51 protein-coding genes and 1 tRNA gene (1 of these 52 running past the window's edge) are annotated in these 57,671 nt (G+C 52.2%); 20 read left to right on the forward strand and 32 right to left on the reverse strand.

All coding sequences use genetic code 11. The features are described 5' to 3' along the window. Nucleotides 1–230: 230 nt before the first annotated feature. The 4 genes from crtO to ACQ4M4_RS05090 all read right to left on the reverse strand — a co-directional run bounded on the left by crtO (nucleotide 231) and on the right by ACQ4M4_RS05090 (nucleotide 6,720). Entirely contained in the window at nucleotides 231–1,925 is a 1,695-nt protein-coding gene (gene crtO, locus ACQ4M4_RS05075) for a beta-carotene ketolase CrtO (RefSeq protein WP_430683385.1), read from the reverse strand. 112 nt (nucleotides 1,926–2,037) lie between these two features. Next, nucleotides 2,038–2,793 carry a DUF3891 family protein gene (locus ACQ4M4_RS05080; protein ID WP_430683386.1) on the reverse strand — a complete coding sequence of 252 codons (756 nt, stop codon included), beginning with the start codon at nucleotides 2,791–2,793 and terminating at the stop codon, nucleotides 2,038–2,040. Continuing rightward, a complete protein-coding gene (locus tag ACQ4M4_RS05085; RefSeq protein WP_430683387.1) occupies nucleotides 2,790–3,353 on the reverse strand; it encodes a GAF domain-containing protein in 564 nt (187 codons plus the stop codon). Before ACQ4M4_RS05085 ends, ACQ4M4_RS05080 begins: the two co-directional genes overlap by 4 nt. A gap of 226 nt (nucleotides 3,354–3,579) precedes the next feature. Beyond that, nucleotides 3,580–6,720, reverse strand: coding sequence for an MFS transporter (locus tag ACQ4M4_RS05090; protein ID WP_430683388.1), 3,141 nt, complete (start codon nucleotides 6,718–6,720; stop codon nucleotides 3,580–3,582). A 1,273-nt stretch (nucleotides 6,721–7,993) separates the two neighbouring features. Here ACQ4M4_RS05090 and ACQ4M4_RS05095 point away from each other — a divergent pair. After that, the gene (locus tag ACQ4M4_RS05095; RefSeq protein ID WP_430683389.1) at nucleotides 7,994–10,732 is read left to right on the forward strand and encodes a CHAT domain-containing protein; all 2,739 of its coding nucleotides are present in this window, start codon (nucleotides 7,994–7,996) and stop codon (nucleotides 10,730–10,732) included. Here the strand turns inward: ACQ4M4_RS05095 and ACQ4M4_RS05100 are convergent. Beyond that, nucleotides 10,705–11,400 carry a phosphoribosylanthranilate isomerase gene (locus ACQ4M4_RS05100; protein ID WP_430683390.1) on the reverse strand — a complete coding sequence of 232 codons (696 nt, stop codon included), beginning with the start codon at nucleotides 11,398–11,400 and terminating at the stop codon, nucleotides 10,705–10,707. The two genes, ACQ4M4_RS05095 and ACQ4M4_RS05100, sit on opposite strands and share 28 nt — an antisense overlap. A gap of 327 nt (nucleotides 11,401–11,727) precedes the next feature. Between ACQ4M4_RS05100 and psaK the strand changes: the two genes are divergently transcribed. Together psaK and ACQ4M4_RS05110 are read left to right on the forward strand one after the other, a co-directional pair. After that, on the forward strand, nucleotides 11,728–11,991 hold the full coding sequence (gene psaK / locus ACQ4M4_RS05105; RefSeq protein ID WP_430683391.1) for a photosystem I reaction center subunit PsaK: 264 nt from the start codon (nucleotides 11,728–11,730) through the stop codon (nucleotides 11,989–11,991). Between the two features lie 349 nt (nucleotides 11,992–12,340). Further along, nucleotides 12,341–13,555, forward strand: a complete 1,215-nt coding sequence (locus ACQ4M4_RS05110; protein ID WP_430683392.1) for a site-2 protease family protein — start codon at nucleotides 12,341–12,343, stop codon at nucleotides 13,553–13,555. 279 nt (nucleotides 13,556–13,834) lie between these two features. Here ACQ4M4_RS05110 and ACQ4M4_RS05115 read toward each other — a convergent pair whose 3' ends face one another. Together ACQ4M4_RS05115 and ACQ4M4_RS05120 are read right to left on the reverse strand one after the other, a co-directional pair. Beyond that, on the reverse strand, nucleotides 13,835–14,572 hold the full coding sequence (locus ACQ4M4_RS05115) for a lipoate--protein ligase family protein (protein ID WP_430683393.1): 738 nt from the start codon (nucleotides 14,570–14,572) through the stop codon (nucleotides 13,835–13,837). 424 nt (nucleotides 14,573–14,996) lie between these two features. Further along, nucleotides 14,997–15,455 carry a YbjN domain-containing protein gene (locus ACQ4M4_RS05120; protein WP_430683394.1) on the reverse strand — a complete coding sequence of 153 codons (459 nt, stop codon included), beginning with the start codon at nucleotides 15,453–15,455 and terminating at the stop codon, nucleotides 14,997–14,999. A gap of 379 nt (nucleotides 15,456–15,834) precedes the next feature. Here ACQ4M4_RS05120 and ACQ4M4_RS05125 point away from each other — a divergent pair, with 379 nt between their 5' ends. Beyond that, nucleotides 15,835–16,845, forward strand: a complete 1,011-nt coding sequence (locus ACQ4M4_RS05125) for a type I glyceraldehyde-3-phosphate dehydrogenase (protein ID WP_430683395.1) — start codon at nucleotides 15,835–15,837, stop codon at nucleotides 16,843–16,845. 77 nt (nucleotides 16,846–16,922) lie between these two features. Here ACQ4M4_RS05125 and ACQ4M4_RS05130 read toward each other — a convergent pair whose 3' ends face one another. Continuing rightward, nucleotides 16,923–19,094 (reverse strand): NACHT domain-containing protein, encoded by a 2,172-nt coding sequence (locus ACQ4M4_RS05130; protein ID WP_430683396.1) that lies wholly within the window; start codon nucleotides 19,092–19,094, stop codon nucleotides 16,923–16,925. A gap of 428 nt (nucleotides 19,095–19,522) precedes the next feature. Between ACQ4M4_RS05130 and ACQ4M4_RS05135 the strand changes: the two genes are divergently transcribed. Then, entirely contained in the window at nucleotides 19,523–20,416 is an 894-nt protein-coding gene (locus ACQ4M4_RS05135; protein ID WP_430683397.1) for an alpha/beta fold hydrolase, read from the forward strand. 94 nt (nucleotides 20,417–20,510) lie between these two features. Here the strand turns inward: ACQ4M4_RS05135 and ACQ4M4_RS05140 are convergent, their stop codons facing one another. Both ACQ4M4_RS05140 and ACQ4M4_RS05145 read right to left on the reverse strand, forming a co-directional pair. Then, nucleotides 20,511–22,142 (reverse strand): ATP-binding protein, encoded by a 1,632-nt coding sequence (locus ACQ4M4_RS05140; protein WP_430683398.1) that lies wholly within the window; start codon nucleotides 22,140–22,142, stop codon nucleotides 20,511–20,513. Between the two features lie 766 nt (nucleotides 22,143–22,908). After that, nucleotides 22,909–23,484 (reverse strand): GNAT family N-acetyltransferase, encoded by a 576-nt coding sequence (locus ACQ4M4_RS05145; RefSeq protein WP_430683399.1) that lies wholly within the window; start codon nucleotides 23,482–23,484, stop codon nucleotides 22,909–22,911. A 483-nt stretch (nucleotides 23,485–23,967) separates the two neighbouring features. On the opposite strand from ACQ4M4_RS05145, the gene fbp reads away from it, so the two are divergent. The 4 genes from fbp to opcA all read left to right on the forward strand — a co-directional run bounded on the left by fbp (nucleotide 23,968) and on the right by opcA (nucleotide 29,439). Further along, entirely contained in the window at nucleotides 23,968–25,038 is a 1,071-nt protein-coding gene (gene fbp, locus ACQ4M4_RS05150) for a class 1 fructose-bisphosphatase (RefSeq protein ID WP_430683400.1), read from the forward strand. Nucleotides 25,039–25,150: 112 nt separating this feature from the next. Beyond that, nucleotides 25,151–26,296, forward strand: coding sequence for a transaldolase (tal, locus tag ACQ4M4_RS05155; protein WP_430683401.1), 1,146 nt, complete (start codon nucleotides 25,151–25,153; stop codon nucleotides 26,294–26,296). 200 nt (nucleotides 26,297–26,496) lie between these two features. Next, the gene (gene zwf, locus ACQ4M4_RS05160) at nucleotides 26,497–28,026 is read left to right on the forward strand and encodes a glucose-6-phosphate dehydrogenase (protein WP_430683402.1); all 1,530 of its coding nucleotides are present in this window, start codon (nucleotides 26,497–26,499) and stop codon (nucleotides 28,024–28,026) included. An 81-nt stretch (nucleotides 28,027–28,107) separates the two neighbouring features. Then, nucleotides 28,108–29,439: a glucose-6-phosphate dehydrogenase assembly protein OpcA gene (opcA, locus tag ACQ4M4_RS05165; RefSeq protein WP_430683403.1), complete on the forward strand. Its 1,332-nt coding sequence runs from the start codon at nucleotides 28,108–28,110 to the stop codon at nucleotides 29,437–29,439. Between the two features lie 555 nt (nucleotides 29,440–29,994). Here the strand turns inward: opcA and ACQ4M4_RS05170 are convergent. From ACQ4M4_RS05170 to ACQ4M4_RS05220, 11 genes are all read right to left on the reverse strand, one after another. Further along, entirely contained in the window at nucleotides 29,995–30,387 is a 393-nt protein-coding gene (locus ACQ4M4_RS05170; RefSeq protein WP_430683404.1) for a hypothetical protein, read from the reverse strand. Beyond that, nucleotides 30,388–31,170 (reverse strand): hypothetical protein, encoded by a 783-nt coding sequence (locus ACQ4M4_RS05175; protein WP_430683405.1) that lies wholly within the window; start codon nucleotides 31,168–31,170, stop codon nucleotides 30,388–30,390. Then, on the reverse strand, nucleotides 31,136–31,390 hold the full coding sequence (locus tag ACQ4M4_RS05180; protein WP_430683406.1) for a hypothetical protein: 255 nt from the start codon (nucleotides 31,388–31,390) through the stop codon (nucleotides 31,136–31,138). Before ACQ4M4_RS05180 ends, ACQ4M4_RS05175 begins: the two co-directional genes overlap by 35 nt. Next, nucleotides 31,390–31,974, reverse strand: a complete 585-nt coding sequence (locus ACQ4M4_RS05185; RefSeq protein WP_430683407.1) for a hypothetical protein — start codon at nucleotides 31,972–31,974, stop codon at nucleotides 31,390–31,392. Before ACQ4M4_RS05185 ends, ACQ4M4_RS05180 begins: the two co-directional genes overlap by 1 nt. Before the next feature lie 50 nt (nucleotides 31,975–32,024). Continuing rightward, the gene (locus ACQ4M4_RS05190; RefSeq protein ID WP_430683408.1) at nucleotides 32,025–32,363 is read right to left on the reverse strand and encodes a hypothetical protein; all 339 of its coding nucleotides are present in this window, start codon (nucleotides 32,361–32,363) and stop codon (nucleotides 32,025–32,027) included. A 153-nt stretch (nucleotides 32,364–32,516) separates the two neighbouring features. Further along, on the reverse strand, nucleotides 32,517–32,723 hold the full coding sequence (locus ACQ4M4_RS05195; RefSeq protein WP_430683409.1) for a hypothetical protein: 207 nt from the start codon (nucleotides 32,721–32,723) through the stop codon (nucleotides 32,517–32,519). After that, on the reverse strand, nucleotides 32,720–34,216 hold the full coding sequence (locus ACQ4M4_RS05200) for a hypothetical protein (RefSeq protein ID WP_430683410.1): 1,497 nt from the start codon (nucleotides 34,214–34,216) through the stop codon (nucleotides 32,720–32,722). The genes ACQ4M4_RS05195 and ACQ4M4_RS05200 overlap by 4 nt, the downstream gene beginning before the upstream one ends. Before the next feature lie 2 nt (nucleotides 34,217–34,218). Then, a complete protein-coding gene (locus ACQ4M4_RS05205) occupies nucleotides 34,219–36,816 on the reverse strand; it encodes a hypothetical protein (RefSeq protein WP_430683411.1) in 2,598 nt (865 codons plus the stop codon). Further along, complete coding sequence (locus ACQ4M4_RS05210) at nucleotides 36,816–37,124, reverse strand: hypothetical protein (protein WP_430683412.1); 309 nt, start codon at nucleotides 37,122–37,124, stop codon at nucleotides 36,816–36,818. Before ACQ4M4_RS05210 ends, ACQ4M4_RS05205 begins: the two co-directional genes overlap by 1 nt. 31 nt (nucleotides 37,125–37,155) lie before the next feature. After that, nucleotides 37,156–37,686 carry a hypothetical protein gene (locus ACQ4M4_RS05215; protein ID WP_430683413.1) on the reverse strand — a complete coding sequence of 177 codons (531 nt, stop codon included), beginning with the start codon at nucleotides 37,684–37,686 and terminating at the stop codon, nucleotides 37,156–37,158. Between the two features lie 11 nt (nucleotides 37,687–37,697). Continuing rightward, nucleotides 37,698–38,015, reverse strand: coding sequence for a hypothetical protein (locus tag ACQ4M4_RS05220; RefSeq protein ID WP_430683414.1), 318 nt, complete (start codon nucleotides 38,013–38,015; stop codon nucleotides 37,698–37,700). 137 nt (nucleotides 38,016–38,152) lie between these two features. Between ACQ4M4_RS05220 and ACQ4M4_RS05225 the strand changes: the two genes are divergently transcribed. Next, nucleotides 38,153–38,308, forward strand: a complete 156-nt coding sequence (locus tag ACQ4M4_RS05225) for a helix-turn-helix domain-containing protein (RefSeq protein ID WP_430683415.1) — start codon at nucleotides 38,153–38,155, stop codon at nucleotides 38,306–38,308. Nucleotides 38,309–38,361: 53 nt separating this feature from the next. Here the strand turns inward: ACQ4M4_RS05225 and ACQ4M4_RS05230 are convergent, their stop codons facing one another. From ACQ4M4_RS05230 to ACQ4M4_RS05245, 4 genes are all read right to left on the reverse strand, one after another. Continuing rightward, complete coding sequence (locus ACQ4M4_RS05230; protein WP_430683416.1) at nucleotides 38,362–38,871, reverse strand: hypothetical protein; 510 nt, start codon at nucleotides 38,869–38,871, stop codon at nucleotides 38,362–38,364. Then, complete coding sequence (locus ACQ4M4_RS05235; RefSeq protein WP_430683417.1) at nucleotides 38,871–39,227, reverse strand: hypothetical protein; 357 nt, start codon at nucleotides 39,225–39,227, stop codon at nucleotides 38,871–38,873. The genes ACQ4M4_RS05230 and ACQ4M4_RS05235 overlap by 1 nt, the downstream gene beginning before the upstream one ends. Beyond that, entirely contained in the window at nucleotides 39,228–39,563 is a 336-nt protein-coding gene (locus ACQ4M4_RS05240; protein WP_430683418.1) for a hypothetical protein, read from the reverse strand. 168 nt (nucleotides 39,564–39,731) lie between these two features. Continuing rightward, complete coding sequence (locus ACQ4M4_RS05245; protein WP_430683419.1) at nucleotides 39,732–39,995, reverse strand: helix-turn-helix transcriptional regulator; 264 nt, start codon at nucleotides 39,993–39,995, stop codon at nucleotides 39,732–39,734. Nucleotides 39,996–40,367: 372 nt separating this feature from the next. Here ACQ4M4_RS05245 and ACQ4M4_RS05250 point away from each other — a divergent pair, with 372 nt between their 5' ends. From ACQ4M4_RS05250 to ACQ4M4_RS05265, 4 genes are all read left to right on the forward strand, one after another. Further along, the gene (locus tag ACQ4M4_RS05250) at nucleotides 40,368–40,772 is read left to right on the forward strand and encodes a hypothetical protein (protein ID WP_430683420.1); all 405 of its coding nucleotides are present in this window, start codon (nucleotides 40,368–40,370) and stop codon (nucleotides 40,770–40,772) included. Between the two features lie 302 nt (nucleotides 40,773–41,074). After that, nucleotides 41,075–43,432, forward strand: coding sequence for an AAA family ATPase (locus ACQ4M4_RS05255; RefSeq protein ID WP_430683421.1), 2,358 nt, complete (start codon nucleotides 41,075–41,077; stop codon nucleotides 43,430–43,432). A 5-nt stretch (nucleotides 43,433–43,437) separates the two neighbouring features. Then, entirely contained in the window at nucleotides 43,438–43,668 is a 231-nt protein-coding gene (locus ACQ4M4_RS05260; RefSeq protein WP_430683422.1) for a hypothetical protein, read from the forward strand. Then, nucleotides 43,655–44,773 carry a site-specific integrase gene (locus tag ACQ4M4_RS05265; RefSeq protein WP_430683423.1) on the forward strand — a complete coding sequence of 373 codons (1,119 nt, stop codon included), beginning with the start codon at nucleotides 43,655–43,657 and terminating at the stop codon, nucleotides 44,771–44,773. Before ACQ4M4_RS05260 ends, ACQ4M4_RS05265 begins: the two co-directional genes overlap by 14 nt. A 140-nt stretch (nucleotides 44,774–44,913) precedes the next feature. On the opposite strand, the gene ACQ4M4_RS05270 is transcribed toward ACQ4M4_RS05265, so the two are convergent. The 7 genes from ACQ4M4_RS05270 to ACQ4M4_RS05300 all read right to left on the reverse strand — a co-directional run bounded on the left by ACQ4M4_RS05270 (nucleotide 44,914) and on the right by ACQ4M4_RS05300 (nucleotide 52,559). Further along, nucleotides 44,914–44,986, reverse strand: a tRNA-Glu gene (locus ACQ4M4_RS05270). Between the two features lie 198 nt (nucleotides 44,987–45,184). Next, nucleotides 45,185–45,460, reverse strand: coding sequence for an Npun_R1517 family heterocyst differentiation transcriptional regulator (locus ACQ4M4_RS05275; RefSeq protein WP_430683424.1), 276 nt, complete (start codon nucleotides 45,458–45,460; stop codon nucleotides 45,185–45,187). A gap of 800 nt (nucleotides 45,461–46,260) precedes the next feature. Beyond that, nucleotides 46,261–46,680, reverse strand: a complete 420-nt coding sequence (locus ACQ4M4_RS05280; RefSeq protein ID WP_430683425.1) for a DUF6464 family protein — start codon at nucleotides 46,678–46,680, stop codon at nucleotides 46,261–46,263. 135 nt (nucleotides 46,681–46,815) lie between these two features. Then, nucleotides 46,816–48,213 (reverse strand): magnesium transporter, encoded by a 1,398-nt coding sequence (mgtE, locus tag ACQ4M4_RS05285; protein ID WP_430683426.1) that lies wholly within the window; start codon nucleotides 48,211–48,213, stop codon nucleotides 46,816–46,818. Between the two features lie 147 nt (nucleotides 48,214–48,360). Then, nucleotides 48,361–50,160 (reverse strand): signal peptide peptidase SppA, encoded by a 1,800-nt coding sequence (sppA, locus tag ACQ4M4_RS05290; RefSeq protein WP_430683427.1) that lies wholly within the window; start codon nucleotides 50,158–50,160, stop codon nucleotides 48,361–48,363. 48 nt (nucleotides 50,161–50,208) lie between these two features. Then, complete coding sequence (locus ACQ4M4_RS05295; protein ID WP_430683428.1) at nucleotides 50,209–50,952, reverse strand: cytochrome c biogenesis protein CcdA; 744 nt, start codon at nucleotides 50,950–50,952, stop codon at nucleotides 50,209–50,211. Nucleotides 50,953–51,158: 206 nt separating this feature from the next. Next, nucleotides 51,159–52,559, reverse strand: coding sequence for an amidohydrolase (locus ACQ4M4_RS05300; RefSeq protein ID WP_430683429.1), 1,401 nt, complete (start codon nucleotides 52,557–52,559; stop codon nucleotides 51,159–51,161). A gap of 277 nt (nucleotides 52,560–52,836) precedes the next feature. On the opposite strand from ACQ4M4_RS05300, the gene ACQ4M4_RS05305 reads away from it, so the two are divergent. The 6 genes from ACQ4M4_RS05305 to ACQ4M4_RS05330 all read left to right on the forward strand — a co-directional run. After that, nucleotides 52,837–53,229 carry a RidA family protein gene (locus ACQ4M4_RS05305; protein WP_430683430.1) on the forward strand — a complete coding sequence of 131 codons (393 nt, stop codon included), beginning with the start codon at nucleotides 52,837–52,839 and terminating at the stop codon, nucleotides 53,227–53,229. A 17-nt stretch (nucleotides 53,230–53,246) separates the two neighbouring features. Then, nucleotides 53,247–53,636 (forward strand): hypothetical protein, encoded by a 390-nt coding sequence (locus tag ACQ4M4_RS05310; protein ID WP_430683431.1) that lies wholly within the window; start codon nucleotides 53,247–53,249, stop codon nucleotides 53,634–53,636. Nucleotides 53,637–53,722: 86 nt separating this feature from the next. Further along, nucleotides 53,723–54,487 carry a cysteine hydrolase family protein gene (locus tag ACQ4M4_RS05315; protein WP_430683432.1) on the forward strand — a complete coding sequence of 255 codons (765 nt, stop codon included), beginning with the start codon at nucleotides 53,723–53,725 and terminating at the stop codon, nucleotides 54,485–54,487. Between the two features lie 173 nt (nucleotides 54,488–54,660). Next, the gene (locus tag ACQ4M4_RS05320; RefSeq protein WP_430683433.1) at nucleotides 54,661–55,140 is read left to right on the forward strand and encodes a cupin domain-containing protein; all 480 of its coding nucleotides are present in this window, start codon (nucleotides 54,661–54,663) and stop codon (nucleotides 55,138–55,140) included. Nucleotides 55,141–55,185: 45 nt separating this feature from the next. Further along, nucleotides 55,186–56,820 carry a CocE/NonD family hydrolase gene (locus tag ACQ4M4_RS05325; protein WP_430683434.1) on the forward strand — a complete coding sequence of 545 codons (1,635 nt, stop codon included), beginning with the start codon at nucleotides 55,186–55,188 and terminating at the stop codon, nucleotides 56,818–56,820. Nucleotides 56,821–56,934: 114 nt separating this feature from the next. Then, a protein-coding gene (locus ACQ4M4_RS05330; RefSeq protein ID WP_430683435.1) for a DEAD/DEAH box helicase crosses the window boundary here: on the forward strand, nucleotides 56,935–57,671 show its 5' end (the start). The gene runs 1,951 nt beyond the window's last position; the window shows 737 of its 2,688 coding nt (coding positions 1–737); it begins with the start codon at nucleotides 56,935–56,937; its stop codon lies off the right edge, out of view.

Genomic DNA, 57,671 nt, shown 5'->3' on the forward strand with positions numbered 1-57,671 from the left:
ATCGGGCAAGCTCAGCAGGTCAGTAATCTGATGGATGAGCGCTCTAAAATCATCCAACTTTTGGGCCTACCTTACTGCCGTTACTACCTGCTTAATTAATTCCCAGCAACCTGCGGAATATCGGTTATGGTTGATTACTATATGAGATCGGATTGGAATTTGCCAAAAAAATGAGCCTAAACAGGAATTGTTCAGGCTCATTTTTTCTTTATAAAAAGCTCAGGCTCTCTCTATTGAAACACTCGAAAAGCAGGTTCAAATGCCGATTTAATCGAATCTCGAGCGTCTTTGAGCGTTTGGGATACGGGGTTTAACTCGTACAGAACAGCCCGAGCACAGTTGCGACCTGGCATACCAGAAATAGAGCCACCAGGATGAGTTCCTGCCCCGGTGAGGTATAAGCCCTTAACTGGGGTTTTATAGTTGGCAATTTCGGGGAGTGGACGGAAGAAAATCATTTGCTCTAGCGTCATATCCAAATGATAGTGATTGCCCTTGAGTGCTCCTAGGCGATCGCCCAACTCAGCTGGGCTCTCTACCCGTCGAGCAATCATGGCGTTCTTCAAGTTAGGCGCATAATCTGCCAATTTGTTCAACACGCGATCGGCGATCGTGTTTTTCAATTCATCCGTCCATCCAGTTCCATTCAAGCCTGTTCCCTTTAAATTCTCCACCACATAAGGGGCAAAAAATTCAATCCATAACGTATGTTTTCCTTCAGGAGCCATGGATGGATCGAGCATGGTTGGCATAACCACATAGATCGACGGATCTTCGGGAATTCGACCTACCGTTGGGTCGGAGTGCGCCAACTCCACATGCTTGACAGAATCGGCAATTAACACCGAGCCGATCAGGTACTCATCTTTATGTTGGTGATGCTCAAACCGCAGAGGTTCCGATAAAGCACAGTCAATTTTGAGAATACTTTCATTGTTGTTCACAATGCGGCGTTCAAGCCGCTCTCGCAGTTCAGAATCAATCGCATTGAGATCGCCGCTATCCATCATGTGCAACATCAATCGTTTTGCATCAATGTTAGAAATCACACCGGATTTTGCACGATACTCTGTGCCGCCCTTCACCCTAACACCAACAGCGCGGCCACTATCTACTAATAGTTTTTCAACAGCTTGATCCGTCAATACTTGCCCGCCTAAGCTTTGAACTAGCTTGAGCAAGGCTTTTGTTAGAGAGCCTGTACCACCGCGAGGTCTAGCCATACCCGGATTGTGTCGCATTGCCATCATAATGGCACCAATCGAGAGCATTTTTTGGCTTGGGGGTGCCCCCAATTCGGAGCCAAGACGGGCCAATGGTGCTTTGACAAACTCTGAATCAAAATATTCGTTGAGATTGTCTTCAACACTGGTGAGCATTGTCCGAATGGTGTCCAAAGCTTTGTTTGGCCCACCCACGATAGAGAGCAACTCTTGCAGCTTTTTAATGTTGTAGTTTCCCAAAATATCAATGATAGATTTTGGGGGAGCATTAAAGATAGGAGTAATGCCCATCAGTAACCGTTGCCAAAAATCAATAAATTCTGCGTATTTTTCAGCATCATGTTGGTTGAACTTGGCAATTTCGGCACAGGTTTTTTCAACCGAACGGTGAGATAAGAAATAACTTCCATCTGGATGGGGACAAAAGACGGTTGGGTCACAGAATATATATTCCAGACCATATTTGTTGAGTTCTAACTCTTCCACCACTGGCCCAAGATGAATAAACTCATGGTCGATCGCACACAGGTTAAAGTTAAATCCTGGTGCGTCTTCCGGCATGGCTTCTTCTGTGGTGGCTGCTCCGCCTGGAACCGATCGCTTTTCTAACAACAGAACTTGATAGCCAGCCTTTAACAGATAGGCAGCACATACTAAACCGTTATGCCCTGCTCCGATAATAATGAAATCAACTGGTTCCATAGCTTGCCTTTATCCTTCAAGGTTACTGATCGATTGGTTTATCGGTTTGGATGGAATGACGATGCTATTATATGGGTTTATCTCTCCTCCCATTGGACATCGTCTGTCATGGCTAAGAAGTTTTGGCTTTTGGCTTGGAAAATGTCCATTCCAAAACTTCGACAGGAGCTTTTTCTAAAGCAGTAATGAGAGATTGTTGGGTCTCATATTTCAGCTTTTCGAGGCAACACGCCTCTACATTGATCGTGAATTGTTCATCTTCAAAAGGCCATGGTTCAACGGTTAGATATTCGTTGTCTAACTGCCGAATGTCGTACCGCTGACCATCGATGCCGCTGGTAATTTCGAGGGCACGACCAGCATCGGGAATTTGCTGTTGAGCCAGAATCAGAGATAGGCGATCGCACCATCGCATAAATTGATAAGCGCGTTCTGCCTCATCTTTTTCGATTCCTAGCTCTTTTCGCCATTCTTCTTGTTGTTGAGATAATTCTGCTAGGAACTCATCCCATTGTTTTGAGCTTCCTTTCTTTCCCTGGTTTAAGAAGGAAACATGTTTTGAGGTGAGAAACGTGACCCAACGACCTCGGTAGCGAGCATCGACGATGTGTTGCTTGAGTTGCTCGATTTCGTCATCTGGATTGGAACCTGCGGCGAGGGTAAAGTCTAGCGGTGCGCCTGCGGGAGTGAGTTCGTAGTGTTCCTTTTCTTTTTCGAGATCGTCGTGATGGGAGATGGCCGCAATGGTTTCGTAGAGGCGCTCGGGGGCATCGGATCGTCGCCAATGACCTGCAATCTGTGCGGCGAGCAAGGCATGTGCTCGGTGATAGATAATTTGCCAACCCGTTTCAGTCAAGTTTACGATCATAGGTTTTCTGGCGCGTTGAGGGAAGCAGGATCCGCAGATGTGACGTAGGCGATCGCCAAAGGTGTTAGGGCGGCTTCGACATGGGCCATGAGCGCACGATCGTCTGCAGTCCACACACGAGGGCTATTCATGACACAAGGTTGCAAAATGCCCCATAGCACGCCATCGCAGCGTAAATGAGCGTGAATAAGCGCTCGATGGCCAAAGTTTTCGGCTTCAAAATCGCGGTTTACGACTGTGGAACTTGCCGTTTCGACATCTTCTACAAAGATCGAAGGTTCGGCTCGGAGTGCAGCGGCAAATAAGGGATCATCCTGCGCTAAGTTTGTGGGTTCTGGTTTCCACTGGGGGTCGAGTATTGCTGGAATGCTGGACCGCTTTCGCCAACAGGCAACTGCTTTGCCTAACTGGGTGTTGGGGTTACGCAAATAGAGAAAACATCGATCGCACTGCAATTGATCGCCAAGGATAGGAAGCAACTGCTCGAAGACAGTTGTGGGTGAATTGTGAGACTGAAATAACTCGTCGAGTTGAGGAAATGTTGTGGAGGAGTTCGCCATGCAAGTTTCTATGCCTTGTGTGAACAAACCGTAGATAAGCAGCGTGATAAACGATATCAATCAAGGGTGAATCAACGGTGAATTAAATATGAATCGACAAATGAATGGGGTTGCCTAGCGTCAATCACAATGAGACTGCCGGGAATCAACAACTGTATAAGGGCATGAAAAGCGCTCCATGGAGCGCTTTTCATACAGATCCTGCGATAGTTAGAGGACGGTTGATTTAGCCTGCGGCTAGGGCACCCGCTCCGGCAGAGGCCGCCGCCGAAACCAACGCAGTGAGGAACAACCACCAAGCCGCAGCAGCAGATGCTTTTCGGGTTTCTTCCATTTGGTGTTGTGCCTGCTCTTTAACCTCTTCCAAACGGCGTTGCGCTTCCATTTGAATGCGCTCAGCGCGTTGCAATACGCTGTTTCGAGCTGACTCAACTTGGCCAATAATGCGGTTGGCATCGGCTTCGGAAATGTCTTCGCGAGAGCTAAGAACGGCAACCAAGGTGTTGCGATCAAACTCACTCAACCGATGGCGCAAGGCCTCAAATCCAGCTTGTGGATCATGGAATAGGGTGCGAATATCGCGCCGAATGCCATCGTAATTGAGTTCTGGGCGATCGAGCGAGTTGAGATAATCGCGAATGCGCCCAAAGATGCGATCGATCACGGCTTGCACTCGGTACTGAATCTGGCGCACTTGAGCAATCACTTGGTCGCGGGCCGATTCAATTTGGGTCACAACCCGCTCCACCTCTTCGGGGCTCATATCACCCCGCTGCGACAACAGGGCCACCAGGGTTGAACGATCAAATCGAGAGAGGCGATCGCTCAAAGAATGCAATCCAGCTTTGGGAGATTGCACCAGCAAGCCCAAGTCTCGCTTAATCCCTTCTGGATTGAGTTCTTCTTTATCGGTGTTGCGCAGGTATTCTTCGATGCTGGCCTCAAAGTCCATGACTTGCTGCTGGGTTCGCAGGGCCAAACGCCGAGGCGCACGAGCGATTTGGCGCAGACTAGATTGCACTTGATCGATGGTGCGGTTGACTTGCTCTTCGCTCAAGTCGTCACGCTGGCTCAACAGACGAACTAAGGTGTCGCGATCGATTTGGGATAGGCGATGACGTAGAGCAATCGCACCTTCCTTGGGATTTTCAAACAACCGATTGAGATCGCGTTGAATCCCTTCCGGATTAAGGGCTTCGGCATCAGTGCGCCGCAGATAGTCAGCTAGGGTGTTGACTGTTTCGTCGTAGCGTTCTTTAACCGTGCCAGCAATGATGCCAGGAGCATGAGTAAAGCTATACCAGTTCGATTCAACTTGATCTACAACCTGATTCGCCTCAGCATCCGTCATGTCTCCACGTTGGCGTAGCAGTTGCACCAAGGTATCACGATCCATACGCGATGCCCGATGACGAATGGCGCTCAACCCCAACTGAGGATCGTTCAGGAGCAACTGCAGATCTCGCTTGATGCCTTCTGGATTCAGTTCGGCTTTGCCTGTATCACGCAAGTACGATTCCAAGCGACCTTCGGCTGCTGTAAACCGATCGCGGATCTGCGCATCCACCGACTTTGCATCAAACAAGACGCGATCGCGTGTTGCTTCTAATGCATTGAGAATGGCAACTGCCTCCTCAGGGGTAATGTCTTGTCGTTGCACCAGAATGGACTGCAAGCGTGCCCGATTGTAGCTGGAAAGGCGATTGTTGAGTGTTTCGTAATCTGCATCTTCGTCCGTTAGAATGGCGCGGAAAGCGGGCAGCGTATCGTTGGAATACATCTGCTCTTTGGGCGTGGTCATGAGATAAATTTCCACCCGCTGCTGCAAGTCGGTCGAAATCTCTAGTTCCTTCGCCGTTAGAGCACTAGCCAACACATCCCGACGAATGGCTTCCAATTGGTCAGCCATGGTCTGAATTTTTGCTTGAGTAAACAGGCCACGAGATGCCAATACCTCTGCAAAATAGGAGCGGTTTAGCAGTGACAGTTGCCGTGCAACCTCACCCGGATCGGCAGAGGGATCATACAACACTTCGCGAAACTCGCGCTCTAGCGTGGCTGAGTTCATTTGCCACGATTGCTTGGTCATCAAGTAGTGTTCTACATCATTGCGAATTGGGCTGTAGCCAGCGTCGCGATCGCCACTGATTTGGCCCATTACCTTCTGGGTTTGCTCAGTAACTTTATTGGGGGCTTGCTTCAGCCGATTCATAATCTGCTCTAAATCGAGATCCGACAAGTCGGTTCGACCCAGTAGCATGGGCATCACCATGCCAAGCCCTGCTTGCAGCTGAGGCGGAAGCATCCCCATCATTCCACCCTGCTGTCCCGATTGCGACTGTCCAGATTGCTGCGATCGCTCGGCCAAAATGCGATCTAACTTTTCGTTCAGCTCTTTGACTTGCAGTTGTCCTGGCTGAGCCGACTGCAAATAGTTCACCAACTCTTCTGTCGAATCGCGACGACGACGCTGTCCCAAGGTTTGCCGCCACACCGTTTCTAGCAAGGTGGCAATGCGATCGACCTCTTGCCGCGAAAAGTCGGTTCGGCGGCTCACCAAGTCCACAAAGGTTTGACGGTCAATGGATTGGAGGCGATCGTGGTCGGCCAGTTCCGCAAATTCAGGATCATTCAGCAGCGACTCGAAATCCCGACGGAGTTGCGACATATCCATCTGCGGTAGCTTGAGCCCGTACAGATAGTCCTCAATTGATTCGCGAATGCTGAGGGGATCCATGGCCGAACCCAGTTGGTTTCGGGTTGCTTCGACAATGGCCTCGGCTGTGGATACGGCTTGTCGCTTGGCTGCTTGGCCTCCCAATGCCGCTGTCGCTGCCCCCAGTACGGTTTGAAAACCAGATGTGGCGGCATTGACCACCGAGCCAATCAGCGAACCGACTGTGCTGGAGCTAAACCAAACCAACAGCGAAAAGTAGGCTGCCCAAATGACTAAGCCAATGATGGCACCCAGTCCAGAATGGGTGAGCAAGCTGAGCTGCACCGCCAGGTAACACGCCAAAAATAGGGCGATCGTCACGGTTACCAATGTCCACAGGCCAACGCCAAAGCCAACTTTGCGAATGGTTGAGCCAAGACCCCCATCCGAATCGTGCTTGGAGGTGTGGCTATCGGAACTGGAATCGCCGGAATGACCTAGATAAGAAATTCCAGCTGCAACAGAAAAGTTGGTTAGCAAGAGCTGAATGGCAAATGCCAACAAAATCCCTGAAACGAGCGCAATTAAAAACTGCGGCCCTGAAAACAAAACAACAGCCGCTCCAGGAGCAGCAGGTGCTACTACGGGCGGCGGCTGAGCAATCCAAAACTGATTTGCCAGCGGAGTGTGTAAATGTGTGAGTTGATTCATTAGTTTCTCCTGTCGGTTCAGTGGTTACACCCACTGCCAATTCATCAATAGAAATCGAACAAACAAGGTTAATTAGGAGTAAATTGGAACTGTCTGAAGTCCGATTTATGGCTTGAATTTGAACAACTCAGCCTATATATGTGAGACGTGTGAGTAAATGCAAAACTTGTTAGAGTTCACCCCAAATTTTGCAAGCTGAAACGTTCAGAAAATAGCTCATCTACACAAAGATAGAGATTAGCCGGAGGCAGCGATCGCCACTTCTTTCCGCTGTTCCAATCCACCCATCCACTGGACGGCTGAAAGAACCAGAAATTTGCTTGAAAGTCTGATATCTATTGCCTTCAAACGAATCACTGGCATGCTCTATGACAAATTGCAACCGTAGCCAACCGCAGGTGGCATTTGGAGTTATTCAACCCCATAAATGAGTTGAACGAACGGTTGTGACAACGATGAAACTCATCCAATGTCGGAGCGTGCAAGACGCAAAAACATGGCTGCTCAGGACTTTTTTGCTGAACGAGCTTAATTTTTCACTCACGCTTTTAGAATCCAACTTTTGTACGGGTTTTACATCTCCCTAAGGTTGGAAACAAGGTTTGGTAAACACTTTTGCGCAATTGTTTCGTGATGCGATCGCTTTATTTCGAATATTTTTTAATTAACAAATAAGGGATCGGAGCGAAGTCCAATCCTAAATCTTTTCTCGATGTTTTGAATTTCAATGCGGCGTGCACTGATTAGCCATCCTAAAGATAGATTTTTTGTACGTTAACTGAAAAAGATGGCTCGTTTTTGGGTACGGATATCTCTCAATGTGTTCATCAAAACCGATGGCGATCGCCCTGTTCGTTGAACGAGGGTTAATTGCGAATCACGATTGTTTCTTCATATAAACCTGTCACCCTGAAGCAATATTCAGCCTGAAGCAATAAACCATTGCTCAGCCAGCAGCCATCATTCAACGTACAACTCTAAAACTCTGTGCTGTTCGCACTACGACGGCACAGAGTCTTATGGGCTGAAAAGAACTTGACGTTACTTGGCGTTAAGGAATCATGGCTAGCCGATAAGTTAAACAGGACGAGTGATGGGTCAACTTCCGGTTAAGACTACCCTGAACCTTAAGTACCCGTTGGGGTGCTAGATGAATCAAAGGAATTGATTTAGATTCTATGGTTGAGAGAAATATGAAACAATGTGGCAAATCGTTCGCAAGGTGGATGCATCGGCATTAGGGTGATAGGCAACAACGGCGGAGGAAAATGAGGTGGCAACTCAGAAGACAACATCTGCTCGATGGATGATCCACCTGGCGAGGATGGTAATGGTGATGAGTGCGGCGATCGCGCTGCCATCCGAGGCGACTGCTTTTACCCATGCCCCACAGCCCGATATTGCGCCGACTTCTGTACCATCGCTTGAGCAAAGCCGGGCTTTGTACGATGCAGGACGTTATCCTGAGGCGATCGCGCTGTTGCAGCAATCCCTCCACCAATTTGAAACGAGGGGCGATCGCATTGGGCAAGCGTTGGCGCTGAGTAACTTGGCATTGGTGTATCAGCAAACGGGGCAGTGGAATGCGGCAAATGGGGCGATCGGCCAAGCCCTGAGCTTGGTTGAGCAGGAGCGCAGCCCCAACGGCCAACAGGTGAAAGCCCAAGCCCTCAACCTATCGGGACAGTTACTGTTAGCGCAGGGGCAGGCCGAACGTGCCCTGGCAACGTGGGAACAAGCGGCGGCGGCATTTGAGCAGATTCAGGATGAGGCGGGTGTGTTGACGAGCCAGCTCAACCAGGCCCAGGCGTTACAGGCATTAGGCTTTTATCGGCGGGCGATCGCGCTGCTCACTCAACTGGCTGAGGAGCAGCAAGCCCAGCCCAACTCTCTGACCAAAGCGCTGACGTTGCGCAGCCTGGGCGATGCTTTGAGAATTGCGGGCAACTTGAGTGAAGCGAAGGAACTGCTGGCCCAAAGCTTGAATGTGGCGGAGTTGTTAGCACCCTCTGTCCCCGAAGCTCAAGAAGCGATCGCTGCCGCCCAGCTAAGTTTTGGCAATGTGTTGCAGGTTGAGGCCACCGCAGAACTAGGACGCAGTGGCCTATCCACCGCTGAGGCAGTTCGTTTGGTGAGCCAGCCTCCAGCAGTGGCCAGTAACCCCAGCTTGGCCGCGATCCAGCGCCGACAACAAAGTGCTGCCCGCACCTTTCTGCAGCAAACTGAAGTGGCGCTGCAGCATTATGCCGATGCCGCCGCTCAATCGCCATTGCCAACCACGCAGGTACAGGCTCAGCTCAACGCTTTTACCCTGCTGGTGGAGACAGAGCGGTGGAGTCAGGCTCAGGCGCTATATCCCACAATCAACGCTCAGCTCAACCCGGAAACCAGCGATCGCACAAGCATCTTCAATCAAATCAACCTGGCCGAAAGCCTGATGACGAGCTTGCAACAGGCAGAGACGCCATTGGCGACCGCTGGCGACATTGCACACCTGCTGGCGACTGCAGCCCACCAGGCCAAAACTATTGGCGATGTGCGCGCCCAGTCCTTTGCCGTTGGAACGTTGGGCAAGCTGTATGAAATGAATCGTCAATGGGCCGATGCCCAAACGCTGACTCAAGATGCATTGGCGCTGGCCCAAACGGTGAGTGCCACGGATATTGCCTATCAGTGGCAGTGGCAACTGGGGCGACTGCTGGTTCAGCAGCGAGATTCTGCCGGGGCGATCGCCGCTTATAGTCAGGCGGTGGCGTCGCTGCAGTTGCTGCGCAGCGATTTGGTGGCGATTAATCGCGATGTGCAGTTTACCTTTCGAGAACGGGTGGAGCCGGTTTATCGAGACCTGGTGGGCCTATTGCTGACTCCCGAACCTGGACAGGCGGTGAGCCGCGATCGCTTGACCCAAGCGCGAGATGTGATTGAAGCACTGCAAATTGCCGAGTTGGATAACTTTTTTCGCGAAGCCTGTTTGGATGCTCAGTTTGCCCTCGATCGCGTGGTTGACCAGGCGCAGGAATCGTCGGCTGTGGTGTATCCCATTGTGCTGGGCGATCGCCTGGAGATCATTCTCAAGCTGCCCCAGCAGGAGTTAATTCACCATACGGTTGCCGCTTCCCAAGCCGAAGTTACCTCCGCAATCGATACTCTGATGGCTGAGGTGGCCCGACCCTACTTCTCGCAAGCGCAAATGGCCACGCCCCAGCGACTTTACAATTGGCTGATTCGCCCAATCGAAGCAGAATTAACGGCTAGCCAAATTGAAACGCTGGTATTTGTGCCAGATGGCCCTTTGCGAAATTTGCCGCTGGCGGTGTTGCACGATGGGCAGCAGTATTTGATTGAGTCCTACAGTTTGGCCCTGGCACCAGGACTTCAACTGCCCGATCCTCAACCCATTCAGCAGCGCGACATTCGAGCCCTGGTTGCTGGTTTGAGCGAGGCTCGTGATGAGTTTCAAGCCCTCACCTTTGTGAAAGCCGAGGTTGCCCAAATTCGGGGCGATATTCCAAGCGAGGTGTTGCTTGATCAGGAATTTACGCGCATCAACTTTCGGCAAGAGCTGACTGGCGCGCCGTTTTCGATTGTGCATGTGGCAACCCACGGCCAGTTCAGCTCGAATGCTGACGAAACGTTCATTTTGGCATGGGACGATCGCATTGATGTGAACGAGCTGAGTGAACTGCTGCGAGGCAAAGAGGCGCAAGGTTTGGACCCAATCGAGCTATTAGTGCTGAGTGCTTGCCGAACGGCTGTGGGCGATCGCCGCGCTGCATTGGGCATGGCGGGTGTGGCTGTGCGAGCCGGAGCTCGTAGCACCATTGCCTCATTTTGGAGTGTGGATGATGAGTCAACAGCGTTGTTGATGAGTGCGCTCTATCGCCAGCTCAGCCAAAATCCCATTTCCAAGGCCGAGGCGCTACGTCGCGCCCAGTTAGAACTTTTGCGCAATCCTCAGTTTCGGGCACCCCGGTTTTGGGCTGCCTATGTGCTGCTGGGTAACTGGCTGTAATGGGGCTGGTTTTGGGCTGGGGTGGGTTGATGGAGTTGTTCAAATAATTGGGCAACTTTTTGTAGATCTTTGTTGCCGGGGGAATGTTCAACCCCGCTAGATAAGTCAATGCCGTGGGGTTGGGTTAGCTCTAGGGCGATCGCCACATTGTCGGGGGTCAGGCCACCGGCCAGCAGCCAAGGAACGGGTGAGCGAAATTCGCGGAGGGTTTGCCAGTCGAGGGTTTGGCCTGTACCGCCATGGTGATGCGGATGGTAAGCATCGAGCAAAAACCGATCGACGACGCTGGCATAGAGGGCTGTGCTGGCTAGGGTTTCTGCGCTGCGAATGCGAAATGCCTTGATGAGATGGATGTGGGGCAGGCGATCGCGCACCTGTTGGCAAAAGGTGGGTGATTCTTCGCCATGCAGTTGCACCACGTTGAGGTTGGCGATCGCAACAACATCGGCAATCTCATCCACGGCTGCATTCACAAATACCCCGACGCGATCGACGTTGGGTTGGCCAAACTCGTTGGTGAGTAAATGATCGACAATATGACGAATCTGCATGGCAGAAACATACCGAGGCGACTGGCGCACACAAATGAAACCCAGGGCATGGGCACCCAACTGGGCGATCGCACGCCCCTGTTCTGGTTGAGTAATGCCGCAAATTTTGATGTGCATGGGCCTTTCAATGTTCCGCTGTAAAACTGAGGCTCGAGCCTGTGGCTAGTATCGCATTTGGTTGAGCTTGGCAAACCGCATGGAGTACGCCGAACTCATGCAATTGTTAAGCTGTATTGCCAAAATTAACGTACAGCCTGGGTCATCGCCAACGTTTTGTTAACTCTTCAAACATTTTTTTATTGCTTGAGCCTTGCTTTTTATAATCCACACAGTGAACGGCAATCCGCCTTAAGCAACTGCAACGCGCAAACGTTGCTGGTGTTGCTGTGTTCACGTTTCAAATTTCATGCTTTTTAGAATTTACCGTTAGGAGAGAGACTCTACATGATGTCATTGGTACTTGCTCAAGTAGCGCATACGTCTCCCTGGTCATTCAACACCGCTTTGGTGATGATTGCCGCAAACTTGTTTGCGATCGCCGTCGGTTACTATGCCATTCAAAATCGGGGTGTGGGTCCCAAGCTGCCGGTCGAAATGCCCGCCATGTTTACCGGGTTTGGCGTTCCTGAGCTTCTCGCCACCATGAGCTTTGGCCACGTCATTGGTGCCGGACTCATTTTGGGTCTTTCAAATGCAGGCTTGTTATAGTTCCAAGCACTCCTTTTCCTGGGATGGATTGGGGGTGCTCTAGCGATCGGTTACAACCCCGTCTTTCGTTCTCGCCTGGGCGATGTTTGAGATTGCATTTGCGATCTGCAGCATCGCCTTTTTTGCGATCGCCCCCCATCTGGTCGCTTCTTCTGCAAAGCCTTGGTATCTCAAGAATTGAGACCCTCAGCCCGGAGTCAATTCAGGATCCGCACAACCCGACGTAAACTCATGATGAAAATGAGTAAGATTAGAAGATGGCTCTAAGGTTGAGAGCTTTTGTTACTGCTGTAGACCAGCGCTTTGGCTGAGTTTTTCTCGTTCAGCCCACACGGTTAGGGAGACTGTTATGCAACCAGGTTGGCGAGTCGGCTCCATTTTCGGAATTCCGCTTCTCATCGACACATCCTGGTTTTTAATTTTGGGGCTGTTTACCTTTTCCAATGCGGCGGCGCTTCAGCGGGGAGGGTTGCAGCCTCCTGCTGCGTGGATTACCGGATTGGTGTTGGCGCTGGCTTTGTTTGCGTCGGTACTGCTGCATGAGTTGGGCCATAGTTTGGTGGCCAAGGCGCAAGGCATTAAGGTCAATTCCATTACGCTATTTTTGTTTGGTGGTGTGGCGGCGATTGATGAAGAGCCCAAAACGCCGGGCCGTGCGTTTCAGGTGGCGATCGCCGGACCTGCGGTCAGTTTTGCGCTGTTTGTGCTGCTCACAGCAACTTACCAATTTCTGCCATTGCCCAATGCCATTGATTTTGTGGTTCGAGATTTGGCCTATATCAATGGAATTTTGGCCATCTTTAATATGATTCCTGGTTTGCCCTTGGATGGTGGACAAGTGCTACGGGCAGCGGTGTGGAAGGTGTCGGGAAGCCGCATTAAAGGGTTGCGTTGGGCGGCGAATGCCGGAAAAACGCTGGGCTGGTTTGCGATCTTTTTAGGATTGGGGCTTTATTTTCAGTCTAATGGTGGCTTTAGTGCGTTGTGGATTGCCATTATTGGCTGGTTTGTCATGAGCAATGCAACGAGTTATGGCCGCATTGCCGATTTGCAAGATGCGATCGCCAAGCTGCAAGCGTCTTCTGCCATGACGCGTGAGTTTCGGGTGGTGGATGCCAATTTGACTTTGGCGCAGTTCACTCAAAACTACCTGCTGCGAGAAGAAAAGGGGCAGATGCCTGCATTTTATGCCTCATCGGACGGACGCTATCGGGGGTTGATTTTGCCGGATGAGCTGCAAACGATTGAGCGCAGCGAGTGGGATCGTCTGACGCTGCATGACATTGTGCATCCGCTGACGGAGATTCCTTCGGTGCAGGAATCGGCTCCGCTGTCAGACGTGATTCAAACGTTGGAAGCGTATTCGCTGCGGTATGTGACGGTGCTGTCGCCTGCGGGCGCGGTTGCGGGTGTGGTGGATCGGGGCGATGTGGTGCGGGCGGTAGCGGAGCAGTTGCGGGTGCCGGTGCCGGAGAGTTTGATTAAGCAGATTAAGGAGCAGGGGACTTACCCGAATGGGTTGCCGTTGCAGGCGATCGCCAAATCGATTGGGAGTGAAGGTTAGAGGGGTAGGGTTACAGCTCAGCAAACGATCCTACTCGGGGACTTCTCCTCGATTCCCCGCCTTTAAAGTGAAGGTTAGAAGCGCGTAGGTTTATTGCTCAGCAAACATCGTACTCGGGGGACTTCCCCCCGATCCCCCGCTTCTAAGGGGACGGCGCTCGTCCCCTTAGGAACCCCTCCGCAAGGGGTGAATAGCTCGATGCCAATCCGCGCTCCGGGTTAGGGTGTGAGCTGGGTACGAGAGGGGGGCGGATTGGGGTGTATGTGGGCGTACTCCACGCTATGGGTTGGGGGCGATCGCCAAAAACGACTTGTCTGCGGCTAAGGCTTCTACTTGTTGCCATTCGTCGAGTTGGAGCGATCGCACTTCAAGGCGAATTTCAAAACATCTTTCTGCTGCGGCTGTTAGTGCGGCCTGTACTTCTTGTTGTGTGAAGGAGATGGGTAAGGGAGCGATCGCATCAACGTTATCGCCAAATACTTGCTGCATGAATTCCCGATCTGGATTGAGGCGCATGGAGCCGTGTTGCAAGAGTGCTCTGCCTTGTCTCAGTTGGGCGCTACCAATGAGTTTGGTGCCGTCCGCTCGTACTAGATCGGCTCCGGTAGCGGTGCCAAAGCAGTTGGGGTTGTGCAGATAGTTTCGTTGGGCAGTACCATATTCCAGCTCAATCCTAAGCGATCGCCATCCCTCCACCAAAAACTCGCACACCTGTTGATATGCCTGTATTCGGTTATCGGCAAACTGGCTGGCCACCACCGCATAGGTCAGGTCGCCTTGGTGCAATACCGCCCGTCCGCCACTAGGCCGCCGTACCAACTCCACCGCCTGCCCCCGCCACACGAGCGATCGCCACTCCTTCGGGAACCGCCGCTGATGATACCCCAGCGAAATCGCCACAGGCTCCCACGCATAAAACCGCAATGTTGGCGGATGCAGCCCCAACCGATGCTGCTCAAACAACCACCAATCCAATGCCATCTGCGATCGCCCCGACCCCTGCCAAAACGGAATCAATCGCCATACTTGGTCATGTGCGATCGCCAGAACCCAACCACCTCAAACGTAACAACAACAAGCAATGCACAAATCCTCGTGGCTCTCACCCTAAATCCCTCTCCCAAAGTTGGGAGAGGGACTTTGAACCCGCCCCCAAATTTAGAAGAAGGAACTAAAAGCTCAACCTGCCTCCCGCAGGGCGGCCACATGGCAAACCTATGATGCCTATCGCAAACTCCCCCACAAACCCCAATCCGCCCCCCTCGGCCACTCAGCCCACACCCTAACCCGGAGCGCGGATTGGCATCGAGTCGTCAACCCCTTGCGGGGGGTCTGGGGGAGTGAGGCCCCCAGAAAGCGGGGGATCGGGGGGAAGTCCCCCGAGCAGGATCTTGGCTGAATAGGAAACCTAGAAAAAACCAACCTTCAACCCGCGCAACCCCTAAGAAGCTCCAAACTCCTCCTGAAGCGCATCATCATAGTTATCCGCCAGCGTCGCCACAATTGTAATATTCCGCGACACCTCCGACGCGGTCAGCCCCTCCACACTCCGCTGCGCCGTCACCACCACCTCACTATCCAAAATGCCAAAATGCGCCTCAAACGTACTCGACCAATTCAGCTCCAGCAGCCTCCGCATCAGCTCCGGCTCTTTGCTTGCAGGCAACCGCAGCACCGGCGACCAAATCGTCAACATATCCTCATCCGACTCACCCGTGAGCTGCACATACACCTCAACCGAGCCGTACTTAAACTTCCACAAATGACCCTGCTCCGAATGACTCACCATCGCGCTCTGGTCTTCCTGCAAGCTGGCGATCACCGTCTCAATCACATCCAAGTGACTTGCTTCAGCCGCTTCACTTTCTACCAAATACTGGCTCGAATCCACATCCACCATACCGAAATCCTCACAGGTCTCAGGCTTTAGGTTCTCTCCCCAAATGTATCTCCATCTGGTTAACTTTAGCCAACCTTACCCAAACCCCTTGGGTGATGAGACATGTGAAACACATCCCCATGCCTGTCTTGCTCAAAAAACAGAGAATCGTAATGGTAATCCTGCTTCACGCAACCTGCCCTGCGCTCTACCATCCTCAGCACCAGCTCAAAATCAAGCCCTATTTTTAGAATTCATAGGATTCTCATCAAATTTTGAGCAAATTTCGCCCCTTTTTTCTGATCCCGCAGACTTAAGCACAACCCTTGAGACCGTACACCTATAAGTGTATGATCGGTTCCAATAATGGCGATTTTATGAACGGAGAGGGCAAGACGCAGTGATCAGAGTAGCAATTAACGGTTTTGGGCGCATCGGTCGCAACTTTTTAAGATGCTGGCTCACCAGAGAAAATAGCCAATTTGAAGTGGTAGCCATTAACGATACGTCCGATCCGCATACCAACGCCCACCTGCTCAAGTACGACACCATGCTGGGCAAGTGCAACGCCGACATCAGCGCCGACGATAACACAATTACCGTAAACGGCAAAGTCATTAAGTGTGTATCGGATCGCAACCCGCTGAATTTGCCCTGGGGCGCTTGGGAAATTGACCTGGTGATCGAATCCACTGGCGTATTCGTCAGCCGCGAAGGTGCCTCCAAGCACATCGAAGCGGGTGCCAAAAAGGTGCTGATCACCGCTCCGGGTAAGGGCGACATCAAAACCTACGTGGTGGGTGTCAACGACAGCCAATACACCAACGATGACGACAACATCATCAGCAACGCAAGCTGTACCACCAACTGCTTGTCGCCCATCGTCAAAGTGCTGCACGAAAGCTTTGGCATCATCAAAGGCACCATGACCACCACCCACAGCTATACGGGTGACCAGCGCCTGCTGGATGCCAGCCACCGCGACCTGCGCCGCGCCCGCGCCGCCGCCATGAACATTGTGCCCACCACCACCGGTGCCGCCAAGGCTGTGGCTCTGGTGCTACCCGAAATGAAGGGCAAGCTGAACGGGATTGCGCTGCGCGTGCCCACCCCCAACGTGTCTGTGGTTGACCTGGTGGTGCAGGTGGAAAAGCCCACCATCGCCGAGCAAGTCAACGAAGCCCTGAAGGCCGCTTCGGAAGGCTCCCTGAAGGGTGTGCTAGCTTACAGCGAACTGGAACTGGTTTCCACTGACTACCGGGGTACCGATGAGTCCTCCATTGTGGACTCCAGCCTGACGATGGTGATGGGCGGCGATATGGTGAAGGTGGTGGCCTGGTACGACAACGAGTGGGGCTACAGCCAGCGCGTGGTTGACCTGGCCGAGCTGGTTGCCAAAAAGTGGGCCTAAGCTGCCTCGTTCTCTAAGGTTTGTTTTCTAGGTTCGATGCGGGGGCAAATTGCCCCCGCTTTTTGTTGCGAAAAAACTCACTGCTGTGGCACCGTTAGCATCCGTTCCTCAATGCCTTCCCACACCTCCGGCGACACCCGCACCGCCGCCTCTTTGCACCGCACCATTAGTTCATTAATGTAGAAACACTGCTGTAATGCTCCGGCTTCATCTTGTGAAAGCTTTACCAAGTCGGGATTCAGGTGCAACGCACAATACCAAACCTGCACAATTTCATCTCGAAATGCTCGCTTAGTCTCTGCTGATGCATTCTCATCAGGAATTCTCGTTTTCATCTCCTCAAATATTTGTATAGCCACAGAAAAATCAACGGATTTAAAAATTTTTATTTTTTCATAGGCGAGGGCGAGGTCGAGGTCGCGGGCGCGGTCGCGGGCGAGGTCGAGGTCGAGGGCGAGGTCGAGGGCGAGGTCGAGGTCGAGGTCGAGGGCGCGGTCGAGGGCGCGGTCGAGGGCGCGGTCGAGGGCGAGGTCGAGGGCGAGGGCGAGGGCGCGGTCGAGGTCGAGGTCGAGGTCGAGGGCGCGGGCGCGGGCGAGGGCGAGGTAAATCGCCGCAATACGTTTAGCCGCAGGCTTGTAGTTTCCTTCAGAGCCGTCGGTCGCTTTGGTGGCCCAATCCAATAATTCAACGAGTTTCGGTGTGTTGATGCAGCCTTGGGCCGTTTTTTCCATCGTCAATAGCAAATCATCAGCACCTTTACGTCCCCGCATCAGCCCAGCAACCAGCAAAAACACTTCACGCCATTGCTCATCCGTCACATGGTTCTTCACCAACCATTCAAGTTGCTGGTTGTCAATAACGTATTGCGCGACCAAATATTCCTGAAACGTGAGGTGAGAAAAGGAATACACCTCGCGGGCGCGTTCTACCAAAATACCTTGCTGCACTGCAATGGCTTGCAATACCTGCTCACTATCCAAGTGCTTTGGCGCATTCAAGTTGCTTACTAAAAACTCTTTAATCCGCCGTGTCACATCGCGCTTATCAAAGAAAAGCTGATCTTCGACAAAGCTGTCATAAGCAATTTCTGCCAGTAGTTCTCGCTCTAGCTCCAATGGCAAATCACGATAAATTGGCTCATTGTGAATGCGCTTTTCTGCGGCCCATTCTTTTAGCACCACATCCAGCGCTTCACCATACAGCGATGCTCGGTTTTTTGGGAAGTCCTGCGATTTGTCATACACCGCACAAAGCAAGGTTAGTAATAAGGGCGTTTGCGCCAGCTCTTTTGCCGCTTCATGTTCCTTGCGGCACATTAGTTCCCAGCATTTCTTGGCCGTTTCGTTTTCCTGGTCTTTTGGCGCACGAAACCAGTTGTAGATAAATTGCTGGATCTGCTCATCCTCAAACGGGGCCATCGCCACATCTTTGAACCGGGGAAAGCCACCTTTGTAGGCCGCAACTCGGCAGGAAGCGATAAAGCGGTTGTTGCTGTACCGATCCACAAAATCGCGAATTTGCTCGATTACGGCACTTTCCTGATCGGCAGACACTTCATCTAGCCCATCTAGCAGCACCAGCAGTTTTCCCTTGCTCAGCATGGCCTGGGTAAAGGCTTCTGGTTCTGGAAATCCACAGGTTTCAAACTCTTCGGCAATCCGCTGTTCAATCGTTTTGTCGATCGATTTGAACCGTTGCAGCGGCAAAAACACAGGCACACACGGCGGCTTGTACTGCGACTGGGAATAGCCTGTGTGATCCACATCTTTGGGCTTGAGCGCTTCCAATCCCACCTTCCGCAAAAAGGTCGATTTGCCAATCCCAGGCCCACCTAACACCATCAAGTATTGCTCATCATTCGCCACATCCAGACCATTTCGCTTTGTCTCCGAGTTGCCGCCACGAAAACCCCGGCGACCGCTCTCTCGAAACAGCTCTGCCAATCCCTCAGCCGATTCAAACTGCCGGATTGTGCCGTGATCCAATAGGCGTACCGCAGTGTACACATCTTCCAACTGAATAGGAGTATCCATCCGCACGCACACCACCTTCAGCGTGCCGTGGCGTTCTCGGTAGTTGGCAATGTATCGTCCCGATGCCCGGTAAATGGCTTGCTCTGCCGCTTTGCCAATATCCTTGTTTAGCCATTTGGCAATGGTGCCGCCCGATTCCTTGGTTGCAGTCTCCTTCAGCGTATTGAAGACAAGCGTAGACAGGCTGGCAATGAGGGGAGCTTCAAATCCAGTCATGGCGGTGAGGGCAAATGAGTTATGCCCATTATGGCAGGCGTTTTTCTGGCTTTGGCGAAATTACCCGAGTGCATCCCAATTTTGCAAATTTGGCCCTCATCCCCCAGCCCCTTCTCCCAAAATTGGGAGAAGGGGAGCAAGATTCAAAGTCCCTCTCCCAATTTCGGGAGAGGGATTTAGGGTGAGGGCTACATAAAGTGGGATGCATCCAATTACCCCTGTCCTGTGTGGAAATGGATTGGGTGAGGAAGTCTTCTAGGGTGAGCGGTTGGGGAGAGACGGTCATGGCTGGCGATCGCCCTTCTCATATACAACGGCGAGGATGCTTCAACTGTACCGCAGGCAGATTCTACGCCTCAAACCGTTCGTGCCGCTTGAACCTGGCTATGATAAAAGCAGTTAACACATCGTTACAGTATTGCCGAGCCATGACATTGAGCCAATCGGTTGCCGTCACCACCCACACCTGGACCTGGCAGGGCTTGCCCATCCGCTACCAAACTGCCGGAACCAGCGGCGCGCCCATGATCCTGATTCATGGTTTTGGTGCCCACAGCGACCACTGGCGCAAAAACTTGCCCGTATTAGCAGAAACGAATCGGGTCTATGCGATCGACCTTCTGGGCTTTGGCTTTTCCGCCAAGCCACCCGCAGGCCAACCCCTCAGCTACACCTTTGAAACTTGGGGCCAGCAAGTGGTGGACTTTTGCAAAGAAATCATTGGCGAGCCCGCCTTTTTGATTGGCAACTCCATTGGCTGCATTGTGGCGCTGCAGGCAGCCGTGTTGAATCCAGCCCTGGCGCGAGGCGTGGTGATGATTAACTGTTCGCTGCGGCTGCTGCACGAGCGGCGACGGGAACTGCTGCCCTGGTACCGCAACTATCCCTCGGCCATCTTGCAAAAAGTATTGGCCTACCAAACCATCGGGCAATTTTTCTTTTCTCGCATTGCCAAGGCAAAAACTGTGAAAAAGGTGCTGCTGCAAGCCTATGGCCGCAAAGAAGCCGTGACCGATGAGTTGGTCAATTTGTTGCTAAAGCCTGCCGCTGAGCCAGGAGCGGCAGACGTATTTCTCGCGTTTATTGGGTACTCACAGGGGCCACTGGCCGAAGATTTGCTGCCGCAGGTGCAGTGTCCGGTGCTGGTGCTGTGGGGCGATCGCGATCCGTGGGAACCCATCGACATGGGACGCGAGTATGCCAACTATCCCATGGTCGAGGACTTTATTTCGTTGGAAGGGTTGGGTCATTGCCCTCAAGATGAAGCCCCCGAAGTCGTGAACCTCATTTTGCAAGATTGGGTTCACAAAAAGACGGTGTAGTGCGCTCACCAGCTCACACGAATGCTGCGGGTTAAAGCGGACTGCAAGGGTTGATGGTTTGTTTGCCGCCAATCACCTTTGAAACAGACGCTTGCTATTGAGGTGCGATCGGCAGCAGTACCGAAAAGTTGGACCCTTCTCCTAAACGGCTTTTGACCGAAATGGAGCCGCCACAGCGCAATAGCAATTGTTGAACAATCGATAGTCCTAACCCCGCACCGCTGCTATCTTCTGTACCTCGCACTCGATAAAAGCGATCGAAAATTTTGGGAACATCCGACTGGGCAATGCCAATGCCCGTATCGCGGATATCGATTTGCACATACTCGCCTTGCTGCTTGGCCTTAACCCATACCTGACCTCCCTTGGCCGTAAATTTGATGCCGTTGTGCAGCAAGTTAATGACAATTTGCCGCAGCCACGACGGTGTACAGCAGATGGCAGGCAGATCTTCAGAAATGGTGTAAGCCAGCAGAACGCCTTTTTCCTGTGCCAGAGGTTGGTAAGTGCTGACGATACCAGGAACAATATCTGTGAGGCGAATGGGTTGAATGTCGGCGTGGTTGTCTGTATTTTCGAGCTGGAGCAAATCCAACACGCTGGTGATGAGCGCACTTTGGCGATCGCACTCATGGGTCAACAAATCCATGTAGCGCTGCTTTTGGGCGGGCTTGAGGTTGGGCGAGTTGAGCAGGGTCAGCGCTGTTTTCATGGAGGTGAGCGGTGTTCGTAACTCTTGGCCCACATTTTTGAGAAACTCGTCCTTGAGGCGAATCGCATTTTCCAACTCTTCGTTGCGGAGCTGGAGCGAACCCGCCGTTTCCGCCTGCCGACGGTAGACAGCCGTGCCATGCCAAATATCTTCTTGGACTTGCACTTGGCGAGCTAGCAAATGGCTAAATACAGCAAGATCGAGCCGATTGGCCGTGGGCAGTTTAGTCACATGCTCCCAGCTTTCCACCATCAGCTCCACCTCGGGCGCGAGTTCGGCCTGATTTGCCAACGACCCCAAAATTTCATACAACCCTGAAAAGAGGCGTTGCAACGTCTCTGGCTCGACGGAACACACGGCTAACAGGGGATGGCGACGTTCGGGCTCGTCTTCGGCTGCAGCATCAGGATTGGCTGGGCGCGATCGCGTTGAGTGAGGACGATGGGCGAGTACCCCACCCGATAGCACCTCCGACACCACCAAGAAAAAGTATTCGCGCTTGAGCAACGACTCAGCCTGTATTGGAAATAAGGTGCTGGAAGCATAGTGCAGTTGCCCCGTTGCAGACACAATGCCGCGATCATCAATGAGGGCATTGCCATCGGCGGCAAACATGTTGGTTTCAGGGGGCTCACCGGATCCGTTCGTCCCCAATACGGCTGGGCCATCCGGGGTGCCGGGTTGGGTTGCTGGATCTGCATCTCCCATTGCGGTTGCGGCTTCTGGTGGTACGGCGATCGCGTCCCCCCCATCATCTTTAGAACTTGTGAAGGAGTAGATTGTATGCGGTGCCCGAGCGGTGCGCCGAAATTGTTCCAGTTCTGCTTGCCACACAGCCCCCTTTGGCAACTTTAACCAAATCGTTGCCGGAATTCGCAAGTCGTTTAGCAAATCCATCCACACATTCACCATGGATTTGAAGGTGGTGGGGCTAATTTGCAAAGAATTTGGGGGATGCTCTGAGTTGAGGGCTAACTCGTAGAGCGATACATCATTCGTCAGGAACGGTTTCATGCAGATATTTAGAGTTAAAAAGGCAGGCTGCAAGCAATCATGAGACGTGATTTCTACGTGTAGGATTCTTCAGTGAATAATCCATCATTACAACGTAGACAAAGGCATAACAGAACGAAAAACCACCATTCATTCGACACTATGCACCCCAGAGCATGCTTCTAATGAATTCAGCGATCGCCAGGGCAATTTCTGACGATCGGAATTCTTTCTTAAAGAGGTTGTCTGAACTGTATCAGGATTCGTCGAGTCCACCCTCTGGTTCCCAAATTTGGAGAGAGCAGTCTCGCTTGAACCTCCTAACCCGATATGTCATGGGTAGCCTGCAAGCTAGGCATTTTGCAAGCCGAGCCATGGGCTTGTGATACGTTTCAGATGGCCTCTCGGATGCCTCTAAGAGGACGTCTGAAAAGTGCCTAAAGCTTTGTGGATTGCCCTCACCATTTGTGTTCCCTTCTTCCAAATTTGGGCGAGGGGAAAGGGTTTTCATCTCCCTTTCTCCCAAAGTTTGGGAGAAAGGGCTTGGGGGATGAGGGCTATTTTTCGACTTCTCAGACATCCTTTAAGACATCCCTGTTGAACCGATATCAACCAACAATTCTCCAGGGCAAACTTAGGAGCAGGATTGGTTGACCGCTTCTGCTTTCAGACTTTATCCACAACTGACGAAAAATTCCACTTTTCTGGCATTTCTTTAGATAGATCCTTACAGGATTTCAGCAGAACCCAGGAATGATTTCACAAAACCTGATATGCGATCGCACCCTTACTCCACCCGTGAGTTCGCCCCATCTCCATACCCTGCACCCGGCCACGGACCAGGTGCCACATCTGGCAATTGCTCCCGCTTCGTTTCTTGGTGATATACGGTAAAGCCACGCGACTCATAGTTTTTGAGCGCGTAGGGGCCATCCAAACTGCATGTATGCACCCACACTCGCTGCGTTTGGGGCATTTGCCATGCCCGCTGTACACCCACCGTCAGCAAATGCCCACCCAGACCCTGCCCCACAAAGGCGGGCAATAGGCCAAAGTACACAATTTCTACATCGCCTTTGGGTTGGGCTTCTAGCTCTACATAACCCGCCGGATTGCCGCCCACATAGGCTACCCAGGTTTGCACCTCAGGCCGATCGAGGTAGTCCATCCACTGGTCGTATGTCCACACAAGGCGATCGCACCAGTACCAATTGCCACCCACACTCGTATACAAAAATCGGTTCAGCTCTGGACTGGGCACGGTGGCCTGAAGAATTGAAACCTGGTTGGACAGCGGGGATGAACAACGCAACTGATGAGCATCGTGCATGTCCAAGTACCAAGTGGTGACATCGATTTCCATATCGGTTGCAAAAGAGTAAGGACAACAAAAAATGAGACGTGAAATACGACTGTCAGATGGGTTTGGGGTTAGCCCGGACATCGTTGGTTGAAGGCTGGAGATATCGGTCGGGGTCTCCATTGATCTGTAAATATCTGTCTCTTGACTTACGCATTGGTGTTGTGGGTAGGATGCTTCGCACCCTACCCACAACACCAACACACCAGATTTAGTAAGCTTGCGTAAGTCCTGTGTCTATTGAAATTGAATCTAAGAGGGAATATGAGGGCGATCGCCCCTCCTCCAAAAATCCCAAATGAATCCCTCAGATTGGATAGGTTTTGCTAATGCCATTATCCAGAACCGCCTTTAGCCTTTCTAAAGTTAGACCCCGTTCTGGAAATGCCTCTCTAAGATAGAAACTAGAACGCTCAAGCGTTTCAAACAAATGCCCCTCTCTGTGTTCGTTTGCACTTGAGCGCCATCCACACCAGGAGGGAATACATGACCGAACAAGAACACGCGGTTGAATTTGAGCACAAGCATCCAATCGACCGAGATTGTACAACTCTGCCACGTCATGTGCTGCAACAATTGCAAAGCTATTCGCCCGAGGCTCAAGACCTGAGCGCATTAATGAACCGGATTGCCCTTGCGGCCAAGCTCATTGCCCGCCGCCTCACGCGGGCTGGCCTCATGGAAGACACCCTTGGCTTTACAGGCCGTACCAATGTGCAAGGCGAAGCCGTTAAAAAAATGGACTTGTATGCTAACCAAGTCTTTATCTCGGCGTTTGAGCAAAGCGGCCTTGTGTGTCGGCTCGCTTCCGAAGAAATGGAAGAACCCTACTACATTCCCGAAAACTGCCCCGTCGGTCGCTACACACTGCTGTACGACCCCATTGATGGGTCTTCAAACTTGGATGTCAACATCAATGTGGGGTCAATTTTTGCCATTCGTCGGCAAGAAGGGGAAGATCTGGACGGCACCGCTCAGGATTTGCTTCAGGAAAATGGCCGTAGGCAAATTGCTGCGGGCTACATTCTGTACGGCCCCAGTACCATGCTGGTGTATTCCATTGGCACAGGGGTGCATGCATTTACCCTCGACCCCAGCTTGGGTGAGTTCATTCTCTCCCACGAAAATGTTCGCACCCCTGACCATGGCCCGGTTTACAGCGTAAACGAGGGTAACTTTTGGCAGTGGGATGAGTCGATTCGGGAATATACCCGTTATGTCCATCGCCACGAAGGCTATACGGCTCGCTACGGCGGTGCGCTAGTGGGCGACTTTCACCGCATTTTGTTCCAGGGAGGAGTATTCCTTTATCCCGGTACGGTGAAAAAGCCAGAAGGCAAGCTGAGATTGCTGTATGAGTCGGCTCCTTTGGCCTATTTGATGGAGCAGGCTGGAGGCCGGGCCAGTACTGGCGCTCAAGAGATTTTGGATGTGGTGCCCGACAAGCTGCACATGCGAACTCCACTCATTATTGGCAGCAAGGACGATGTTGCCCTGGTGGAATCGTTTATTCACGAGCAAGAGCGCAAAACCCTGGCCGAAGTTGGAAAACCTTAGGTTTGGAAAACCGTAGAGACGCTGCGTGGGCGTCTCTACGGGGAGAAGAGCACGTCATTCCTTGGCACTGTAACGGCCATGTTGACGTTGACACATCTAGCAGGAGATTGAGATGACAAATCATCTTTCAGAAATTAAGCAATTCGGTCAAAGTATTTGGATGGACAATTTAGCTCGCGATTTGATTCAGTCTGGTGAATTGAAGCGGCTGATCGAGGAGGAGAGCATTTCGGGGTTGACTTCCAACCCAGCCATTTTTGAAAAGGCGATCGCAGGCAATGCCATGTACGATGCCGACATGGAAGCTGGGATCAAGTCAGGCAAATCGTTAGAGGAAATCTACGAATCCCTCGTGTTCGAAGATATTCGCAATGCCTGCGATTTGTTCCGCCCGGTGTACGAGTCAACGGATGGGCTGGATGGCTACGTGAGCATCGAAGTGCCTCCGGTGATTTCGGATGATGCGGAGGCCACCATTGCCGAGGCAAAGCGCTACTTTGCAGCGATCGCCCGTCCCAACGTGATGATCAAGATCCCCGGTACTCAGGAAGGGCTTGTCGCCGTTGAGGAAGTCATTGCCGCTGGGATCAACGTCAACGTCACCCTACTGTTCTCGGTGCAGAGCTACATTGACTCTGCCTGGGCCTATATTCGTGGCCTCGAAAAACGGGTCGAACAAGGCGAACCCATTAATCGGGTGGCTTCGGTAGCGAGTTTCTTCCTCAGCCGTATCGATAGCAAAATTGATGAGTGCATTGATGAAAAGCTGAAGCAGGGTGCGCCTGATATCGATATTTCGGCACGCTTGCGGCAGGTTCAAGGCAAGGTGGCGATCGCCAATGCCAAGATTGCCTATCAGGAATATAAGCGCATTGTCGAGAGCGATCGCTGGAAAGCATTGGCTGAAAAAGGAGCCAATGTGCAGCGTCTCCTCTGGGCCAGCACCAGCACCAAAAATCCTGAGTACAGCGATGTCATGTACGTTGACGAACTCATTGGCAAAAACACCGTTAACACCCTGCCCCCATCCACCATTAGCGCCTGTGCCGACCACTGCGATGTAGCCGATCGCATCGAAAACGATGTGGATAGCGCCTATCGCCTGATTGATAGCCTGGGCGATGAGGACATCAACATCTCCATTGATGAGGTCATGGATGAACTGCTGACCGAAGGCATCGACAAATTTGTACAGCCGTACGAATCCCTGATGCGATCGCTCGACGAAAAAGTACAGCAGCTCGCCCCCGTGTCCTAATTGCCCAGTGCCCCAATAACCTGCACAAAAAACGACCGTTCCAAAACCGCAGGTATTCGGCGGCACATCTCCAACCCCACCACCCACAGTAAAAGGAAAGGGGAAACGTAAAAACAAAACCAGCAGTTTGCCCCCTGCTCACCGTTTTCCCTTACCCTTTTCTCATACTTCCGCCGACCTCCCCCACTTGCACATCGCTTATGGTATCCCTCCTCGAAAACCCCCTCCGGATTGGCCTTCAGCAAGATCGCATTCCCGAGCCGCAAATTCTCGTCATCTTTGGAGCCACAGGCGATCTCACGCAGCGCAAACTGGTTCCAGCCCTGTATCAAATGAAGCTAGAGCGACGGCTCCCCCCCGAACTCACTATTGTGGGGGTGGCTCGCCGCGACTGGAGTACCGAATTCTTTCGCGAACACATGCGCCAGGGTGTCGAAGAATTTGGCGGTGGCCTCCGCAGCGACGAAATTTGGGAAGACTTTGCCCGTGGGCTTTTCTATTGCCCTGGCGACATCGATAACGCCGAAAGCTACCAACAGCTCAAAGCCTTTTTGGACGAACTGGATGGCTTGCGGGGCACCCGTGGCAATCGCGTCTTCTATCTCTCCGTTGCGCCCCGGTTCTTTGGTGAAGCTACCCAGCAATTGGGTGCCGTCGGCATGTTAGAAGACCCGCGCAAGCACCGCCTCATCATCGAAAAACCCTTTGGCAAAGACCTCACCTCGGCCCAAATCCTGAACCAGGTGGTGCAGCAGGTTTGCGACGAATCGCAAATCTACCGGATTGACCACTACCTGGGCAAAGAAACGGTTCAAAACCTATTGGTATTTCGGTTTGCCAATGCCATTTTTGAACCGTTGTGGAACCGCCAGTTTGTTGACCATGTGCAAATCACGGTGGCCGAAACGGTTGGGCTTGAGGGTCGCGCAGGCTACTACGAAACTTCGGGAGCGCTGCGCGACATGGTGCAAAACCACATCATGCAGCTGTTTTGCTTGACCGCCATGGAAGCGCCCAACTCGCTCGATGCCAACAGCATTCGCAACGAAAAGGTAAAAGTGCTGCAAGCAACGCACCTGGCCGATCTCGAACGGCTTGATCTGTCGGCGGTGCGCGGCCAATACACCGAAGGCTGGATGAAAGGCCAGGCTGTTCCTGGATATCGCCAAGAAGAGGGAGCCAGCCTCACCTCCACCACCCATACCTATGCTGCGATCAAGCTCACGATTGATAACTGGCGATGGAAAGGCGTTCCCTTCTACCTGCGCACGGGCAAGCGCATGCCCAAAAAGGTGACTGAAATCGCTATCCAATTCAAAGAGGTGCCGTTCCTCATGTTCCAGTCGGCGGCGCGGCAGGCCAATCCCAATGTGCTAGCGTTGCGCATTCAGCCCGATGAAGGCATTTCCATGCGGTTTGATGTGAAAACCCCTGGAACTTCGCTCCGCACCCGCACGGTAGATATGGACTTTCGGTATGACACAGCCTTTGGCCAGCCCAATACTGATGCCTACAGTCGGCTTTTGGTGGATGCCATGCTGGGTGACCAAACGCTGTTCACTCGCGGGGATGAGGTGGAAGCCTCTTGGCGGATTTTGACGCCATTGCTCAATGTGTGGGATGTGCCTGCCGCACCTGAGTCGATTCCCTTTTATGAAGCTGGCACGTGGGGGCCAGTTGAGGCAGAGTTGCTGCTGAATCGAGACAATCGCCGATGGCGTCGTCTTTAATGGTTTGACTTCTCACAGCCATTCCGTTGAGGAGGCTGTAGTTCATGCTTGTATGCTCATACTCTTTATCTCCAAACGCTTATGACAACTCCACTGGTTGCATTACAAAAACCCAAAGATATTTCCCTGAGTGAGATTGAGGCCGAGCTTAGCCAGATTTGGCTCAACCAAGCCGGGGATAATCTATCGCCAGTTGCGACGCGGGCTACCACGTTTAGCATGGTGATTTACGAGCCGGAAGAATTTCAACAGTTTTTGGCAGCATTGGGCTATTACTCTGGCCCGATTGATGGGGTGCATGGCCCAGAAACGAAAGCTGCAGTACGGGCTGCCCAAAAAGCGCTAGACCTAATGGTGACGGGTCGGGTGGATGCCCTCACTCTGCAACGGCTACGGGAAGAGGTAGCAAAATTGCCACCCGAAAAGCTCAAGGTTCCCAATTTGAATATGCGGGGCTTTAGTGTGAGTGATGCGATCGCCGCACAAAATCCTTGCCGCATTATTACCCTTTGCCCCGAAGTGGGAGGCGACGACACCGTAACCGCTCAGGTATCAGCCTATTGCCCCATTCAAAAAAGTGGCATGGCGGCCATGGTGTGCTGCGAGTACATTACGCTGCGCGGTTCCAAATCTGCCATTCACCGCATGGGCGAGCTGGTGTCATCGCTGATGATTCCTAACTTGCCCCGGTTTATGTGGTGGAAAGCTACCCCCAGCCCAGAGCAAGAGCTGTTTCAAACCCTGGCCGAAAATTGCCACTGCATCATTCTCGATTCGAGCTACTACAGTGAGCCCGAGTCGGAATTTGTAACGATGAATCACTTGATTGAGAACGAGACCTTTGTGGCCGATCTCAACTGGCATCGGCTGTCGATTTGGCAAGAGCTGACTGCGGCCGCCTATGACCCGCCCGAACGCCGCGCATCGCTCACGGAAATCGATCGCGTCACGATTGACTATGAAAAGGGCAATGCGGCCCAAGCCCTCATGTTTTTGGGATGGCTTGCCAGTCGGTTGGGATGGGAGCCAACGGCCTATCGACAGCTGAATGATGACTACGATCTAAAACACATTCACTTTAAAGGCGCGAATGGCCGAGTGATTGAGGCGGAACTGGCTGCTATCCCTGTGGCAGATGCTGGGGAAATTATTGGCGACCTGATTGGTTTGCGGTTGGCCTCAACGAATCCCAGTGCGAACTGCGCCACGATTTTGTGTTCTGAGACAACGGGCTGTATGCGGATGGAATCGGGTGGTGGAGCCCAGTTTAGTAAAACAGAGCAGGTTACTGCCATTCCTGACCAAAAAGCCGAGTTTTTGATGGGTCAGCAGCTTCAGCGCTGGGGCCGTGATGTACTCTATGAGGAAAGCCTGGCTGTTGCTGCCAAAATGCTCCAGCTGCGCCAAAAGTAAGTAACCTGAGTTTTGGCGCAGCTGAAGTACCCATTTTGGCATGCGCGTCGCGCAAACTTCAGAAAAAACCTTAACCGAAACTAACGTCAAGTAGAGCTGTCGCTCATCGAGCGTTCCAGCAACAATGATTGGCTTGGCTGAATATCTAATCAAAGCGCCTGACGGGCTAAAGTCGTCAGGCGCTTTGATCGGTTTCTGAGTTTATTAAACTTCTTGGCGGAATCGTTGTAGGACAGAGTTTCGCAACAGCTCAGACCTCAAAAAGCTGTTCGTGCAAGAGGTCTATTTTTCTGAAGTTTTGAAGATGAGAGCGTTGGCGCTGTTAGCAGTACGGAGTGCTGAATTTTATAGGGCCAGGAGGAATTTACTGATTTCAAACACAAACGGTGTGAGAAGAAGATTCTCACACCGTTACCTAGCTTTAGGCTTTGAGTACCCCCAGGGGAATTCGAATCACCACCCCCAAAACTTGAAAGTTCTGTTATGCAATCCTTTCAGAGGATAGGTCTAAGCATTTGCCTAAAATGTGGCCTAAATGTGCCGGGTGATAGTGATTTAATTCCCTGGTTTACCTGAGCTTCTCACGTCGAACGGGGTGGTTTTGCTAAGGAACTGCTCAACCGCACCCAGGCGAGTCCAAATGTTGAGTTCTTCCGCCTTAGTTCGAGACTGCACATGGTCGATGCGCTCTTGCAGTCCGTTATAGGTCAGCAACACCCATTCTTTATGGTGCTCTTGTTCTCGCTTCAAATCTTTCAATGGCTGCAACACCCATTCTTTATGGTGGTCTTGTTCTTTTTTCAACTCTTTCAGTTGATAGCTCAGCTCACGATCGCGAGTGTCTAACGAGCTTTTCAGATTGTGCAGCGAGATAAAAGCCCGAACAAATGCACCCACAATCGCGATCAGCGTGGCAACCAAGCCCACAAGCTCAAAGGTAACAAGCATTTAGGAAACCTTGAAAGTATACATACGCCATGTGCAGCTAAGAGCAACGCTGGCAGATTGGAACGTTAGCAACTCTAGATAATCACCAGCGTTGCAAACTAGCGAAGTTTGAGCGTAGAGATAGCGCGATGCTGACGCAGCGATCTCTATGTTTGGGTTGAGGATTGAACCGTTGCGCCTTATCCAGCCAGCGCGGTTGCCCACTGTATTGGCTACGTAGTTTATTTGCAGTCCTACCAGATATAAACCCGATGCTCCAAGCACGATTCGGCTGGGGTTCTGTGCATCCCCTGTAATTCCGCCGTAGCCTTGCACTCCATTGGTTGCAGCTAAAACCGTATTAGTGTTTGGCTGTACTGTCTCGTTTGTGTTTGAAACGAGTTGAGCACTTGGGCGATCGCCCATCGGTAAAGCTTCAACGCTGACATTGAAAACATTCTGGGCAGGTTCATCATCTTCACCAGTCCATTGCTCAATCAGCACATGATTAAGCCGAGTCCAGTAGGGAGCTGGGAGAAACCGAAAGGCTAACCGTCGATTTTCTGGATACTGCCTGGGTGGTGGCAAGTAGTAGAGATCGCCCTCATCCTTCCCGTATGCCGTCTGAATCCCGAAAAACTCAGGCTCATTTTGATTAATCCAAGCTTGGCCAATTAGGGCACGGCCTGACACGTCATAGCCGATCGCGGGTTGCCAGGTCAGCTTAAAAAATTTGCTAGTTGTCTCGGGTGTCAGCTGCCATTGATAGTCAACATTCAGCAGCGCTAAATATTCCCAACTCATTTTCTTCGGGTTCGAGCGCGTCCAGGCGCTCGTCATACTCCCCACCGTAGAGATATTCGGTCAACTCATCCGGTGTGGCAGGGCGCAAAATTCCATCAGTTGCAGAGGCAACAAAGATAGGTGCTTGATTGATGCGGCTAGCCACCGCCTGCCAATCTGGTGGCAGTGCAGTGGCTAGCGTCTCATCAAACAAGGGGTGACCGGGCAAAATTAGCCCCATCAGATCACCCCGTTATCAACACCACTCCAACCCGCTGGCAGATCATCAAGTTTCTGTGGGTCGATAAAGGTGCTGATCACCTTGTCGGCCTCCACCTTGTAACCTCTGGGCGGTTTTGGAGTCCTTGCACCCCAAACCAAGTCGTTATCAGATGCGCTCGCATCTTGAATGCCAAGATTGGCCCGATCGGCACCGAGGGACAAGTAAGTGTGCACGGGCATTCGCCACGCATACTTAATGCCTCCGAGCGTCACATAAACGGGAAACGAGTTGTTTCCCGCTGTTCCGCGTCGAATTCTGGGACGAGTCAGGCTGTATCCTGCGGTGCGGAGTGCGCTAGCGCTGCCAATGCTGTAATACGAGCTGTCGTTGCCATCGGCGCGTCGGCGCGTTGCTCGGCCTGGTTTGGGTGAGTTTGCCCCAAATACCAAACCTGCGGGCGGGTTTGCTTCGTCTACGGCTGTGTGCCCGCAAGCAGTGCTCACGGCTGCAACCACATTCGTTAGAAACCCATATTTAACCGCCGCGCCCGTGTAGGGTGTCACAAACACTGGTCGGCGAGTATCGTAAACATTTTGAGCCATTTTCGGAAAGCCTCGCTAGTTAAGGGTTAGAGATTAATTCGACCCTATTTCTAGGCTTCGTCGGCCATATCGGTGGCACCAATAGACACATCGAACGTCAGGGTATAGCTACGCCGAACAATGTTGGCGTTTACCCCGGTGGGAGTTCCCAAAGTAACGTTCATGCGAGTTGGGCGATCAGCGGTGGGAATTGCTGTAAAGGACGATTCAACTTTCCGCAGCACTTCATAGGCAACCTTACGACCGTCACCAGTTGCAGCATCTGCCTCAGCAGCTGTTAGCCCGGACAAGTCCGCTAAGGGGATGAAAATTCCTTGGGAAGGGGCTGGGTCAGTGGCATCTAGAAGGTCATAGCCGGGGAACAAATCTGTGGGTTGGATAGCAGGCATAAGAGAAAACTCCTGTCATTTGCTGCAACGCTATCTCAGTCACGGCAAGGCTTTCAACCCCCGGTATTCACCTAGATTGTGATACTGAACCCTATGGGTTTGTTTTTAAGACATAGATTTTTAGATAACAAATTTTAATATTGTTCACTCTGTTTAGATGCGAGACCTTATTAGCTCCTCTCGCTCTCTCAGCAATTGTCGATACACCTGATCTACGGTCATGCCTGTTTCGCGAGAGAGCCGTTGCAGCAGGTTTCCCCGTGGGCGATAGATGTAGGGATGTCCAAAACGCTTGTGAGTGCGAGCGATGGCGCGACGGCTGCAAGTGCTGAGACGACGGTAAAGCGGAGCTTCGGTCATAGTGTGGGGATAAATCCTGGCGGTTCGGTATCTGGCCACAGGTCAATGCGGATCGATTCTTCCTCAAACCGCTGGCCTGTTAGGTCAGTATTCCCCGTTAAGTTTGCTGTGGGCCGTCGAACAAGTAGAGTTGCAAAGGCAGGATACATGCGCTGTGTATCTTTTCTCAGGGCGATGTTCCGATCCTTTTCCTCTGTGACGCTGAGAGTTATTAACTCCCCTGTGCTGAGAAACAGCAGCTCTCGAAGCTTTCGCTCAGCTTCTCCCTCGGATGCCCCATAAACGGCCATTTGTCGCCCGTTATCGAGGTTTGCGGTTGCCCGGTACTTACCCCAGTCATATTGACGCGCTGCGGTCTTTAATTCCTGCCAATTTAGGCCACGTTTGGGCTCTGGGATGGTGTAAGTGCAGGTTTTAACTCTCTCCCCACTTGTGCCCCTCCAAGGTGGCTCTTTCTTAGATTTGAAAACGATCGTAAGTTTCCGGCGCTGCACACCAGCTCGATACCAATCTTCTGCAGGTTGCCCCACGATCGCACCCACATCGCGGTTATGGATGAGCCGATGGGTGCCCAAAATTTGTTGAATTTGGGGTTTAAGAATTTCGGCTTTTCCGCTCAGAATGACAGACTCACCAGGGGTATTCTCGTTAGGGGTGATTTTGACGGCTCTCTCTTTACCCAGCTGGCTTTGCTGGGCATATTTGGCGGCCTGATAGTAATCGTCAATCGCATACTGAACCACATAGCCCGCTTCAATTACCGCCTCTTCAGCCCCTTCTAAAGCGTTTTCAACAAACACTCGTAATCTGGCATCAGGAATGCTTTGAACTTTTTCCTCTACTGCTTCAGCTATTGTCCAGGGTTCTCTCCGCTCCGTTACTGGGGCAAGCCCAAACAACCGCATTCGGCGTAGGGTAAGGAATCCACCCAGAACCAAACTACGAGTGACCGAATTGCCTGCAACTTGAATGAGGCTCATCAGTTGGCCTCTGATTTCTTCGTAGCCCTCTTCTGCCAGTGCCATAAAGACTTTGCCAGCAATGACGGGAAACTTAATCGATAGACCAGCTGCCAGCCCTGCAGAGGCAATCCACACTACGCTAGACCCGGTGAACTGCCCTAATGCTGCAAAGATTTGAAGGTTGTTCGCTTCGATTTGTTGCTCAATGTCACTATCCAGCTGATTGAAGTCGAAGTTAATGATCTCGAAATAGGCATCAACAACCAAATCCCAAAAGTTCCGCAGTAGCCACCCGCCTACAGCGCTAGCCGCTTTTAGCAGAAATCCTCCCAGCCTCTTTGCGATGCTCCAAGCACCATTGAGAAACGATGGGATGATAGACCCGTCGTTATTGTCTGGCTGTGGCTCTGGGCTCGTCAGTGAGGAGAAAATATCGATTGAGCGCTCACCTAAAAAGGTGCGCACCTGGCGCGATTTCAATGCACTTCGAGTTAGAGATATAGCCCCGGTGGCCCAAGCGGGAATCGGCATAGTTAACGGCTCCCTGTGGTGTTGGGTGGGTACTCTTCATCTTTGCGATCGCGTGGCTGAATATTTCTCAGATCGGGCTTGGGTGCCCCTGCATCGCGAGCCCAGCTGCCTTGCGGGTTTTCCAATTGCTCAAGAAACTCGCGCCATTTGCGATCGCTATCGGTTTCAACGTCTGACGGATCAACTTCCAAGTCCTTCCGAATGCCCTCACCGGGCAACTCGTCATCTGAACCTCGAAACGGACGATAGAACGCAGCTTTAATGATTTCAGTTCCAATAATTAGCCGCTTCAAATCACCTTGAAAGTCTGATTTTTCGTCGTACTCTATCTTTTGCCCTTTTAGAGTTCCCGGTTTCAGCGAATCTCGAATATTGTTCGCACCGGGCGTAATGGAGAGTTTCACATCCCGCGATGTTTCCTTGTATCTAAAGCCCAAATAATCGGCAATTGCGCGAGCAAAATCAGCCGAATTTGTCGCGCTCATGTTGGCTCTAATGGCCTCGGTTGTGGCGCTGAAACCAAGCTGGGTTCCAATCTCTGCATCAGCAGCAACGTTGAGCAATAACCCGATGATTTCGGCTTGAGATTCTGCCAAGTTTGGCAAGTCAATAAGCTGGTCTTTTCCTTCCCCATCTTTGTATTTAATTTTGATGGGAAACTCGCCCAAGATGGCATCTAATTGCCGCAATTGCCACTCATGGAAAGTCGCCTGATCTGCAATATTCGCAAGTTTTGGATTGCCTGTGTCTGGGTCGTTTTCCTCTGAAGTTAGGGAATCGGGAACCTCAGCAGGGAAGCGATGTAAGCCTAGTCGGTCATACAACACAGTGAGGTGATGAATGAGGAAAAGTGGCAAACTGCCAGCGTTTTCCTCATATCCTCTATCAAGCGGATCATCAGGATTCTCATCACGCAAAAAACGCTTTGATCGCTCGTAAAACAACGATTGTTCCGGCTGATATTCCCGATAAGGGTTAACCTCATCTTCCTCTCTTTCAAAAAACCACTCGTCACCACCTAAAATTCGATAACTTCTCCAAGCTCTAGAGTCGGCATGTGCAAGCTGTTTTAGTAGCTCTTGAACTGCATTCAGTTGTAAGTGAATGCCTTGCAACCCTTCCCCAGTAAATTGGATGCGTTCATCTTGTAAATTCTCAGGGTTTTTCCATGCGAGTTCAGAGGAAATTGTGTTGGATTGCCGTTGAGATCTCAAGATGTCTAAAACTTCATTGAGCTTTCGATCTAGAAAATTAATCTTTCGCTCTAAAACATCAAATCTAGCTGTGTAATCGGTTGGCTCTGGGCAAGGATCTGGACAAGGATTGCAAGTGTTGGTGCTAGTACCAACCTCGTTGATTCCACCTCGAAACGTGCTGGTAGATGTTTGGGGTGTGGACGATCGCGATGTGGTGCTATTAGGTGAACCAATGAGCTGGGGAATGCCGCCCGGTAATCCAGGGCTGATGCGCGGCTTGGTTGACGGGGATGGACGGCCAAACGGGGTGAGGTTTGGGAATTGAGTTGGGTAAGGAACTCCGCTGGGATTAAAAAATGGGGTTATGCCGGGTCTAGTCCCAGGTGTTGCAGATGGCAAAAAGACGGGTGAAAGTTGCGGGACGAGGATTGGGTTGAACGGGTTTGCCGGGGTCGGTGCAACGGTGGGTTGGGGCGTCGGTGCATTCGGGTCTAGAACGGGGGCATCGGGCTCTGGGAAGTTCTTGATTAGGTCAAAGAACGTATTTTGCGGCGTCAGGTTTGGCACCGTAAACGGGCACGTTAGGCAGATTTCCTCTAAAACTCCATCGGGAGTTTTTCGGGCTCTAGCATAAACGTTGTACCCATCTACCTGGGGAATGATTCGATAGTTTGAGACCGGGCCAAACAGCTCAAAATCGAGAGAAACACCAGCCGAGAAGTAGGAAGGGTCGAAAAAGCGGAGCGTATAGCTACCGTTGGGAACGCCGCCTGTAGGGTGAAGCGGTAAAGGTTGGGGTGTTGAGTCGTCTTCAAAGCTTTTGGATGGGTTGAGAATCTGCAAAATGTTGTCAACATTCTGCCGAATGCGGCCAAAGGCATCGGCAATGTCGGAGACACCTGAAATTGCACCCAGCACAGATACCGCTGGGCCAACGTAGGGGCTAACAGCACGACCCAACCGACCCGCCTGATTTTTGACCGCAGCTGATGCACCCGCGAGCCTACCGCCTACTCCCCGGTTACTGGGCACGCCACCAGGGCGACGTGCTGATGGTGAATTGAAAGCTTGCTGCAATTTCTGCCGTGCCCCGACCTGTGTCCGTGGGGCACTTGCACTTTGGTTGATGGGTGGGCGAACCGCAGCCGGCTGCCCCAAGGTTCTCTCAAGCTGGCCGATCGCCCTGGCCTGGGAGGGTGTAGGAGGGCGAACGGCTGATGCTGCGTGATAGGAATTGCGGAACGAATTAATCGCAGATTGCTGTGTGAAGGCGCTCATAGGGGGAACGCCACCCGTGGCGACAGATGGCGCAATGGGCGGATTGCCAACGGCCCTCGTTGCGGCTTTGGGAATCCCTCTGCGCAACAGAGGGCCAATCGCTCTCAGTGCTCCTGCTCCTGCCATTAGGCGGCCCTATATGCTGCGGGTAGTGGAGTTGCAATGATTGGGGTAACTTGTGCCCAGATTTTTCCAGTCCTGCGCCATTCCCCTCCAACCATGGGGAATGATGTTCGACTTTCCAGCCGCCATCCAGCATTTGGCCCCCGGTAGATTTGCACGGGTGAGCACTGAGCCACAAAATCTACGACACCAATATCGGGCTCATAGGTTAGGTTTCCGGCTAGGTCATTCAAAACAGTTAAACCCCAACACGTTAACTGCTCAACGGTAACGATGTTGGGGGGAAGATCTGATGTGACAAATGCAACCATTTTGGTAGGGAGAGAAACAGCTAATTAAATATTAGTTTGTTTGTTTCTGCTCTCTGTAAAAACACAAGATTAAAGCTGTCAAAAGCCAAATCCACCAAGATTTTTCAATGAAAGGTAAAGATTCATCAATAAAAAGTTGGGCTAGCATCTCTCCGGCCTGTGCATCTGTCTCTGTATACTGCCAAGTGGTCAAATTTGCTTGGCTAAAGAAGGCAAAGACAATAGGTAGCACCGCCACAACTGAAATACAAATATCCGAAAAAAATAGTTTCCATTGCACACGCAACCATTGGGGTGGCCTAGACCACAATAGATTAAGGAACACTTGCCATACTCCCAATAGGAGCGCGAACCAAGCAGCACCAAGCAATAAAAGAACGAACGCAATGAGGTGAAAAATTAGAGCGACTCCTAACCCTTCAAGAATGGGTTGCCCTATCAAAACGGAAATCGTAAGCGTAAGGGCAAATATCTCAATTATCCAAAATAGATACGCGAATACGACTAAGCCAAGGTAGTTCCAGATGCAGAGCTGGCAACCCCTAACAACAGATTTAAACATTACAAAGCCCTCTAGTATCTATCTCTTTCTAGGTCGAATAGTGCTTTTTCTGCACACCATTGATAGGTCTCGCGTGGGTTCCTTTTCTGCACACCTTTGATGAGGCGATAGGCGGCTTGGTGGTCTCCATTCAGCAGTTGAATGAGCTGGTAATGTTCTGCTGAAATGCTGGCTCTACGTGGTTTCTTTTTAGGTTTTGTTTCTGAATAGAATCTTTTTTTAATTTCACCTCGATACAGGTGTGGACGCTTTTGTTTATCGATCTCTTTAGCTAGCAAAAATACTAAAACGATGCCAACGACAAAGAAGACAGAGAGCGCAATCAGCATGGGTAGACTAGGGCTAGAAGAGTTTTTAGCCCGGAAACACCGGGCTTTTCTAATATTTCCCATTCAGGCCCAATGGGGCACAACTGGGGACGAATGGGGCACAACTGGGGACAGGCAGTATTAACGGACACGTCGCTATGCCATTCACACGTAAGGTGACGAAAGATGTTAGAGCCGAGATGAAAAGGTTGGCCGCAGAGGGCAAAACTCGGCTTGAAATCGCTAAGTTGCTAAAGGTTTCTCTAAGCACGGTGCGGACCTACATTGGCTCTGACCAGCCAAGAGAGCACTAAAAAACCCAGGCTTGTGGCCTGGGTGGAGGTTAGCAACGTAGGAGCGCGAAACTTTAGGCGGCTACTAGCTCAAGCTTGGCAACTTGGGCGATGTAGACGGCATCAAATATGGGTGAGGAGCTATCGACGGGGTGAAACACTTTCATGGATGAAACTTTCCACTCGTCGCGCACTGGCTTCATTAAGGTAGTGTCGCCCACCTGTTCGTAGGTTGTGATGGTTTGTGATGGCGGTTCATCATGCATTAACCATTCGTGATTGATGTCGGTTCCACGCTCGGTGAGGTGCACACAGAACGACAGTTTGTGACCATCGCGCAACATGTTATGAGTCCACTCGCTAACATCGTAGGCGGCTTCACCTTCGGGGACGACCAGGGCCACGGCTAACTGCTCATCGTCCAGCTGGTAGGTTTCAACGGCAAAGACTTCCCAAAAGCGATCGCCCCCCATATCTACCAAATCACTATCTGAGATGGGTGCACCCGCATAGTTCTCTATGCAAACGGCTTTCTCTTCACCATTAAGCAGTGATTCACTAATTGGCAGACAGATTGTGAGCATTACCATGCCTCCGTTTCGTAACGTTTGTCTTGAAAAGTTGCGGATTGTGCGTCTGGGCCTTCAAACACGCACAAGGTCGTTAGCACACCACCGCCCAGGTTTGAAGGATTGCGCTTAGTTTTTGTTAGGCGGAGGTTTCTGCCCTGTAGTCTAAATGTTCTCTCCATTTGTTTGCAATGGGCGGCAGATGTGGCCCCGTGCACTTCCTGTTTACCTGGGATGTTGACCTCATCTGGTGCGATGGGGAATGTGTTGGTGGGGGCGGGGGCTTGGGTGATGGTGGGCAGCACCACGATCGCACCCACAGCCAACAAAATGAGCAGTACCGGAGAGGACTTCTTATCTGCACTTTGCATTTAATAAGCCCCCGTTTCAAAATCGATCGCCACAAATGCACCATCTTGAACCGTAATTAGCGCTGCCTCATCGGGTGCCCAGGCGAAGGGCATGCGCACCACGGGGGCGGTGGGTGTGTATCCCCAGGTGAGTGCAATCGGCTGGTTAAAGTTGCCTTCACCATCCAGGCCACCGCCAGCAGTCAACAATTGCTCCAATTCCACTCGGCTTATCGGTACGTGATTTTCAATGTCCGAAGTTACGGACGGCTCGGCACCACCACCGCCGATCGCACTGGGCAGAGCTGCCGCCATGTCGGGCAACGGTGCCGAGCTGGGAAAGGATGACCGGGCCATCGCATCATCTATCGCTGTGGCTATGCCAACACCAGCGCTTAGTAGAATAAGCGCACCAAACATATTCATAATGAAAAAGACCTCCGTTTTGAGTAGTGGGGGTTAGTTGCAGGGCTTCGGTCGCCAAACTTGCAGCCCTGCAACTCACAAACTATTCAGACAATCAATTCAACTCTGTGTTGTGGCTCTGGGCGAAAGCTCAGAGTTTTTTATTGGGCCAAAATCATCGGGAATTTGGTCTATAGGCAAGCCAAGCAATTCGCAGAGCTTTTTGGTTTGAGGAATCGTTAGCTGTGGGGTGGTTTTACCCTGTTCCCAGTTCCTAACGGTTTGCTCTGAAACACCTAGAGCGCCTGCAACTTGCTTCTGAGTTAATCCCAACTGTTGACGCAATTGCACGAACACAGAGTCCTTATTAGGTTCATCCCTCATCTTACCTCAAAACATTTGAGCCACAAGTTTTTGAGGTAGATCTGTTTTAACCTCAAAATATTTGAGGTAAAGTTAACTAGACCTACTTCTTGTGGGTGGACAGTAGCACCGTGTTGCAGATGGGTGTCTTCTCACGGTGCATATCCAATGATCTGCCTTCACTTGGCACATTGCATAGGCAATCTGTTAAGTCACGATGCTCTGACTCAGCCTTTCTCTCTAAAGGAGGTGAATTCCGGTGATTTGAAAACTTTGGTGATGTTCTGGGCTTTGCTCCATTCCCCAGAACAGAGCCACATCCACACAGCAAAACGGGGAACCCCTCACCCAAGGGATTCCCCGCCACAAGTAATTCACTCAATCTTATCAGTCATGAAAATCACGAAAGTCTATTACTCTCGGCTTGCCAACCTTGGCAACTACAGCAACGAACGCATCTCTATGCGAGCCGACCTGGATGAAGGCGATTCGCCAGAGGAGGTGATTGAGCATCTTCGTGGGCGGGTTGTGACGCTTTGTGGGGAAAACGCCCAGGAACTAGACACCAAGCGCTATAGGCTTCAGGACATGGTTTCTGAACTTAAAAGAAAGCTTGAGGATTATCAACAGAAATGGGATCAGGCCGCTGAGTTTTTGCGCGCGCAGGGCATCAAGCCAGATGCACCCAACTTTCCCCAGTTCACTAACCTATTGCCCTCTGCCACCGAAGACTCAGGGGTAATAGATGGCGAGATAGACGAAGAGGACTACGAAGAGGACTACGAAGACGAGTATTAAACCGCTAGCAAAACGGGGAATCCCTCACCCAAGAGATTCCCCGCCCAGGACTATTCATAAAACACTTGAACTATGCAAAGTCTATCAACAGATATTGACCCGAGGCAAATCATCTCAGCCGTACTGTGGCCACCCAACCCCAAAAAACTCGGCATAGAGGCAACCGTCGTCATTGAGTACGCCGATCGCTCTCAAAAAGTTCTCAGGGGAAGGGCGGCAACGAAGTTCTGGAAAAGGTTCCGACCGACAAGCTAACGAACAAAACAGGGGGAGCGATCTAACCAATCGCTCCCCCTTTCTTTTTGCAAACCTACTTAGACCTACAGATGGAAACGTTCGATATCAGGAAACACGTTGAATTCAACCAGCAACGTAAAGCACAGTGCCCCCACTGTGACCCCGAAGGCAGACGCAGAAAGAGTCTATCAGTTCTAGAGAATGGTGCTTACAAGTGCTTTCGCGGCTGCACACCACAACAAATTCGAGATGCATTGGGCGACACCAGCCGCCACACATTGCCAGCTCCAACCGCTGAGGCCAGGGCGGAGCTGGCAGCTCCGGTTGCCAACGTGCTCGTCAGTCCACAAAAAGTGAAGGCTGCAACCGAGAAACTGTTGACCCAAAGCACCCACGCTCTACGGTGGCTTACCGATCGCGGCATTAGTGCAGCCATGATTGAGCATTACCGGCTTGGCGTTGTGAGAGCCCGTGTGGGTGACACCACCAAGGCCAGCAAGTACACTCATCTCCCTGCAATTGCGATTAGCATCCCCAACGTTGACGGCACTGCTTTTTACCAGAAAAAACGCATTGCTCCATGGATGCCCGACGGCGATCGCCCGGATGGGTATCAGGCATGGTCACAGTACGGCATCCCGGCAACCGTCTACACCACCCACAAACCCGACACACCAACCCAAACATGGCTATGTGAAGGCGAATGGGATGCCATTATGTTGGGTTGGGCTGTACGTAATTCTGAGCTGAAAAATGACATACAGGTGAGCTGCTTTACCTGTGGAGCTGGCAACATTCCTCCATCTGAACACCTGGAGCAGCTGCGCGGGGAGGTGGTTGTCTTCTACGACCTGGATGAACCGGGGCGGAAGGGTGCAACCAAAGTGCAAGCCGAGTTGAAAAAACGGTGCAAGGTGGCCACCGTTCCCAGCAACGACCAGGCCGCGAATGGGTGGGATGTGTCGAACGCGATCGCCGCTGGCCTGTTCCCACAGTTCACCACTGCCGCAGCTGCGGCAGAGACCTGGGCAGAGCGCAAAAGTGATAACCCGTTGCGATCGCGGCTGGTGAGTAACGATGACATGCTGGCCAAAGCACCCGATTACACCGATTGGCTGGTAGACGACATTTTGACCGCTGACGAGCTGTTTCTATTGGCAGCCAGCCCACGGGCAGGTAAATCGCTATTGGCCCTCACGCTGGCCAAAGCCGTGGCCACCGGGGGCAGGTTTTTGGGACGGCCAGCCAGCCAGGGCGCTGTTATCTACATTCGCTGCGAAGACAGCGACACCAAAACCAAAGAACGCGAGATGAAACAGGGCTGGGAACAGGGGATGCCCGTCTATTGGCTCGATAAATTCAAGCTCACAGAGCTGGAGTATTTGGAGGAACTGGTAGAGGAGTTGGGCGCGCGGCTCGTCGTATTCGACACGTTGAGCCGCATTCGCGATAGCTCCATCAGCGAGTCATCAGCCGAAATGAGCCAACTGCTAGAGCCATTGCAAGAAATGTGCAAGCGGCAACGATGCACCGGGCTACTCGTTCACCACACGGGCAAAGTGCAAATCAACACCATCGGTGATGTGGATGTGTTCGACACCATCAGAGGCTCTAGCGCGATTCGCGCAACATGCCGAGGCACGTTGGTTTTGGCCGCAGATGAGCGCAACTATCGCCTATGTGTTGAAAACGGTTGGGGCAAGCTCGATTTGCAAGTTTTGTTGGATGCAAACACGCTTGAATGGCGTTTGCTCGGTAATTGGCTTGGCCCTGATGTTGATTTGAGCCAAAAAGATCGCGTGTTGAATTACCTAAACCAAGTCGGTAGTGCCCAGTTGAATCAGATTGCAGAGGCGACAAATTTGCCGAAACGCTCTCTATATGAGGTTTTGAAGCGTTTGCAGTGCGATGACCTTGTTGAAAAGCGAGGCGATAGGCAAGCCGCTGTTTACGTGAGAAAGTCAATTCAACAGATTCAACAGTTGAATTCCGTGTTGAATTGCTCAAATCCAGACACCGACAGCGATAGAGTGTCAATTCAACAAAATAATTTTTCCCCGTCTTCTTCCGAAAAAGTGATCATTTCGCCAAAAGGTGATCAAAAAAATGATCACCTTTTACCCCCCACACCTGGGGATTTGTTGAATAAATCGCTAGAACCCAGTGATGACAAGGGTTTTCGAATTCAACAGCAATTCAACAGCAATTCAACAAGCAATTCAACAAGCAATTCAACACCACCGTTTTCTATCGGTGAAACGGTGGCTTTGAAGGCGGGTCAATTTGCTGGAAAGCCCTGTCGTGTTGAATCGATCGAGCCTGTTGACGATTCAACAGAGTGGTCTGTCACCATTCGCGCCAGAACCTGGGTGATGAGTCGCACCTATCCGGATCACAAGCTCGAAGCGCTGATGGAGAGCTAGCCACTATGAAAAAGAAATCACCTTGGGTGTCTACTGCCGCTGTGTGTGAGGAACTGGGCATCAGCTCAGATCACCTCTACCGTTTGAGGGCTGATGGCACGCTAAAGCCGGGGCATCACTGGAAAAACATTGGTAGGGCGACAGCTGCACGTGCAACCTATCGCTGGCATCTACAGCGTTGCGACGATGCGCTATCGCTTCCGCTTGAGAACCGTTCCGTAAATGACCAACTTTGACGCTCGATTAGCTCAATCAAATGGACGGCTCAAGGCCGCACGTGTGGGGCTGCGCATCGAAAATGTGCGAGATCGGCTCTACCTGCGCGGCACATTTCCGCCCAAGCCGGGGGCAACCAAAACGGAACCCTTTCAACAGCGCTTGGCATTGGGCTATCGTGCCAACCCAGCAGGGCTCAAGCTGGCAGAGTTTGAAGCCCGTAAGGTGGGTGTGTTGCTGCAATCTGGTGAGTTCGACTGGGGTATGTACGTTAAAAAATCGCGTACACCACAGAACTGTGCTGATTGGGTAGAGCGGTTCGAGCAAGACTATTTCAGCAAGCGCGATCGCACTGACAAGACACTCACCACCTGGCGAGGGGATTATCTCAAGGTGCTGCGCAAACTGCCACCGGATGAGCCCTTGACCGTGGACCTCATGCAACGGCTCATCATGAGCACCTCGCCCAACACCAAAACCCGCAAGCGCTTTTGCATGGTGCTGGGGATGTTGTCCAAACTTGCCGGGGTCGATTTCGACCCAACACCCTACGCAGGGAACTATTCCCCGTCACGGGTGCAACCGCGAGACCTCCCCGGCGATCGCGAGATCTTGGAGTGGTATCACAAACTTGAAAACCCGGCATGGCGTTGGGTCTACGGCATGATGGCCGCTTATGGACTGCGAAACCATGAAGTGTTTCGGCTCGATTTTGACCAACTGCGGCAAGGCAACCCAGTCATCCAGGTCGAAGCAAACACCAAGACGGGCGCTCGCCGCGTGTGGTGCTGTTATCCAGAATGGTTTGATGAATTCCACCTACACCGGGTGCAACTGCCCAACATCAGCCTAGATAGGCCTAATGAGCGCATTGGCAATTCAGTCACGGATTACTTTCGCGAAAGGTCACTTCCCTTTAAGCCGTATGACCTACGGCACTGTTGGGCCATCAGGACTTTAGAGTTTGGTCTACCCGTCGAGCTGGCAGCTCAGCAAATGGGTCACTCGTTGCAAGTGCATTGTGATACTTATCACCACTGGATCAGTGATCGCCACCATCAACGCGCATGGGAAATTGTAATGATGCGTAACGAACGGCCAAAACCACCAAAACTCGTTGACTAAAACGTAGCCTAAATTTTTCGTGGAATTAGCGGCAATTAGCACCTATTAGCGGACATTTACAAGCCGTTACACACCCTAAAACAGTTAGCCCGGTTGAGTTTATTGGCTCAACCGGGCTGTTTCCGAGCTTAGGCTTTGAGTACCCCCAGGGGAATTCGAATCCCCGTCGCCTCCGTGAAAGGGAGGTGTCCTAGGCCTCTAGACGATGGGGGCTTGTCTCACCGCCTTTACTAGGATAGAAAACTCAGAGGTTTTTGTCAAGCACCTCGTTTCGTTTTCTTTGCGGGCGATGCACTCGCCTCAGCGCCGCATGTCTTTCATTATACAGAAAAGACCTCAATGTACATAGCGTTTTTGAAAAATTTTTCGGCCCTTACCCAAAGCCCCAAAACTGTGGGTACGTCCTGGTGGTTAGAATAAATCGGAATTGCGGAGTCGAATCAGCTGACGCCGCATTTGGGGCGAAGCCTCGACTTCGGAAACTTCTTGCGCTTCAACTTGCACTTCAACCTGCTCTAGGTACTCATCGGCTCCACAGGCAAATGCGTCTAAGAGAGTTTCTAGCAGGTGTTCGCGATCGCCCAATACGCCTTGTTCTTCAATCAGCCGAAACTTAAGATGGATTTCGCAGTCATAAACGCCAACTTTCAAAGGATTGGAAGAATGCTTGGGAGATCTAGATTCCATTTCAGTTCACCAAAAGGATGGGCACCCTACATGAGCGCTAAGGGGTTGGAATGTGACAAGGGTGGATGAGGCGATCGCGCGGCAGTGCTAGCTAGAGCTAGTTGCGATCGCGGTACGGCGTTTGATAGAACGTATCCATCATCTCTAGCGTTCCCTACGCTTGGAAGAAACCTGTCAGATGAGGGGGCATCGTGCAGATTTACGAAAGCAACCTTGGAGGCAACGACTAGATGGAGATGCAAAGTGTGAGGGGGATTAGAATTAAATGCTCGATTACTTGAAACATAGCATTGTTCCCTAATGCTCTAGGGCAATGATCGATGAAGTGTGTGTAAGGAGTTTTGAGCGGCTTTATGCATGCTTCAAACCGTCATTTTGCTAGCCAATGCCGTATTCATACGTAAGATATTCTGCGCTTGATGTTGGTTTTTTAGCTAGCGATTGAGTCTCGACAGTCGGCTGAAATTCTTGGATATGGTCGTGATTTCTTTGTGTTTTCTTGGCTTGCTGGTTTGGTTGGTGGTTCAGCCTTCACCTGGGGTAGTAAGTCGCTTTTGGCGAGCGATCGCACACGATTCGCTATGATCAATTACCTGCAACAAGGTGCGGCGATGATTCAGCGAATCGCTCCTTAGCCGCGAAGGTCTTGTGGTTGGAGAGTGCCGTTTATTTAAACCTAATAAATCGCTCAATAAAATTACGGTCAATTGAGCAATTTCTGATACTGAAATGTTGGATGCTCACGAAGATTGCGATCGCGATTTTACGGAGAATGCCTAGTGAAGAGAGGGACAACTCTTCTACTTGTCAGGGCTCATTTGGTAGTGAGAGCATTCGTGACAGGGGCCAAAAGGGTTAATTGCACAGCGCAAATAGTTTGACCGGGCATTGTATTGGCAGGTGATGTCTCCAATGATGTAGCCCAGCCCTTCAATGTAGTGCTGGTCGGGTTGAAGTCGCAGCATGGGCAACCCGCGAGACTGAACGGATTCTATGGCAAGCTGTAGTCGCTGCTGGGCGCGCATCTCTGATTGGCGCATGATGAAGATGGAGGCCACCGAGGGAGTCAGCCCTAAAACGAGGATGAGTAAGGTTTCTAGCACATCGATGAAACGAAGCAATCGCAAGTGAATTGCTCGTATTTTAACGCGAGTCAGTTTGTGAATGGCGCCTGTGAGGGTTGCTGCGCTCACAGTCTGGCGATCGCGGCGTTTGTTCAAACGGCTATCTCAACAGTTCAACAGTTAGGACTGACGCATGTCGTACAAAAAAACAGGGGGTTGAATGATTTTTGGAGCGCTTAGCGCTCCAAAAATCATTCAACTGCGTAAGCCCTGAACAGTTAAAACGATGCGCTAGAGCCGCAAAATGACGCGGGCCAGGTTGAGGTAAATGAGCACCCCCAGCACATCAACAAAGGTGGTAATGAATGGGGCAGACATGAGCGCTGGATCAAATCCGATTGCTTGAAACAGGAACGGGAGCGCCGACCCGGCAACGGTCGCCAAGATGGCGATCGCCACTAAGCTGGCTCCAACTGCTGTGGCAATCGCCAAATTGCCATAGAGTAAATAGGCCCATCCCAGCACCACAATCCCCAACATGAGCCCCAAAAAGGCTCCAGCGATCGCCTCGCGGCGCACAACCTGAAAGGCTTCGTGGATATCAATCTCGTCGGTATTTAATCCACGGATGACAACTGTGGAAGACTGAGCGCCTACATTGCCCCCCGTGCCAATCAGCAGGGGAATAAAAGCTGCTAGCGTCACCACTCGCTCCAGTACATCCTCCTGGCTGCGAATGACCGCCGTTGTCGCAGTATTGGTAATCAATAGCACCAACAGCCACACCACCCGCCGCCGTGCCACCGTCAACAAATTGGTTTGAAAATAGCTGTCATCCCCCGACTGCACACCACCTAATTGATAAATGTCTTTGGTGGCTTCTTCTTCCAACACGTCGATCACGTCATCTACGGTGACAATGCCGACTAATCGCTCTTCGGTATCCACCACGGGCACTGCCAAAAAGTCGTACCGCTGAATCAGGCGAGCAACTTCTTCTTGAGGGGTATCGGTTTGAACATGGACGACCTCGCGCACCATGATTTCGCCAATGGTTTGATCGGGTTGGGCTGTGACCAATCCCCGCAGAGACAAAATGCCAGTAAGCCGACGGGCGCTGTCGATAATGTACAGGTAGTAAATGGTTTCGCTGACGTTGGCCAAGTTGCGAATTTCGTCGAGCGATCGCTCAATCGTCCAATTTTCCTTGAGCGAAATATACTCCGGCGTCATGATACGGCCGGCAGTTTCGGGCTGATAGCCCAACAGCAGCGCCGTTTTGCCCCGTTCTTCGGGGCTGAGTTGGGTCAACAATCGCGCCACAACCTTGGCTGGTAGCTCATCAAATAAACGAGCGCGGTCATCGGGCGACATTTTGTCCACAATGTCCAGCACATCTTGCCGCTTAAACTCTTCAATCAGCGTTTGCTGCACCGAAGAGTCTAAATATTCATACACTTCAATGGCTTCGGCTTTGGAAAGTAACCGAAACGCGATCGCTTGCATCGCATCGGGCAATCCCTCGATTGCCTCGGCAATATCGGCAGGCTGCACGGGCACCAGCAGCGCTTTGGCACCTTGCAAGTTGTTTTGCTCCAGCAATGCCTCTAACTGCGAACGCACCAGTTCCCGCAACTCCTGGCGAGAAATGACCTGCGGGATAGATTGTTCGTCGTCAAGAAAAGCCAACGGTCTGTTTCGTTCGAATGATTACTGCTGAACTTAGTCTAGTGGCAAGTGGGTCGGGTTGGAATGGCTTGCAGTGCTGAGGTTCACAATTTCTCAGTTCCGCTTCAGCCAACCCTGAGTCATCTTTCGATAGCCCTCAGCCCATCCTCAGTCAATCCACAGTTGAAACGGTAACCGCGTATACAATCCCTTTGGATCATCCAACGTTTGCACGCGGGATAGCTCTGTTTGAAGGCGCTGCACATACTGGCTCACCGCATCTTGAGAGGCTGGCGATCGCACCATGGTGCTAAACAGGCTTGCCAGGAGCTCTTGGCGGAATGGGGTTGCCTTGGGATATTCCTCAACATACCAATCGTCCCCAAGCTCTGCTGCCTCTGCTGCGGCCTGTAGCGCGTCGTCCAAACTGCCCAACTCATCCACAAGACCAATTTGCTGCGCATTCACCCCCGACCACACGCGGCCTCCAGCAATGTTCGCTACCTGCTGCTGCGGTAGCTCACGGGTTTTGGCGACCATGTCAACAAAGCTGCTGTAAAAGCGATCCACAAACTTTTGTTGAATTGCGAGTTCGTCGGGGGTGAGCGGTCGGCTGAGGGTGAGCATGTCGGCATAGCGGCCCGTTTTCACCACATCCCAGGTGATGCCATTGTCGTTGGCTAGTTTTTGTACGTTAGGCACCAAGCCAAATACTCCGATCGACCCGGTAATGGTATTGGGCGCGGCGTAAATGGTTTGCGCTTGGGTGGCAATTTGATAGCCCCCTGAGGCTGCGGTGTTGCCCATGGAGGCGATTACAGGTTTGGCTTCACGAGCGAGTTGCACTTCCCGGGCGATCGCATCGGAGGCGGTGGCACTGCCGCCAGGGCTGTTAATGCGCAGCACAATTGCTTTAACATCGTCGTCCTGTCGCAAGCGGCGAATCAGGGAGGCGGTGCGATCGCCCGCAATTTGCCCCGTGGTGCCGCTGCCATTCACAATGTCGCCATCCAGATACACCAGTGCAACCTCATCTCCCTGGCGATCGCTCTCGGCCTCAGCCACCTCTACATAATTGGCCAAGCCCATGCGCTGAAAGCCCAGATCATCGTCGCGATCGTCGCTCTCTGCTAACGTTGCCAGTGTGGCAAAGACCTCATCAACATAGGCCACCCGATCGACCAGCCCACTGGTTTGCGCCTCATCCGCCAGCAAAATTCCTCGCTGATCGGCCACCGTTTGCAGCGCTTGAGGCGTCAGGTCTCGATGGCTTGCCACCGTCGTCAACACTTCCTGCCACAAGTCGTTGAGCAATACCTGGCGCTGCTGCCGATCCTCGGGGCTGCTGCTATTGCGGGTAAAGGGCTCCACCGCAGACTTGTACTGCCCGGCGCGAATTGGTTGCACCTCTACGCCCAGCTTTTGCAGCGCTTCGCCAAAAAAGACGGCCTCCGAGCCAAGCCCGTTAAATTCCAAATCGCCGGCTGGGTTCATCACCACTTCTGTAGCGACCGATGTGAGGTAGTAGTCGCGCTCATTCCATCCGGTGCTGTAGGCGTAAATAGGCTTGTTGCTGTTGCGGAAGGTTTCTAGCGCGTCGCGAAATTCTCGCAGGGTCGCAAACCCGGTGCTGGCCCCAGACTGACCACTGCCATAGAGATAAATTCCCACGATGCGATCGTCTGTGGCAGCCGTTTGAATGGCCCGCACCGCATCGCGCAGGGAAATAGGTTCCGTTGGCGATCCCGAAAGTAGAGAACTGATTGGATCGGTGGATTGTGTGCCCGAACCCGCATCGCTAATGCCTTGTGCCAGATTGAAGGTGAGCACGGTTTTGTCTTTGACTTGGGGCTTGGGGCTAGACAGCGACACCGCTGCCACCAGCACCAGCAACCCCCCAAAACCCAAGGAAACGAACAGCACCAGGCCAATCAACGTTGCCAATATTTGCTTGAGAAAGTTCGCCATATACCACTCGATTCGATAAAGCAAGCCAACGGCTTACCCAAAAAGACATTAAACCTGGCCGATCGCCACCAACCGGGACAGTAGCGTAAATACCCCAAACCCCACCAGCAGTACCCCGCTCACGGGCGTAATCCAGCCCGACCAAGCGCGGATCGATAACAGCTTTTTAATCGATGCAGTGAAGGTTCCCGCCAAAATTAAGGGAGCCACATATCCTGCTGTGTAGGCGAGTAGCAACACGCCGCCCGTGACCGGATTGTGAGTTGTGGATACCCACGCCAAGATGCTGGCCAGCACAGGGGTGCTACAAGGAGATGCGACCAAACCAAAGGTCAGCCCCAAGACATAGGACCGCGCCCCAGTCGGCAAATCCTTCGAAATCCACTCCATTCCTGTAAACGAGGGCAGCCGCAGCGGCAGCGCTTCTAGGAGGTTCAACCCCATCAAAATAGCAATTAGGCTCACGATGATGGGTAAGCCAATTCCAATTTGGCCGTATACCCGTCCGGCGATCGCAGCGACGATTCCCAACAGGGCCAGGGTTGTTGCTAACCCTAGCGAAAACCAGGTAGACTGGGCCGCCGCCTGAACCCGGCTTTTGGCCTCGTAGCCGCCAATGTAGCCAATCGTAATCGGAAGCATGGACAACATGCACGGCGTTAGGCTGGTGAGCAAACCCGCCGCAAAAATAATGCCAATGCTTAAGGGTGTGAGCTGCGTAAGCTGGTTGGCGACGGCGGTATCGGCAAACTGCTGGAGCTGATACAGCCAGGTTTGAAGAGAGTCGAGCATGGGATGGTAGGGAATCGGGAGTGGGGAATTGGGGGCGGTGGATTGAAATGGGAACGGTGGCGATCGCTTCTGGTTTTTTCAATTGTATCGAGAAGAATCCTGAGCAGTGGTGTGGATTAGGACGGGCGATCGCGCCAGCTTCCCCAATCCACACTGACATCAAAACAAGTTGCTCCTGTCAATCAACCATGCGATGGGTGTGCTGGCTAAGGCTGTAGACCCATGACTTTGCGGTAGTGGCTTTCGGAGGCGGTGCGAGTGGGGGTAGGGCGATCGCTAATCCACTGGCTGCGCTCCCATAATGTTTCCCGTAGTTGCTCCACATCGACCGTGGCCACCTTGCCCTCCGCCACGACAGATTTGCCATTGACCCAGGCGTAGTCCACCACGTTGGTGGGGCGACCCAGCACCAGTAACCCAATGGGATCGGTCTTAGGCAGCAATGACAGACTGGTGAGGTCATACATCACTAAATCGGCCTTTTTGCCAACGGTGAGGGTGCCTAGCTCCTCGGCCATCCCTAACCCAGTTGCACCGCCCAACGAGGCCATTTCGATCGCCTGACGGGGCGTGATCCACTGGCGGTATTCAAATGTGGTGGTGTTGTGTAGGGTCGAGCCAATCTTGATGGCTTCCAGCACATCCTGGGCATCGTTGCTGGCAGAACCATCACAGCCAAAGGTCACATTCACCCCGGCGGCCCGGTACTTAAGCACGGGGGCAATGCCGCTACCCAAGCGCAGGTTACTCAGGGGATTGTGCACGACGGTCGAGCGGGTTTCCGCCAGCATTGCAATATCGGCATCATCCAGCCAAACGCAGTGGGCTAGCGAGGTGTGCGCATTCAAAAAACCAATCTCTTTCAAATGCTGAACAGCACTACAGCCATACTTTTCGTAGGCCAACATTTTTTGGGCTTTGGTTTCTAGCATGTGGGTGTGGCGACGCAGCTGGTGGCAATCGCTCAGTTCAATGCATCCCGCAAACAGCTCATCGGTACACAGCTGCATCCCCGTTGGAGCCACCATGATGTAGATCCCGTCTTCCGGTCGGTGAAACCGCTCCACCAAATCGGCCATCAGTTCTAGCGTGGCCTGAGTACTCAACGGAAAGGGCTGCACTTCGCGCACAAGGCCACCCGATGGCAGCCCTGCCTGCAAATCCATATCCTGAATCAGTGGCCCCACAAAGGCGCGAATCCCAGCATCCCGGTAGCCCCGCACGGCGGCCTCAACCGATTCGGCCTCTTGGCCAGGACTGAGCACCAGATGATCCACCACAGTGGTACCACCCGACAACAGGGTTTCTACAGCCGTGCCAACGGCGCTCAGGTAAACCGCCTCAGGATCGAGCGGAGCAAAGTCGTGCAGATCGCCCAGCCACAGTTCTAGTGGCAAAGGCCCAATCGAGCCTCGTTGCCATAGTTCGGGCGAGTGGGTATGGGCATTGACAAAGCCAGGTAGCAGCAGCTTATCTTTTCCGTCCACGACGTGGCCCGAAGGCTCCAACTCGGGAGCGATCGCTGCAATTTTGTCTCCCTCAATTCGCACGTCAACCGATTGATATCCCGATTCTGTTGGTATCCATACCTTCTGAATTGTTGTCACGCCCACAGTTATCCCCTCTTCAAAAACCGAAATGCGAATGGATGTATCGCCATATTGACATGACTATTTAACAGTTCCCCATACAGGCATGCCAGATTCAACGTAGGAAAAACATAGATTCGGATAAGGAAGCGAATTGACAAGGTTTGTGAATTCAGCGATACAAACCCAAACGAACTCGACCAATCAAACTATTACTTGATGTGACAATCTGCGCCCCCGGCCCAGATTTTCGAGATAGATTGAACTGTTTGAATTGTTTCGAGAGAGTATCGTTGTGCTGAAATACATTAACCTGCCGGAAGACGTTCTACCTGCGGTTGCCCCGTATTGCCACGCTGTCCGTGCTGGCGACTTGCTATTCGTTACAGGGCAACTGGCAGAAGATCCTGCGACTGGCAACGTGGTGCGTGGCCCTATCGATCAACAAACCATTCGCGTGATGGAAAATTTGAAGCTAGTGCTAGAGCACAGCGGCAGCAGCTTCAGCAAAGTGGTGATGGCACGTATCTTTATTACCGACTTTCGCATGTTTGAAACGGTGAATGATATTTACAAGTCTTATTTTGAGCCAGGTCGGTTGCCGGGTCGCACCACGATTGGGGTTACGGCGCTGGCGGGCTTTGGCGAGGTTGAAATCGACCTGATTGCCTACTGCGGCGAAGAATAGAACTGAGCGAAATTGGGGTGCTGAAAGGGAAGATACGGGGCGATCGCTCATCGATTGAGCCTGCCCAGTTTCACCTTTCAGCTAGTTCCACCGTTCAGCCCGTTTCACCCATCCGCCATGCATCCAACCGAGGTGGGTTTGTCTTTAATTCCACTATTGCCACAAGGCTTCAGCATGTCGTTCAGAATCTGCATCGTTTCTGCACAGTTTTGGATGACTTAGGTTGTGGCCTCAGCCGAACGAGCCCTCATCGACCTTCGGAATGCGGTGATGTTCTAGACGTGTGGTTATTGGTTGTGGAAGGGGTGCGATGCACCCCTACCACAACCAATAACCACACATTTGAAACACGACCCGGAATGCCGATTCCATCCCAAACCTCACCCTACACGCTTCACGCGATCTAAAGCCAACTGCGGGTGGTGTTCTCGAATACTGAATCGAGGTCTAGATTTGGCTTAAGACAAAACGATGTTCCACGGTATGTAATTTCATGAGTACGTTGCGAACCCTTGGTACACCCCCCGGAGCCTGGTATGTCGATGCCGACACGGCCGATATTTCTCGTCCGGCTTTGCCCGCCCAACGGGTGACCGTTCAAACCGAAACGAAAACGCTGCGCATCGATTTGGCAAAAACGGCCGTCATCATTATCGATATGCAAAATGACTTTTGCCACCCCGATGGTTGGTTGGCGTACATTGGCGTGGATGTGACCCCAGCGCGATCGCCCATTGGCCCATTGCAAGCATTTCTACCCGCCATGCGATCGCAGGGTGTGCCCATCATTTGGGTGAACTGGGGCAACCGTCCCGATCTGCTCAACATTAACCCTGCTACCCGCCATGTCTACAATCCCACAGGCGATGGCGTGGGCCTGGGCGATCCCCTGCCCAAGAGCGGCGCTCCAGTCCTGCAAAAAGATAGCTGGGCGGCGGCGGTCGTGGATGAGCTAGAGCAGCGACCCGAAGATATCAAAGTCGATAAGTACCGCATGAGCGGATTTTGGGACACGCCGCTGGATAGTATGTTGCGAAACCTGGGCAAAACCACGCTGCTGTTTGGCGGGGTCAATGCCGATCAGTGCGTAATGGCCACCCTGCAAGATGCCAACTTCCTGGGATATGACTGCATTCTGCTGAGCGACTGCTCGGCCACCACCTCACCCGAATTTTGCTGGCAGGCCACCCTGTACAACGTAAAGCAATGCTTCGGGTTTGTGGCCAGTTCCCACGCATTCCTGGATGCTGTTAAGTAGTGCGTTGTTCAATCGTTTGCTGAACGAGTGGGCTTACCGCTAACGTTCGCTCGTCATGCATGCGGGTGTTCGATGTCTCAATGGCCTGTTCGCTGAAATTCCGCCTGTGTTCACTTGAATTTGCCGACGGTTCCTTTGGTGTTATCCCAGCTTTGATCCTGGAGGATCTGCATATGACGACCGATGTAATGGTGGATGAAACGACCGAGAGCTGCGTCATACCCGTGGTGAAAACCCCTCACGACTACCAGGCGTTTCGCATTAGCCCCAACGATACCAACCGACTGGCGATTGTGTTTGATCCCACGGTGGCGAATATGTCCCTCACCTACTGTGTCGAAATTTTTGACATCGGCGGCAAAACGCCTCCCAATCGCCATCAACTTGCTGTGGAAATGTTTTTTGTGTTGAAGGGCGAAGGCCGCGCCACCTGCGATGGCAAAACGGTAGAAATTCGCGCTGGAGACAGCATGCTAGTTCCTGCCACCGGAACCCACGAAATTGAGAACACGGGGGCAGGACGGCTGTATGCGCTGTGCATTATGGTGCCGAATGAGGACTTTGCCGAACTGATTCGCAGCGGTACACCCGTGGAACTGGATGAGGAAGATATGGCCGTACTGCGGCGATCGGATATGTTGGCTAGGGTTTAATTTTTACAGGTTGCAATGACTGGAGTTTTGAAACAAACACACTCAATGCAGACTCGCGATGGAGTGCGACTCGATGCGGATGTGTACTACCCCAATGTGCCGGGGGAGTTTCCAGTCTTGCTGATGCGGCAACCCTATGGACGAGCGATCGCCTCCACGGTCGTGTATGCTCATCCCCAGTGGTATGCTGCCCAAGGCTTCATTGTGGTCATTCAGGATGTGCGCGGACGCGGCTCATCCGCAGGGGAATTTCACCTGTTTGCCCATGAGCTAGAGGATGGCTACGACACGGTGCAATGGGCCGCTCAGCTACCACGCAGCACAGGCGAGGTGGGCATGTATGGCTTTTCTTATCAGGGCATGACTCAGCTTTATGCCGCCGCTGCCAAGCCACCGGCCCTTAAAACCATTTGCCCCAGCATGGTGGCTTACGACCTGTATGCGGATTGGGCCTATGAAGGTGGCGCATTCTGCTACCAGATGAATCTGGGTTGGGCCTTGCAACTGGCCTGTGAGACCGCGCGGCGGGACGGAGATGAGCAAGCTTATCGAGAACTGTACGCTGCCGCCCACTCCTTGTCGTTTCCCGATCCTGTCTGTCCCCGCTCCGACATTCTGGAACGTCTCGCGCCAGATTCTTTTTATCACGACTGGTTGGGCAATCCCGATCCCACCTCTAGCTACTGGACAACGCTTTCCCCACAAACGTTTTTGGGGGATGTGGATTTGCCCATGCTGCACATTGGCGGTTGGTTTGATACGCACCTGCGGGGTACGCTGCGCTTGTATCGGGCGATCGCCCCTCGTAGTCAGCATCCCCAGCACCTGTGGGTGGGGCCGTGGGCGCATTTGCCGTGGGGCCGTCGGGTGGGCAATACCGACTATGGCTCTCAGGCCAACTCCCCGATGGATGTCTTGCAGGTGCAATGGTTCAACCAATTTTTGAAAGGGAAGGACACCGGGATCCTGCAACAAGCTCCAGTTCACCTGTTTGACCTGGGGAAAAAGCAGTGGCGCGAGTTTGAGACCTATCCCCCTGATGCCATGCGATCGCTGCATCTCTTGAGTGATGGGCTGGCCATGATGGGCGATCAGCATGGTGAGTTGGTGTCTGATGCTGATGGAGACGCACCTGCCCTGCCCGATGTGCTGGTGCACGATCCCTGGCGACCCGTTCCCGCCATGGGCGGCCATGCCACGATCCCGACAGGACCGTGCGATCGCTTCCTGTTGGATAGCCGCACCGACGTAGCCACCTACACCACCGAACCCTTGGTGGAATATTGGTCCATTGTTGGCGAACCCGTTGTGGAGCTGTATTGTAGTGCCGATGCGCCCAGCTTTGACCTGTGTGCAGTGCTGTCCGAGGTCATGGCAGATGGGCGTGTTATCTATATTTCTCAAGGCTATCTGCGGGTGGATTTAGCGGACGTGGGAGCGATCGCACCTCACCAGATCACCCTCCAACCCACCTGCATCACCCTTCTGGCAGGCAGTGCGTTGCGCCTGAGCATCAGCGGTGCCTGTTTTCCCGCCTATGCCATGAACCCCGGTACCGGAACTGAACCCTACGATAGCCGCTTAATCGAGGCCAGAGTCATCACCATCACCATTGCAGCGGCAGAGTTGGGGCGATCGCGCCTGATGTTGCCCCATATCTTTTCGGCTGCGGCACGTTAACCTTGAGAAAACGGTGGGTTCATTTCTGTAAGCAATTCCAGCATGGATTCTTCGTGTTCTCTGGATTGCTTTATCATGACACTGAACTCTATCAATACTTTGTCAACAAATTGTGTGGACGTTTCTTCCCGATCAAGTGCTCTAGATCTAAAATCCATTTTTCCGTTTGAGCTGGATGACTTTCAGCTAGAGGCGATCGCCGCACTGGACGATGATCAGTCGGTCGTGGTGTGTGCCCCCACGGGCTCTGGTAAAACGCTGATTGGTGAATATGCCATTCACCGAGCCCTGTCACGGGGTGGACGAGTTTTTTACACTACGCCACTCAAGGCATTGTCAAACCAAAAACTAAGGGATTTTCGCGATCGCTTTGGGGAAGATAAAGTTGGCTTGCTGACGGGCGATGTCTCAGTGAACCGGGAAGCGCCCATTCTGGTGATGACCACCGAAATTTTCCGCAACATGCTGTACGGCACGCCCATCGGCCAAGTGGGCACCTCGCTCGAAGGCGTTGAGGCCGTCGTGCTGGACGAATGCCACTACATGAACGATCGCCAGCGCGGCACCGTGTGGGAAGAATCCATCATTTACTGTCCCAGCAATGTGCAGTTGGTGGCATTGTCTGCGACTGTAGCCAATAGCGAACAGCTCACTGATTGGATCGACAAGGTTCATGGCCCCACCAAACTTATCTATTCCGACTTTCGCCCAGTGCCGTTGGAGTTCAGCTACTGCCACCCCAACGGCATGGTGCCACTCCTAAATCCACAGAAAACCGCCATCAATCCCAGCCTCAAGCGTAAGAAAACCAAGAACCAGCAGGGCAAACAGCGTCCCCGACAAGAGGCCCC

Origin of the sequence: Leptolyngbya sp. AN02str, from assembly GCF_050565595.1 — a bacterium.
Taxonomy (GTDB): Bacteria; Cyanobacteriota; Cyanobacteriia; order Elainellales; family Elainellaceae; genus Kaiparowitsia.

Bases quoted from the DNA above. Each gene is read 5' to 3' on its own strand.
- crtO (WP_430683385.1), bottom strand. From the start codon at position 1,925: ATGGAACCAGTTGATTTCATTATTATCGGAGCAGGGCATAACGGTTTA.
- ACQ4M4_RS05080 (WP_430683386.1), bottom strand. From the start codon at position 2,793: ATGATCGTAAACTTGACTGAAACGGGTTGGCAAATTATCTATCACCGA.
- ACQ4M4_RS05085 (WP_430683387.1), bottom strand. From the start codon at position 3,353: ATGGCGAACTCCTCCACAACATTTCCTCAACTCGACGAGTTATTTCAG.
- ACQ4M4_RS05090 (WP_430683388.1), bottom strand. From the start codon at position 6,720: ATGAATCAACTCACACATTTACACACTCCGCTGGCAAATCAGTTTTGG.
- ACQ4M4_RS05100 (WP_430683390.1), bottom strand. From the start codon at position 11,400: ATGCACATCAAAATTTGCGGCATTACTCAACCAGAACAGGGGCGTGCG.
- psaK (WP_430683391.1), top strand. From the start codon at position 11,728: ATGATGTCATTGGTACTTGCTCAAGTAGCGCATACGTCTCCCTGGTCA.
- ACQ4M4_RS05110 (WP_430683392.1), top strand. From the start codon at position 12,341: ATGCAACCAGGTTGGCGAGTCGGCTCCATTTTCGGAATTCCGCTTCTC.
- ACQ4M4_RS05120 (WP_430683394.1), bottom strand. From the start codon at position 15,455: ATGGTGGATGTGGATTCGAGCCAGTATTTGGTAGAAAGTGAAGCGGCT.
- ACQ4M4_RS05130 (WP_430683396.1), bottom strand. From the start codon at position 19,094: ATGACTGGATTTGAAGCTCCCCTCATTGCCAGCCTGTCTACGCTTGTC.
- ACQ4M4_RS05135 (WP_430683397.1), top strand. From the start codon at position 19,523: ATGACATTGAGCCAATCGGTTGCCGTCACCACCCACACCTGGACCTGG.
- ACQ4M4_RS05140 (WP_430683398.1), bottom strand. From the start codon at position 22,142: ATGAAACCGTTCCTGACGAATGATGTATCGCTCTACGAGTTAGCCCTC.
- ACQ4M4_RS05145 (WP_430683399.1), bottom strand. From the start codon at position 23,484: ATGGAAATCGATGTCACCACTTGGTACTTGGACATGCACGATGCTCAT.
- fbp (WP_430683400.1), top strand. From the start codon at position 23,968: ATGACCGAACAAGAACACGCGGTTGAATTTGAGCACAAGCATCCAATC.
- tal (WP_430683401.1), top strand. From the start codon at position 25,151: ATGACAAATCATCTTTCAGAAATTAAGCAATTCGGTCAAAGTATTTGG.
- zwf (WP_430683402.1), top strand. From the start codon at position 26,497: ATGGTATCCCTCCTCGAAAACCCCCTCCGGATTGGCCTTCAGCAAGAT.
- opcA (WP_430683403.1), top strand. From the start codon at position 28,108: ATGACAACTCCACTGGTTGCATTACAAAAACCCAAAGATATTTCCCTG.
- ACQ4M4_RS05170 (WP_430683404.1), bottom strand. From the start codon at position 30,387: ATGCTTGTTACCTTTGAGCTTGTGGGCTTGGTTGCCACGCTGATCGCG.
- ACQ4M4_RS05175 (WP_430683405.1), bottom strand. From the start codon at position 31,170: ATGAGTTGGGAATATTTAGCGCTGCTGAATGTTGACTATCAATGGCAG.
- ACQ4M4_RS05180 (WP_430683406.1), bottom strand. From the start codon at position 31,390: ATGGGGCTAATTTTGCCCGGTCACCCCTTGTTTGATGAGACGCTAGCC.
- ACQ4M4_RS05185 (WP_430683407.1), bottom strand. From the start codon at position 31,974: ATGGCTCAAAATGTTTACGATACTCGCCGACCAGTGTTTGTGACACCC.
- ACQ4M4_RS05190 (WP_430683408.1), bottom strand. From the start codon at position 32,363: ATGCCTGCTATCCAACCCACAGATTTGTTCCCCGGCTATGACCTTCTA.
- ACQ4M4_RS05195 (WP_430683409.1), bottom strand. From the start codon at position 32,723: ATGACCGAAGCTCCGCTTTACCGTCGTCTCAGCACTTGCAGCCGTCGC.
- ACQ4M4_RS05200 (WP_430683410.1), bottom strand. From the start codon at position 34,216: ATGCCGATTCCCGCTTGGGCCACCGGGGCTATATCTCTAACTCGAAGT.
- ACQ4M4_RS05205 (WP_430683411.1), bottom strand. From the start codon at position 36,816: ATGGCAGGAGCAGGAGCACTGAGAGCGATTGGCCCTCTGTTGCGCAGA.
- ACQ4M4_RS05210 (WP_430683412.1), bottom strand. From the start codon at position 37,124: ATGGTTGCATTTGTCACATCAGATCTTCCCCCCAACATCGTTACCGTT.
- ACQ4M4_RS05215 (WP_430683413.1), bottom strand. From the start codon at position 37,686: ATGTTTAAATCTGTTGTTAGGGGTTGCCAGCTCTGCATCTGGAACTAC.
- ACQ4M4_RS05220 (WP_430683414.1), bottom strand. From the start codon at position 38,015: ATGCTGATTGCGCTCTCTGTCTTCTTTGTCGTTGGCATCGTTTTAGTA.
- ACQ4M4_RS05225 (WP_430683415.1), top strand. From the start codon at position 38,153: ATGCCATTCACACGTAAGGTGACGAAAGATGTTAGAGCCGAGATGAAA.
- ACQ4M4_RS05230 (WP_430683416.1), bottom strand. From the start codon at position 38,871: ATGCTCACAATCTGTCTGCCAATTAGTGAATCACTGCTTAATGGTGAA.
- ACQ4M4_RS05235 (WP_430683417.1), bottom strand. From the start codon at position 39,227: ATGCAAAGTGCAGATAAGAAGTCCTCTCCGGTACTGCTCATTTTGTTG.
- ACQ4M4_RS05240 (WP_430683418.1), bottom strand. From the start codon at position 39,563: ATGGCCCGGTCATCCTTTCCCAGCTCGGCACCGTTGCCCGACATGGCG.
- ACQ4M4_RS05245 (WP_430683419.1), bottom strand. From the start codon at position 39,995: ATGAGGGATGAACCTAATAAGGACTCTGTGTTCGTGCAATTGCGTCAA.
- ACQ4M4_RS05250 (WP_430683420.1), top strand. From the start codon at position 40,368: ATGAAAATCACGAAAGTCTATTACTCTCGGCTTGCCAACCTTGGCAAC.
- ACQ4M4_RS05260 (WP_430683422.1), top strand. From the start codon at position 43,438: ATGAAAAAGAAATCACCTTGGGTGTCTACTGCCGCTGTGTGTGAGGAA.
- ACQ4M4_RS05265 (WP_430683423.1), top strand. From the start codon at position 43,655: ATGACCAACTTTGACGCTCGATTAGCTCAATCAAATGGACGGCTCAAG.
- ACQ4M4_RS05275 (WP_430683424.1), bottom strand. From the start codon at position 45,460: ATGGAATCTAGATCTCCCAAGCATTCTTCCAATCCTTTGAAAGTTGGC.
- sppA (WP_430683427.1), bottom strand. From the start codon at position 50,160: ATGGCGAACTTTCTCAAGCAAATATTGGCAACGTTGATTGGCCTGGTG.
- ACQ4M4_RS05295 (WP_430683428.1), bottom strand. From the start codon at position 50,952: ATGCTCGACTCTCTTCAAACCTGGCTGTATCAGCTCCAGCAGTTTGCC.
- ACQ4M4_RS05315 (WP_430683432.1), top strand. From the start codon at position 53,723: ATGAGTACGTTGCGAACCCTTGGTACACCCCCCGGAGCCTGGTATGTC.
- ACQ4M4_RS05320 (WP_430683433.1), top strand. From the start codon at position 54,661: ATGACGACCGATGTAATGGTGGATGAAACGACCGAGAGCTGCGTCATA.
- ACQ4M4_RS05325 (WP_430683434.1), top strand. From the start codon at position 55,186: ATGCAGACTCGCGATGGAGTGCGACTCGATGCGGATGTGTACTACCCC.